Origin of the sequence: Winogradskyella litorisediminis (assembly GCF_042675765.1) — a bacterium.
Classification (GTDB): Bacteria; Bacteroidota; Bacteroidia; order Flavobacteriales; family Flavobacteriaceae; genus Winogradskyella; species Winogradskyella litorisediminis.
The window spans coordinates 118,249-175,801 of the sequence record NZ_JBHTJL010000003.1; the positions used below are offsets into that span (position 1 = coordinate 118,249).

Below are 57,553 nucleotides of genomic sequence, written 5' to 3' on the forward strand. Positions count from 1 at the left end.
ACAAAGGTTTGCTCGGCTTCTGAGAGTTTTGTAAAATGACCAATAGCATGGGATTTATTCCAAAGAACAGTACCGACCAATTCAATTTTATCGGTATCGCTTTCTTGAGAAAGTGCAAAATCAATTTCGGTCATTTTGAAAATCTTTTAAATAAAACTAATAAAAAAAGCACCAGTGTTGGTGCTTTTTCTATAGTTAAAACTTTAGTTTATTGCACAGAAATATTAAAAGTAGCTTGGATATCTGTTTCTCCTCCAGCATTTGTAATATCTCCATTGCTTACACCAGCAGCATCTTTAATAGGCTCATGTCTAAGTGTAACAGTTAGAGTTCCAGATGTAGCACTTAAAGTTTCTAAGCTAAAATTTAATCCAACAGGATTATTATTTGCGTCAAAATCTAAATAAGTAATTGTACCAATATTTCCCGTTGTTGCAAAAAAGAATTGGTGCTCATCATCTTCTTCTTCAACTTCTTCAGTAATGTTTTCTATATCATTTGGATTACTTTCGTCCAATAACGTAATATTTGCATTATAAGTTGTATTTGCAACTAAAATTCCGTCGGTAGCAACAGGCTGAATTGGACCATCTCCATCTGGGTCATTTACTTCGACAACAACTCTATTTCCTCCACCAACTGGCACAAATTCAACAACCATTTTTGTGATAACTTCTTCTTCGTTGACAATTACTGGGTTATCATCGTCAGAACATGATACTGTAAATAAAGCTGCTGCAAATAATAAAAATGCGATTTTTAAATTTTTCATAATTGATTTTTTAATAGGTTAATTGTAATTGTAATAGAACATTTCTTCCCAAATCATCGGCAAAATAGCGCAGACGATTTAAGTAGTTTCTATAATTTGTGTTTAATAAATTGTTAATGTTTAATCCTACATTTAAACTTGTTTTTTTAGATATAGGAAATGTAGCTTCAGTGTAAAAATGAAGCAAATGATACGCTGCTGGTGGCGTACTAATATCCACAAGTGTCGTTTCATTGGTTGAAGCGTTAAAAACTTCAAAATTAAAATCAGGAAATTCATTCTGTCTAAACATCCATTCAGATTTTAGGCTTGCCGAAAAATTATTCCATTCGGTTTTACTAAATGTAATTGCATTATTAGTAATAAACGGCGGAATATCAATGATTGGTCGGTTTTCATCCAAATCATTGGCCTTTATAAACGACGTGCTATTACTCAAACTAAAGTTTGAATTGATATCAAAATCCGCCGAAATATCAATACCAAAAAATTCAGCATTAGTTTTTGTAAAATTCCATACTGGAAACGCACCTCTAATCGTTTGCTCAACACCAAATGGTCTTATGTATATAAAATCATTGATTCTATTATAAAACACGTCAATATTAAGTCCAAAATTTGAGGTTTTTAAATTATAAGTTGCAGATACACGATTAGAAATTTCTTGGTCTAAACGTAAATCTCCTAGCTCAATACGCGCTGCGGAATGGTGTAAGCCATCACTAAACAATTCCGAAGGATTTGGTGGTCTACTTGCTAAACTATAGTTAGCCAATACGTAACTATTATTATTTAAATTAAACTTTGCACCAGCAGAAGCAGATATGTTGTGATAATCAAAAATAGGATTGGTTAAAATTTGCGTTCCTAAATCTTCAATCTCAAATTCTTGAAATTCTACATCATACCCACGTTCTTCCCAACGGCTTGTTCTATAAAACTTCTTAGCATCAATACGATTAAAATCATAGCGTAAACCAGCATCGATAGTAACATCATCATTTAATCGCCATTCGCTAGTGCCGTAAATTCCAAAATCATATTTATCATAATCTGGGATTAATCGTCTAACACCGGTATCTGGATTTGCAAAATTGTTTTGATATCTTCCCATTAGTCCAAAAGAAAGTTTTCGTTCTAAGTTAGAATCTAACACAACATCTGTAGAAACTGTGTGCGTTTGTAAATTAAGGTCTAATGCAGGTTTATTTCTGTCGTCGCCAACTCTGATGTCAAACTCAAAACGTTGATTATTCTGGTAATCATATTGAAGGCTTAGTTTTCCAAAATTTTGAAATCGTTTATAATACAATCCTTTAAACAAGTGATGAGTTATGTCTTGCTTTGGAGAATTGATATCATAACTAAAATCGTTTACCACAAAAGGTTCATCAGAATTAATAGCATTAACTAAATCATCGATGTTACCTATGTGTGACGAACGTAAAATTCCAATTTCATTATTCAGAAAACTATAGAATACCTCAAAGCCAGATTCAAAAGTTTTTTTACCACCATTAATGGTAAAGCCTTTAGATTTTGCTCCTGTATTGGTTAGTAAATAATCTGGCGATTCGTAATCTCCGTTTTGTTTCACTGTACCTTGAACGTTCGCAAACCAACCTGTTTCAAAAGTTTTATTTAATGATGTTGATGCACTAAACCCACGACCGTTTGTCTGTCCGCTTATTGTTGTACTTCCATAGAGTGTATCTTTTAAAATAACACGAGTAGGATTTATAACCACAACACCACCAACAGCATCGCCGCCGTAACGCAATGCACCAGACCCTTTTATAACTGAAATCTGGTTGGCAGAATTGATGTCAATGCTTGGCGCATGTTCAATTCCCCATTCTTGGTCTTGCAGTCGTACATTATTATTTACAATCAACAATCGGCTACTGTGCATACCGTTTACCATTGGTTTTACAATAGCATTACCAGTATTTATAGACGAAATACCAGGCACTTCCTTTAGCGCATCACCAAGACTTAAACTACTAAAACGCTTTAGCTGTTTAGAATCTAAAACAGTTTCTTGAGCTGTTTTTGTTTCATTTTTATTGGCAGTGGCGTTTACAGATACTTCGTTAAGCTCTTCAATATGATGTTCTAAGGAAATGGTTTTAAAGGTATCGCTTGTTATTTTAAATTTTTCAGTTTTATTCTCGCAAGCTATGTGTGTAATCACTAAAGTAATTTCTCCGGCACATAAATTTTCAATTTTAAACTTTCCATCAATATCAGATGCTGCATATTTATCTAATTCCTTGATATAAATAGTTGCACCAACAATTGGTGTTTTATCATGAAAGTCTACAACTTCACCTAAAAAGATAAAATTACAGTCTTGCGAAAAGCTAGTAAAACTTATAATAAGCGTAATGATTGCAATAAAATGCTTCATTAAATAATAATTAAATGGAATTGTAAAAACGCGCTAATTTTAAATGGTGTTTTTACAGAATAAATTTCGATACTTTTAATTTATATCGAAAAAGGTGGACCTCGTAAAGATGTTTGAAGTCTCTGATAATCGCTAATAAAAGCGTATTGCGATTTTATTTCTGAAGTTTTTACGTCGAATTCTAAAATATTGATTGGTTTTAAAATATGAACGTACTGTGTATTTAGTTTGAATTTATAAAACTCACAATCAATATCAATACTATGAAAGTGAGAGTCCGATTCTCCCAAACAAATTTCGTGCTCATGATTTTGAAACCCATGAGAAAATTTTACTATTGAAGGTGCCAAAACGGCTAATACCAATAGTAAAGCTGAAATTTTAATAATGATATGAAATTTGTTCACTTTCAATCTATAAAGCGTCCTAAACCAAATCTTCTGAGCATTTTCTTTTCAAAATTCCAAAAGAATTTGTGCTGACCAAATAGCCAACCAAATGTAACTAAAAGAATTTGGTAAAAAATTAGCCCAATAATAATGAATAAAACCCAATAGAGTATAGGATTTAAGTTTTCTTTAGTAATTCCAAGCCATTTAATGATTGGTCTACCGATAAACATCGACGAACTACCAGTTATTGCAAAAACGATGAAGACGCGAATCATTTCCCATTTAGCATCCAAAATCCATTTATTTTCTAATTTTTCAAATAGAAATAGAATGAATTTCAACAAAACAAAAAAGAAAACAGCCGATAGAAGTATTGCCACGACTAAACCAACATATTGTTCAAACAGAAATCCTAATTTATAGCTTGAATAGCTTAAACCAAAAACACCGAGAAATGGAAACAAGAGTTGCCAATTTTCGGTGATTTCCCAACGGTTTTTAAATTTTTCCATAGCGTTTTTTAGACGCTGCAAATTTACATTAAATTCTTGGAGTAAACGGTCCTAATTTTTGCTTGTATTTTAATTGGAAGTAGATGAAATAGTTATACAGTTTATAGTTGATTTCGTAGCCATAATCTTCGCGTGGATTATAGTCTATTTGTAGTTCGTATAAACTAGGGTCGTATTGATGTGGTTGGTTTACTCTTATATTCCAATTGTTCACGTAAATTTGGTTACGTGCCTCCATGTATTCTTGCGTGTAATAATTTCTAGGTCGTGCATTTGATATTAGCCACGCATTAAAACCTGGTTCTATGATAATGATTTCATATGTGTTTTCGTCACTATCAATAACAACAGTATCGTTGTCTACTAAACTTTCTTCGCGCTCGTCGCTAATAGGTTTTGCGCCATCAATAGATTTACAGCCCGAAGCTAGCATTAAAAGTAGTAGAAGTAGAATTGAATTTTTCATAAATTAAAGATATTAAATTTTGAAGTTAATAATTGTACGTTATCATTGTTTAACACTTCAAAATTGAAGAATATCTTTAGACTTTAAAACAATAAATGAGTGAAGCAGAATAATATTAAGGCGAAATCACCTTATCAATGAGGCATAAAAAAACTGCAAATTAAACTGATACATTTTGTACCTGTTTTAACTCGCAGTCATTATATAAAGGTTGGATTTTTCTATTTCCCAAACAAGCCTCCAAGTAATCCGCCAAGACCACCTTTTTTCTTTCCGCCACCTAGAACCATTCCAGCAACATCATCTACGATACTTCCGTCACCATCAGCATCCAATATTTTTTCTAGAAAACTTTGCTCGTTATCTGTGCTACTTCCACCAAGAAGTCCACCTAACATTCCTGTTAAATCATTACTTGAGCTTACGTTAGCTTCTTGTTTCTTCTTTCCTAACATTCCCATTAAAATAGGAGCTGCTACTTTAAGAATTTCACTTACAGAACTTGCGCTTACACCAGACTTCTGGCCAATAAAATTTTCGATACTATTTTGTTTTGGCCCTAAAACATGACCTAGAATTTTAGCGCCATCATTTTTAACGCTATCATCAACGCCACCGCCAAATAAGCCACCAAGATTGTCTAGAATACTACCGTCATGCTTACTGTTTAAAGCATTCATTAAACCCTCAGCGCCTTGAGGCGAAGCTGCATTACGTTGCATAGCTTTAAGTAAAACAGGCATTGCCATAGTTAAAACACTATTGGTTTTACTTTGATCTGTGTTTGTAGAGTTAGAAACACCACTGATAAGGTTTTTTCCTAAGTCACTATTGAGTAAATCTAAAATTCCTTCCATTTTGTCGTTATATTAGTTAGTAAAGTTTTAAATGTACGAAAAAAGTCTCAATAAAAATTGAGACTTTTCTTATCAAAATTTGTATTCGCTTTATTTCAAGATACTTATAATTTGCGATGCTAATTCTTCACCAATTCTATCCTGCGCTTCATTTGTCGCTGCACCAGTATGCGGTGTCAATGATAATGCAGGATTCATCAATAATCCCATTTCTGGTTGTGGTTCTTTTTCAAATACATCAAGCGCAGCTCTAGCTACTTTTCCGCTTTCAATAGCTTTAACTAACGCCAGCTCATTGACAACACCACCGCGAGCAGCATTTGCGATAATAACACCATCTTTCATTTGACTAAATTCTTTTTCATCAATCACGTAATCTTTCTGAGCAGGAACGTGAAGTGTTAAGAAATCGGCTTGTTTTAAAACAGATTCTTTAGATTCTGTTTTTATATTAAAGTTGACTTTCTGTCCATCAAAAAACTCTAGTTCTAAGTCTGCAGCTTCCATATATGGGTCATAAGCAACAACTTTCATTCCAGCACCAATAGCAACTTTTGCGGTTGCTTGCCCTATACGTCCAAAACCAAGAACGCCTAAAGTTTTACCTTTAAGTTCGGTACCTTTTGCATAAGATTTTTTCAATTTTTTGAAGTTGGTATCACCTTCAAGTGGCATATCTCTGTTAGAGTTGTGTAAAAAACGAGCTAAGCCATAAAAGTGACCAAACACGAGCTCCGCCACAGAATGTGAAGATGCTGCAGGCGTGTTAATCACGTGCAAGCCTTTTTCGCGAGCATAATCTACATCAATATTATCCATACCAACGCCACCACGACCAATAATTTTTAGGCTAGGGCAGTTGTCAATAATATTTTTACGCACTTGCGTGGCACTTCTAACTAATAAAACAGAAATGTTTTTATCGTTGATATAATTTTCTAATTGTTCTTGGGCAACGGTTGTGGTTAATACTTCAAAACCTGCGGCTTCAAGCGCATCAATTCCACTTTGTGATACACCGTCATTTGCTAATACTTTCATGGCCTTTCCCTAACCCTTTCCAAAGGAAAGGGAATTTGTTGGGTAACTTTTTTAAGATTAAACTTTTAATTTAAAGTGCATAACACTTTTTATAATTCTATAATTTTTGCTTCTATGAAAATGGAAGTCTATTTAAGTTCTAATTTTTATTCTGACTTGACTGAAAACTGTTTACTGCGACTGAATACTGAAACCTACGCTTTCGATTCTAGCTCACTCATTACTTCAACCAATGCTTTTACACTGTCTAATGATAAGGCATTGTACATAGATGCTCGGTAACCACCAACACTTCTATGTCCGTTTAATCCGTTAATGCCTGCTTCTTTCCACATAGCATCAAAAGTTTCTTTAAGATTTTCGTTTTCTAAAGTGAAAGTTGCATTCATATTAGAACGGTCTTCTTTTACAGAATAGCCTTTGAAAAGAGGATTCAAATCAATTTCAGAATAAATTAAACGTGCTTTTTTTTCATTTTCTTCCTCTATGGCTTTAATTCCGCCTAAATCCTTCAACCATTGCATCGTTAACATTGAAACATATACCGCAAAAACTGGAGGTGTATTAAACATGCTGCCTTTACTGATGTGCACTTTATAATCCATCATTGATGGAATTTTACGAGATACTTTTCCTAAAATATCTTCTTTTACAACCACTAGAGTTGTACCAGCTGGTCCCATATTTTTTTGTGCACCAGCATAGATTAAATCAAATTTTGAAAAATCTAATTGACGCGAAAAAATATCACTACTCATATCACAAACCATTGGTATTGGCGAATCTGGGAAGCTTTTCATCTGTGTACCAAAAATGGTGTTGTTAGATGTACAATGGAAATAATCGTAATCTTCAGGTATTTCGTAACCTTTTGGTATGTAATTGAATCCTGCGGATTTAGACGAACCTACTTCGTAAATATCATCGTAAATTTTGGCTTCCTTAATGGCCTTATCAGACCAAGTACCTGTGTTTAAATATCCAGCTCTTTTTTCTAATAAATTTAAAGCGACCATTAAAAATTGCGTGCTTGCACCACCTTGAAGAAATAAGGCTTTGTAACCTTTACCTTCTAGTCCTAGAAGCTCAAGAGCTAAAGCGCGCGCTTGCTCCATAACATCCACAAAAGGTTTGCTACGGTGCGAAATTTCTAATAACGATAAGCCATCGTCAAAATTTAAAACAGCTTCTGATGCTTTTTGCATTACAGATTTTGGAAGTATGCAAGGACCTGCACTAAAATTGTGGAGTTTCATTTATTCTTGGTTTGTTTGTCTGTCTGGTTGAGCGCAGTCGAAACCTATTTAAGGAAGTATTTCGATTTAATAGTTCTCGACTGCGCTCGAACCGACAGTAATTTTATTTTCATTTGCCACAAAGATGCCGAATATCTCAGTAAATACTATTAAGAATATGATAATTTTTAGGCTATATTTTCAACAAGAAATCAACAGTGTCCACATTATCTGCGTAATCCCATAATTGTGGTTCTTGGGTTTTACCAAAAGCAATTTCATTGTCTGAGTAACCATCAGCAACTATGCATTGAATATGTTCTTTTTGGGTTTCTAGATGTGTTCTTAATTTTTCAACATCTTTATACTTCTCATAAAACACAGTTGCAATTGGCGAACCAAAACTCGGGTCTTCTTTAATCATTAAGAAACCATTTTCTAGCATATCAAATTCGCTCATAATGTAAACCGCCTTGTTATAATCGTAATTATTGGCGTATTTACTTTCGTTAATAATGTCTTTCCACTTAAAAACAGCATTGAAAAATGCATCGAAATTATAATCTTCGGGAATGTAAATTTTTGAGACATTTCTGCAACCCAAACCGTAGTATCTAAAAATATCGTCGGATAAAGCAGAGAGTTGAGCATCAGTTTCTTCACCAGTTAAAATGGCGACTGAATTACGGTTTTTACGAATAATTGATGGTTTGTCTTTAAAATAGTATTCAAAATAACGTGCGGTGTTATTGCTTCCTGTGGCGATAACGGCATCAAAACCTTCAAGTTTTTCTTCGGTGAATTTTATTTTTCCTTTAAATTCGGGTTCAACATATTCGAGATATTTTGCCAAATAGGGCAAAAGGTGCTTATCGTTAGACGATTGTTTTACCAAAACATTATGTCCGCAAATCAGCACACTTAAAAAATCATGAAAGCCAACCATCGGAATATTTCCTGCCATAATTATGGCAATGGTCTTTGGTTCTTTTATATTGAAATCATAAGCATTTGTCCACGTTTCGAGATTGTCTTTTGACAAGGCATCCGTCCAAGATTGCAATGCAAAGTCCAGATTATTTTGTGAAAACCAACCGTTATGTTCTTTGGCTAATTTCAGTTGGTGGTTAAAACCATCGATTAAAGCGCTATCGATATCGCTCGACTTTGGAGACGCTGTAAACTGACTAAGAAATTCGCCTAATTTTACAAAAGCGTTAAGACTTTGTTGTAATTCCATATAAGTTTGGCAGTAAAAGGTTTTGGCTTTATTTTTGCAACTGCAAAATTACGGAATTTGAAGGTTAATTGATCACCGAAATTCTAATTTACTTATTCTGTCACATTGAGCGCAGTCGAAATGCAATTTAAAGACAGTTATAAAAGTTTCTCGACTGTCGCTCGAAATTACAGATTACAATTAATTTGATTTTACGTCAATTTGAAAAAGAAAAAACTATGGCAATTATAATAACAGACGAATGTATTAACTGTGGCGCATGCGAACCAGAATGCCCAAACACTGCAATTTATGAAGGCGCAGACGATTGGCGCTACAAAGACGGTACAAGTTTAGAAGGTAAAATAGTTTTACCAGACGGAAGAGAAGTAGATGCCGACGAAACGCAAGAGCCAATTAGTGACGAAATCTACTACATTGCACCAGATAAATGTACAGAATGTATGGGTTTCCATGAAGAACCACAATGTGCAGAAGTTTGCCCAGTAGATTGCTGTGTACCAGACGAAAATATTGTTGAAACTGAAGAACAATTATTGGCGAAGCAGAAATTTATGCATCCGAATGGCTAGGCGATAATCGCTATTTGGCAATAAAATATTTTAAAAACCCTGAGCTTTGGCTTGGGGTTTTTTGATTAATTTTAGCACATGGTTCAGAAACACTATTTTACAATTATTACGTTTTTAATTTTAGTTTTATCTTGTAACGAAACTCATCGCGAAAGTGACACCCTAAATATTCGCGTAGTGAAAAATGACAGTGTCGTTAAAAATGCTACGGTGAACAAGAGTGAAAAATATGCGATATTAGGGAAATACAAGCAAACGTCTAGAATTATAAATAGCCAAAACACTTTAGTTCAAGGAAAAGGAAAATTTGCGTTAGGTGTTTATGAAAAAAATGCTATTCTAAATAAAATGATAGTATTTAATAATCATGATACAAATGAGTTAAATAAATTTATTGGTTCAGATAAATATTCGCATGTATTTGTGGATGAATTCAAAAGCTCAATGAATTTAGATTACACACCTAAGTCAATTTTAATATCTGATTATATAAATGATGAATTTTCGGTAGAAAATAGGATATTAGAATTTGCTTTTGTTGGAAGAAATAACGACACTTTGGGTTTTTAAAATTCATATTTTCTTATGGGTAATGGGAAATTAGTGACAACTCATTATTTAAATCAATCAAAAAAGGATTTCATTGAATTAAAAGAATACGTTGATGATTTTGTGCTTAAGGTCGATAGTCAATAATTTCACTACAAATGAACTTCACCCTAAACCACATCGCCCTTTCCATAACAAATGTCAATAAAGCTATTGACTTTTACCAAGCTGTTTTCAATTTTAAGGAAATAGAGAATACAGCTTCAGGTTCTAAAACACGTTGGTTATTGATTAATGAGGGCAAACAGCTGCATTTAATTCCAAGACCAGATGCGGAAATTAAAATCAATAAAGCGGTTCATTTTGCGCTATCAACAGCAAACTTTGATGCGTTTGTAAATCATTTAAAAACCTTGTCAATTGCCTATTCTGATTGGAAAAATACCACAGACAAAAGTTATATACGTAAAGATGGGATTCGGCAAATTTACTTTCAGGATATAGATGGGTATTGGATTGAGATTAATGATGATGTATAAATATTAAAAAACCCCAAGCTTAATACTTAGGATTTTTTTTCTAACACATCATAAATCAATCTATTTATTCGCTTGCTTCTTCATCACCTTCAAAACCTCTTTACTAAATGAGCGTTTACTAGTGTCTTCAGCTAATTTCTCATCAATAAACTCACGTTTCTTTTTTAGTAAGTCTTTTAATTTTTGATTGTCTGCTTTTCGCTTTTTAGAAAGTTGCTCGATAATTTTCTTTTTCTCTTCGTTGGACTTTCCTTTTAAATTGGTTGGTAGTTTATCCTCTTCAATTTCTTCTAAATCTAATTTTCCGTTTTCATAATCATTAATAATTTCTTGACTTCCATAGGCTGTTTTTTGTCCAGCTTTGCTTTGTTTAAAGCCTGCTCTTGCACTATTTGCTGTAGACGAACCAGAATCGTATACTGCCATAGATTTGGCTTTCTTTTCATAATTAACCTCGCGCTCTTCCGCAGTTCCGTAATACATACGTGTGTTGTCTATATTACGAGAGAGTTGGTTTATTTCAAAATCATAAGGCGTTACAATAACAATATCTTGTGCGTTTTGGTCGAGCATTAAAAATTCACCATTAGTGCAAGACGCCATGGCTTTAAAATGAGGTATCGCTTGTTTGCATCCATTACCTAATTTAATAGTATTAATCGTAATACCTTTTTGCGCTGCTATTTTACAGCTTTCAGTATATTTTACATCTTGTTGGTAATCCATATGTGGCGGACAATCGCCAACCACAAAAATGGTGCGATACGTCTTTTTGTCTTTGCTCCAATCCATATCTGTAATAGCTTCTTGCAAACCTTGGTTGACACTTTCTGGCGTATCGCCACCGCCAGCGGCGTTGATTTTTAGTAGTTCTGTATATGCTTCGTCTAAATCTTTAGTCATTGCTATTTTTTTGGTTACAAATGCATCGCCGATATCACGGTAAAATACCATACCCATTTTTAACATGTCGATGTCGCCATCTTGTGCTAATTCGCTCACAATATCCCAGATTTTTTCTTTCGCAGTGCCAATCAATCCGCTCATGCTACCAGTTGCGTCAAGGCAAAATACAATTTCGGCATTTTTGGTTTTGTGAGGTATTATTTTTGGCGTTTCAATAAGTACAGCAACGTTTTTATTATCGTTAAGAGCTTGAATTTTGTTACTGTGTTTGCAGTTTAAAAGTATTAGAGCTAATACTAATAAAGAAATTTTGTTTTTCAGTTTCATAAGTATTTGATTTGATGAATATATAGCGAAACTAACGCGATACTTTTTATGCATCAACCAAGATTGAGTTAAGCACTTAAATTTTAAAGTGAAGTATCTGTTTGAATGAGTAAACGAATTAATTACATTTGCAATCGCAAAATTTACAATATATGAAAGCTGGCATCGTAGGATTACCAAACGTAGGAAAATCGACCTTATTTAATTGTTTATCTAACGCTAAAGCGCAAAGTGCAAACTTTCCGTTTTGTACAATTGAACCTAATATTGGTGTGGTAAATGTGCCAGACCCACGTTTGTCTAAATTAGAAGAATTGGTAAACCCCGAAAAAGTGGTTCCTGCAACGGTTGAAATCGTAGATATTGCTGGACTTGTAAAAGGTGCGAGTAAAGGTGAAGGTTTAGGAAATCAGTTTTTGGCTAACATTCGCGAAACTGACGCAATTCTTCATGTATTGCGTTGTTTTGACAATGACAATATTGTGCATGTTGATGGTTCTGTTGACCCAATCAGAGACAAAGAAACCATTGATATGGAGTTGCAGTTAAAAGATTTAGAAACTGCAGAAAAGAAATTAGACAAAGTAAAACGTGCTGCTAAAACAGGTAACAAAGAAGCGCAAGCTGAAGAAGCTGTTTTAAATAAAATTAAAACCAATCTCGAAGCAGGAATTTCGGTTCGTGCTATTGAATTCTCGGAAGATGATTATGCAGATTACGTAAAACCTTCTCAATTTATTACCGACAAGCCTGTAATGTACGTTTGCAACGTAGATGAAGATGCTGCTAACACAGGAAACGCATATGTTGATAAGGTTAGAGAAGCGGTAAAAGATGAAAATGCCGAAGTTTTGGTTTTAGCCGTAGGTACTGAAGCAGACATTAATGAACTTGACGATTACGAAGAGCGCCAAATGTTTTTAGCTGATATAGGTTTAGATGAGCCAGGTTCGGCAAAATTGATTCGTTCGGCTTATAAATTATTAAATCAGCAAACTTATTTTACAGCTGGCAAAAAAGAAGTTCGTGCTTGGACCGTTACTATTGGCTCAACTGCGCCTCAAGCTGCAGGTGTTATCCATACAGATTTCGAAAAAGGATTCATTCGTGCTGAAGTTATTGCATACGACGATTATGTAGCATACGGAAGCGAAGCCAAAGTTAAAGAAGCTGGTAAAATGCGTGTAGAAGGAAAGAATTACATTGTTAAAGATGGCGATGTGATGCATTTCTTGTTTAATGTATAGATACTAGTCACATTGTAAACTTTAAATAGGAATACAATGAAAAAATATTTTCTCTATTTTTTAGTTTTTCCAATTTTTAGTTTTTCTCAAATTAATGAGAGCGATACGCTGAAGCTAAAAGCCAGTTTATCTTTTACGGGCTTTTGGCAATCTGGAAATGTTGAAACCTTAATTCTAAGAGGACGTACGGATTTTAGTATTCGTCCATGGAAAAAATGGGTGTACAAATCTACTAATTCTTATGTGTATCAGGCTTTTGATAAAACCAAGGCAGATTCCGATTTTCTGAGTCTTAACTTTTTGTATTTTAATCCTGAAAAGCGATTTTATCCTAAAGCTTTAGGCTTTATAAGTACTAATTTTAGACGTGAAATTGCGAAACGTTATTTAGTCGGTGCTGGCGGAACTTATCAAATAATTCAAGGCGATAAAAATTGGCTTAAGGCTTCACTTACGTTGGAATATGAAGAAACGGACTTTAGAAGAGCCTTGTTTAACAAAACGGAGTTTAATGGCGATAAATCTATAAATACGCTTCGCGGTACAATTTGGGTTAGTGGCAAGTACGAGCTCTTTAAAAAGAAAGTAGTGTTGAAGCACGAAAGCTATTTTCAACCTTCATTAGAAAACGAAGACAATTACCGCTGGAGTGCAGACCTTTCGGCAGAATTTCCTATCTGGAAGTTTTTGAGTTTTAAAATCAATTATCTCAGAACTTTTGAAAGTATAGTAATTGAAAATCAGGAAGAAGAAGACCAGTTCTTAACCTTTGGCTTTACTTTAAAGAATTTTTAAAATAAGAAGCTTAACACAAGTTAACGCTTGTTAACTCAAATGAAAGATTTAGTGGTGTATATTTGAATATCATCAATCAATTAGTTGACCAATCTATAAAAGCCAATGTTCTCAACAACATTGGCTTTTTATTGTTAATTACTTTACACCATCCGTATTTCTTTTTTTGAGGTATAATATTATATTTAGCCTTTCATCAAAGTTTCCTCATTTCTATGTCCGAACAAACAAAATATACCGAAGACAATATTCGCTCGCTCGATTGGAAAGAACATATCCGAATGCGACCTGGTATGTATATTGGGAAATTAGGCGATGGTTCTTCGCCAGATGATGGTATTTATATTCTTCTTAAAGAGGTGCTCGATAACTCCATTGACGAGTTTGTCATGGGTGCTGGAAAAACCATTAAAATATCTATAATTGGAGACAAAGTAATTGTACGCGATTATGGTCGTGGTATACCGCTTGGTAAGGTTGTAGATGTAGTGTCTAAGATGAATACTGGTGGAAAGTACGATTCTAAAGCCTTTAAAAAGTCTGTCGGACTTAACGGTGTTGGTACTAAAGCCGTAAATGCATTATCTAATTATTTCAGAGTTGAATCTACGCGTGACGGAAAATCAGCTTCGGCAGAATTTGAGCAAGGTAACTTGACCAATCAAGAAATGCTTGATGATACATCTCGAAGAAAAGGAACAAAGGTGTCTTTTATTCCAGATGATACGATATTCAAAAAATACAAGTATCGTAGTGAATATGTGGTGAAGATGCTCAAAAATTACGTGTATCTCAATCCTGGCTTAACCATTATTTTTAATGGTGAAAAGTATTATTCTGAAAACGGTCTTAAGGATTTATTAGCCGAAAATATTAATGAATCCGATTTACTATATCCAATTATTCATCTTCGAGGAGATGATATAGAAGTAGCGATAACGCACAGTAAAACCCAATATAGCGAAGAATATCACAGTTTTGTCAACGGACAAAATACCACTCAAGGTGGAACACACTTAGCTGCTTTTAGGGAAGCTTTAGTCAAAACAGTTAGAGAGTTTTATGGAAAAAATTACGATGCTTCAGATATTAGAAAGTCTGTGGTTTCTGCAATAGCCATAAAAGTGATGGAACCCGTTTTTGAAAGTCAGACAAAAACCAAACTAGGTTCTACAGATATGGGTGGCGATTTGCCAACGGTAAGAACGTACATTAATGATTTTGTAAAAACTTACTTTGACAACTATTTGCATAAAAATCCAGATACTGCTGAAAAATTACAGCGTAAAATTATGCAAGCTGAGCGTGAGCGCAAGGAATTATCTGGAATAAGAAAATTAGCCAAAGACCGTGCTAAAAAAGCCAGTCTTCATAATAAAAAATTACGCGATTGTCGTGTGCATTTTGGGGACACCAAGCACGAACGCAATTTAGAGTCGACCTTATTTATTACTGAGGGAGATTCGGCTTCTGGTAGTATTACAAAATCGAGAGACGTTAATACACAAGCAGTTTTTAGTTTAAAAGGAAAACCTTTAAACTCATACGGATTAAGTAAAAAAATTGTGTATGAAAATGAGGAATTTAACTTGTTACAAGCGGCTCTAAACATAGAGGAATCCATGGAAGATTTGCGATACAACAATATTGTTATTGCCACAGATGCCGATGTAGATGGTATGCACATTAGATTGTTGTTAATTACATTTTTCCTCCAATTTTTCCCTGAAATTATTAAAGAAGGCCATTTGTATATTTTGCAAACACCTTTATTCCGTGTTAGAAATAAAAAAGAAACGATTTATTGCTATTCGGAAGAAGAGCGAATTAATGCAATAGAAAAATTAAAACCGAAACCTGAGATTACCCGATTTAAAGGTTTAGGTGAAATTTCACCAGATGAGTTTAAGCATTTTATAGGTGACGATATTCGGCTTGATCCAGTAATGCTTGATAAAGATATGTCTATTGAAGAACTACTGTCTTTTTACATGGGTAAAAACACGCCAACACGTCAGGAGTTTATTATTGATAATTTGAAGGTGGAATTAGATAGGGTTGAAGAAGTATCAAAAGTGCAAAAGCTGTTTTTAATATAATGACTATAATATTTTTGGCTTTATTAGTCTTTTGGTTTACTGAATTAGATTATGATAATTTAGGATTTGAAGAAAACAGAAATGTTTATTTAGGAATCTTTTCTGTGTGTCTAATGATTTATGCACTCCAAATGATTAAGAGGTCCATAGATAAGAAAAAATAAGAGGTACAAAAGTACATGAGCGAAGAAAATAACGAACAAGAACACGAAGAAAAGTCACTCTCTAACGAAAATATCGAGACGCAGGAAACGATAACCAAGGTTACAGGCATGTATAAAGATTGGTTTCTGGATTACGCATCATATGTAATTCTAGAACGTGCTGTACCTGCAATTGAAGATGGTTTTAAGCCAGTGCAACGTCGTATCATGCATTCTATGAAAGATTTAGATGATGGGCGTTATAATAAGGTGGCTAATATCGTTGGACATACCATGCAATACCATCCGCATGGAGATGCTAGTATCGCTGATGCCATGGTGCAAATTGGTCAGAAAGATTTACTCATCGATACCCAAGGAAACTGGGGAAATATTTTAACTGGCGATAGAGCAGCAGCATCACGTTACATCGAAGCTCGAATATCAAAATTTGGTTTGGATGTGGTTTTCAATCCAAAAATTACAGAATGGCAAGCTTCTTATGACGGCCGAAGAAAAGAACCAATCAATTTGCCAGTCATGTTTCCTTTGCTTTTAGCACAAGGTGGTGAAGGTATTGCTGTTGGATTATCTACTAAAATTCTTCCTCATAATTTTATTGAATTGATTGACGCTTCAGTAAAGCATTTAAAAGGCAAGCGTTTTACAATTTTACCTGATTTTCCAACTGCCGGAATCGCAGATTGCTCAGACTACAATGATGGTCTTCGTGGCGGTAAAGTGCGTGTTCGTGCTAGAATTTCGCATCACAGTAAAAACACTTTAGTTATTACCGAAATTCCATTCTCGACCACCACATCTTCGTTGATAGATTCTATCTTAAAAGCCAATGATAAGGGCAAAATAAAGATTAAAAAGATTGAAGATAATACTGCTGCAGAAGTTGAAATCTTGGTGCATTTACCTTCAGGAATTTCTCCAGACAAAACCATTGATGCGTTGTATGCATTTACAAATTGCGAAGTATCTATTTCGCCATTAGGTTGTGTTATTGAAAATAACAAACCATTGTTTGTTGGTGTAACCGAAATGCTTCGTCGTTCAACCGACAATACCGTTCAGCTTTTAAAGCAAGAACTAGAAATTAGACTTGGTGAATTTGAAGAGCAATGGCATTTTGCTTCCTTAGAAAGAATTTTCATTGAAAACCGAATTTATCGAGATATAGAAGAAGAAGAAACTTGGGAAGGTGTTATTAATGCTATCGACAAAGGACTTCAGCCGCATATAAAACATTTAAAAAGGGCTGTTACTATTGAAGATATTACGCGTTTAACCGAAATACGAATTAAACGTATTTCAAAATTTGATATCGATAAAGCACAACAAAAAATTGATGCCTTAGAAGAACAAATCGCTGAAGTAAAACACCATTTAGCAAATCTCATCGATTATGCTATTGCATATTTTGAACGTTTAAAAAGGGATTACGGCGAAGGCAAAGAGCGTAAAACTGAAATTCGCATTTTTGATGATGTCGATGCTACCAAGGTTGTCATTAGGAACACAAAACTTTACGTTAATCGTGAAGAAGGATTTATTGGCACATCGCTCCGAAAGGACGAATATGTTTGCGATTGTAGTGATATTGATGATATTATCGCCTTTACCAAAGACGGTAAAATGATGGTAACCAAAGTAGATTCTAAAACTTTTGTTGGTAAAAACATCATTCATGTTGCTGTTTTCAAAAAGAAAGACAAGCGCACCATTTATAATATGATTTACCGCGATGGTAAAAGCGGACCATCTTACGTAAAACGTTTTGCGGTGACATCTATGACGCGTGATCGCGAATACGATTTAACAAACGGCAACAAAGGTTCGCAGGTTTGGTATTTTTCTGCAAATCCTAATGGTGAAGCTGAGGTTGTATCAATTTCACTTCGTCAAGTTGGAAGCATAAAAAAGCTAAAATGGGATTTAGATTTTTCAGATATTCTTATAAAAGGAAGAACTTCAAAAGGTAATTTGGTGACCAAATACGCTATAAAACGCGTTGAATTAAAAGAAAAAGGAGTTTCAACTTTAAAACCTCGAAAAATTTGGTTTGATGATACAGTACAGCGACTAAATGTGGATGGTCGTGGCGAATTACTTGGCGAGTTTAGAGGAGAAGACCGATTGCTAATTATCAACCAAAAAGGTGTTGCAAAAACAATTATACCAGAGATTACCACTCACTTTGATGATGATATGATTGTCCTCGAAAAGTGGGTTCCTAAAAAACCGATTTCCGCAATTTATTACAACGGTGAAAAAGAATTATATTATGTAAAACGTTTTCTAATAGAACAAGAAGGCAAAGAAGAATCTTTTATTTCTGAACATCCAAATTCTCAATTAGAAGTGGTTTCGACCGATTGGCGACCAGTTGCTGAAGTAGAGTTTACGAAAGAACGTGGTAAAGACAGAAAAGATAATCTCGAAGTAAATTTTGAAGAATTTATCGATATAAAAGGTATTTCTGCGATGGGTAATCAACTCACAAAATACAAAGTAAATCAGATAGATTTGATTGATTCGCTACCTTATGACGCACCGGAACAAAAACCAGCGCAAGATGTCGAAGTTGTAGATGAAGAAGTCGTAAAAGTAAATCAAGATTCGGGCGATTCAGAAACTGAAGTAAAAGTAAATTTAGACCCTAAACCAAATTCAGAAAATACTTCAGATGATGACGATATTGATATAGATGAAACGGGTCAGGCGAGTTTATTCTAAAATATGGCAAATAATAAATTTTTAGTAAACGAGCGTCAAGCTGACTTAGAAAACTTATGGTTGGTAGGCTTTTGCTATTTCGCAAAAAGTGACAAGTTGGTCCGTTTACTTTTATTGACCCTATGGGACCAGCAACACTTGATAATGGAAAGTATGTTGATGTAGATCAACATCCTCAAATTGGTGGTACATAAACCTATTTATTTGAAGGCGAAATTGAACACAAAGATATGGGTGGCACTACCTAAAGACATTCCTATTCCAGAGCCAAAAAGTTTTAAATTATTTGTTACGTGCTAATTTTTGGTTTAAAAATTCTACAAATAACGAGAAGGCAATAGCAAAATAGAGATACCCTTTAGGTATAGCACCAACTGTTTTTCCGAAAAAAGTAGTGTTAGATAAATGTGCTGCTTCAGTAATAAGCATAAATCCTATTAAAATTAAAAAAGCCAAACCTAAAACTTGCATACTGGGATGTTTGTCAATAAACTTTCGAATACCATTGGCGAAACCTATCATTATTACAATTGATATAACTACAGCTATAATCATTAAGACCAAACTATAATTAGAATTTGGATGAAGATTATTTGTCATTCCGATGGCGGTTAAAATAGAATCTACCGAAAAGATAAAATCAATTATTAAAATTTGAACAATAGCTTGTTGTAAAGAATTAATTACACGTTTTTTAACGTTATTTTCGTCATGAGTTGGCGTTTCTACTTTTTCACGTATTTCAGACGTGCTTTTATAAATTAAAAATAATCCACCAGCAAAAAGAATTATGGCTTGCCAACTAAGATGGAGTTCTAACCACGAGTTTTCAAATTCGTAAAATGGTTCTTTTAAACCCACCAAAAAAGAAACGAAAAATAATAGAATTATACGTTGCACCATGGCAAGAACCAAACCTATATTTGTAGCTTTACCTCGCTGATTTTCTGGTAATTTATTGGCAGCTATGGAAATAAAAACAATATTATCTATACCCAGAATAATTTCAAGAAAAGTTAGTGTTACCAAAGCAATGATAGCGTCACCAGATAATAAAAATTCTATCATGATTAATTAATTTTGTAAGCAGTTCCTTTTTCGACTCTTAGTTTTTGACTAGGTTTTTTAATAGCTAACTTGTATTCAAACGTGTAAGACGAATCTGTAGTCGTCAATATTTTAAAATGAATTGCATCATCCTCAGATATGCTTTTAGGATTAAGTTTTTTAAGCACAAATTCGCAATCATTTATCCAGCGAACAGAAGAGGAATCTATTTTATTATCAAAATAATCTACACTAAAATCATCAGTTCTTATAAATGTTCCAGTTTTGTCTTCTCCATCTAATTTGTAATTAAATTCAAATTTACCGGTTTTAAAATCTGCACAATTGCGTTCTACATTGTAACAGCTTGTAAATAGGAGTAATAAGAAAAAAATAGTATAGTATTTCATTTTTTTGTGAAAGTTTCTGTAAAAGCTTTATTTGAAGCCGAATTCTTTATCAATATAAATACTTTACGTTTCGTTTTACAAAAATAAGAATTTAGGCCTTCTTAATTCTCGTAACTTCTAAAACTTCCATCTTTATAAAAAATTATAATTTTTTCAATTTCTGAAGATTTTGAGGTTGATATCGGAAATTCGGTTTTTGGTTCCGGATGAGATTCTGAAAATTTTGAAGTTTCAGTATGTACCACTTTTTTTGATTCAGTTGGAAAATGACCTTTCCCATTCATTAGCCAATATAAATCTACTTCAGGGTAGGCTTGTAGCACCTTCATTACAAAGTCTAAACTAGGTTTATTTCTGCCCGACAAAATGTGCGAAATACTTGAGCGCTGTACACCAATTTTTTCAGCAAAACCAGACGCAGTTTCGTCATAAAATTTAATGATTTTTTGTAAACGTTCTGTAAATTCCGACATGTTTATCATTGTAAACTTTAAATGTGATTTATATACGTTACAAATGTAACATTAGTTGTTTTACAATCCTAAATATTTATTTATTTAATATTTTTTAATTAGACTAAAGATTTAAATAATTGTATTTAAATAACTGAAATATAAATAAATAAATAAATATTAATTTTTCTATTGCATATTTTTCAGTATGTGGTGAAACTTGTAACGATTATAAAATCAAACTTGTTTACATAAATAACAAATCGTCATAATCAAACTGTTTACAAATGTAAATTTACAATTGTATACCTTTGTCATACAAAATTGAATTAATGAATTCTACTCACTTAAAAAGTCTATATAATTCTTATAAAGAAACATCACTTTTTGGGCGTTATATTTCGCCTAATCATGTGTCTCCGCTTATTGAAAAAATGAGCGCTTTTTTTGAAGTTTCGGTTATAGGATATTCAGTAAATAATTTGCCAATTCATTCTATAAAAGTTGGCCATGGAAAAACAAAAGTTTTGTTGTGGTCTCAAATGCACGGTAATGAATCGACAACGACAAAGGCACTATTTGATATGCTCAACATCTTTAAAAGCAATCAAAGTCCGTTTAATAGTATTTTAGATAGTTACACTTTGCTAATTATTCCTATGCTAAATCCTGATGGAGCTAAGGCTTACACGCGTTTAAATCCAAATAATATTGACTTAAATCGTGACGCACAAAACTTATCCCAGCCAGAAAGTAAGGTTTTGCGAAAATGTTTTGAAACGTTTGAACCTGATTTTTGCTTTAATCTCCACGGGCAACGCACTATTTTCGGTGCGGGAAATACTGGAAATGTCGCTACACTTTCGTTCTTATCGCCATCAGCAGATGCCGAACGTTCTATTACTACAGCCAGAATCGACGCCATGAAGGTTATCTCATATATAAACAAAAATATGCAGAGCGAATTGCCAGATGCAATTGGTCGGTATGATGATGGATTTAATATTAATTGTGTTGGTGATACGTTTCAAAATTTTGGTATACCAACGGTTTTGTATGAAGCTGGTCACTATGCCAACGATTACGATAGAGAAGCCGTGCGCTATTTCACGTTTTGTGCTTTGTATCATGGTTTAAATTCAATTTCAAAATTAGATGCAATTGTCTATGAAGATTATTTTTTGATTCCTGAAAATGAAAAGAATTTTTATGATGTTATAATCAGAAATGTAAAGTTGTCTGCTGATTCTGTAAAATCTGTGGATGTCGTAATTCAGTATAAAGAAACATTAGAAAATTCAGAAGTTAAATTCATTCCTATTGTAGAAAAAATAGAGAAGCTCGATGGTTATTTTGGTCATAAAATTATTGAGGGAAATCAGCAAGTTATTACAGATGAAGTTGGTCAGTCATTAGAGCTTGGTAACGAAATCGTTTTCGTAATGTTAAATTATCGTAAAATCTTGTTGAAATCTTAAAAAATTAGACAATTAGTTATTTTTTTTCAATAAAAATGTTTTAATTTTGCATATAATTCAATAAAAAACAAAAATGGCAAAGTTTAAATTAGACGAAATTGACCACCAAATTTTGGATATGCTTATCGATAATACGCGTATTCCATTTACAGATATTGCAAAAAAATTATTAATTTCTGCTGGTACAGTTCATGTTAGAGTGAAAAAAATGGAAGAAGCAGGAATCATTAAAGGTTCTTCCTTAACCTTAGATTATAAAAAATTAGGTTATTCGTTTATAGCTTATGTAGGTGTATTTCTTCAAAACACATCACAAACTAAATTTGTACTAGAACGTATTCAGCAAATACCTTACGTAACGGTTGCACACATAACTACGGGAAAATTTAATATTTTCTGTAAAATTAGAGCAAAAGACACGATGCACGCCAAGGATATTATCTTTATGTTAGACGATATTGATGGCGTTTATCGTACAGAAACTATGATTTCATTGGAGGAAAGTATCAACGATAAAAAACGTTTAATGCATACTATTTTTAATGAATTGTAAAAAATAATAATATTAATATCAAAGCCTTAGTAAACTACTAGGGCTTTTTTTATTTTATCATCTAAACCTTTTATAAATGAATTTATCATCAGAAGAATATAATCCATATTACAAGTTGTATATCGACGGTACAACTAAAGCCAATAGCATCGTAGAAAGTTTAACTACGAATCTTGAAAGTGTTGTAGATTTTTACAGAAATTTACCTAAAGATAAGTTAGAGTTTGCTTATGCAGATGGTAAATGGACACCAAAAGAGATTTTACTTCATATTATTGATACCGAACGTATTTTTGCATATCGCGCTATGCGTATTGCGAGACAAGACAGAACTGAATTGGCTGGTTTTGAGCAAGATGATTATGTTGCATCTTCAAAAGCTAACAACAGAAGCTTAGATACATTATTAAATGAATATGTTTCTGTAAGACATTCTTCAATTTCATTATTTAAATCGTTTAATGATTTAGAATTACAATCTATAGGAAAGGCGAGTGGTTCGGCAATTTCCGTTCGTGCTATTGGATATATTTTAACTGGTCATGAGAACCATCATAATCGAATTATTAAGGAGCGGTATTTATAATTTTTCTTCCAAATATTTGCCTGTAACAGATTTTTTGTCTTTAACAACATCCTCAGGTGTGCCTTGTGCGACTAATCGACCTCCGTTTTTTCCGCCTTCAGGTCCTAAATCTATAATGTAATCAGCGCATTTGATTAAATCGATGTTGTGCTCAATAACTATAATTGAATGTCCGATTTCAATCAACGCTTGAAAGGATTTTAGTAACTTCTTGATATCATGAAAATGAAGTCCAGTTGTAGGCTCATCAAAAATGAAAAGTGTAGTATCGCCACGAGACCCTTTACCTAAAAATGAAGCTAATTTAATGCGCTGTGCTTCACCACCAGAAAGTGTAGAAGAGGATTGACCTAGTGTTACGTAGCCCAAACCAACATCTTTTAAAGGTTGTAATTTTCGTTCAATTTTATCTTGTTTATGTGTGTTGAAAAATGCTACTGCATCATCGATGGTCATATTCAGAATATCGTCGATGGACTTGTCTTCAAACTTCACTTCAAGCACTTCTTTTTTAAAGCGTTTACCGTTACAAGTTTCGCACGTGAGATGAACATCTGCCATAAATTGCATTTCTATTGTCACTTCTCCTTCGCCTTTGCAAGTCTCACAACGTCCGCCATCTACATTAAAACTAAAATGTTTGGCTTGATAATTTCTGATTTTACTCAATTTTTGAGAAGCAAACAACGAGCGAATATCATCATAAGCTTTAATATAGGTAACAGGATTTGAACGCGATGAACGACCAATAGGGTTTTGGTCTACAAATTCTACACTCTCAATGTTTGAGAAATTACCTTTCAGTTCCGTATACTGTCCTGGTTTGTCACCAAAACCTGTTAATTTTTTTTGTACAGCAGGATAAAGTATTTTCTTTACTAACGTACTTTTTCCACTTCCTGAAACACCCGTAATCACGCTTAGCATATTCAAGGGAAAATTGACATTGATATTTTTTAGGTTATTCTCTCTAGCACCAATAATTTCAATATTGTATTTAGAAGTACGGCGTTTTTTAGGCAATTCAATTTCTAGTTTGCCATTAAGATAACCTGCTGTTAAAGTGTTGGCGGCTATAATATCATTAAAAGTTCCTGTAGCTACTACATTTCCGCCAAAAGTTCCAGCTTCTGGGCCAATATCAATAATTTCATCTGCAGCTTTCATTATGTCTTCATCATGTTCTACAACGATGACTGTGTTTCCTAAATCGCGCAAAGACTTTAGCACTTTTATGAGTCTTTCGGTATCTTTTGGATGCAAACCAATACTAGGTTCATCTAAAATATACGTAGAACCTACAAGGCTACTTCCAAGCGATGTCGCCAGGTTAATTCGCTGACTTTCTCCACCTGAAAGTGTGTTAGATTTTCGATTTAATGTGAGATAATTTAGACCTACATTTTCTAAGAATTCTAGCCTGGTGTTTATTTCTTTTAATAGACGCTTTGCAATTTTTGTATCGTGCTCGTTTAATTTTAAGTCTTTAAAAAAATTGGCCAATTCGTCCAATGGCAAATCCACTAAATCCATAATGGTTTTGTCTGCAATTTTTACATAACTCGCTTCTTCTCGAAGTCGTTTGCCTTTACAAACATTGCATTTTGTTTTTCCACGATAGCGTGAAAGCATTACACGATTCTGAATTTTATATGCTTTAGATTCTAATTCAGCAAAGAAACTATCTAAGCCTTCAAAATACTTATTGCCTTTCCAAACTAGAGCTTTTTGAGCATCTGTCAATTCAAAAAATGGTTTATGAATAGGAAAATTGAATTTATGCGAATTATTTACCAATTGGTCTCTGTACCAACTCATACTTTCGCCACGCCACGGAAAAACAGCGTTCTCGTAAATAGACAGTGCTGTATTGGGAATAACCAAATCTTCGTCAATACCAATGACATCGCCATAACCTTCGCATTTAGGGCAAGCTCCATAAGGATTATTAAAGCTAAATAGATGTGCATTTGGCTCTAAAAAAGTCATACCATCTAACTCAAACCTGTTATTAAATACTTTTTGTTTTTTATCGTCTAGCGACTCTATAATACATGTGCCAACACCTTCAAAAAATGCTGTTTCTACGGCATCAGCCAATCGGTTGAGAAAATCTTCTTCATTTTGAAATACAATTCGGTCAACGACTAAATAAACATCTTTAGCAGATTTAAGCTTTCTTTCTAATGCGTCATCAATTCTAACAACATCTTCTTTAATTTTTACTCGTGCATAACCTTGTTTTTGAAGCGTTTCTAGCTTGTTTTCAATACTTCGTCCTTCCTCAAGAATAATAGGTGAGAGTAATAATAATTTGGTGCGTTCTTCAAATGTTTTAATATATTCTATAACATCTGTAGTGCGGTGTTTCTTCACCAAATCTCCAGAAATAGGTGAGTAGGTCTTGCCAATTCTTGCAAATAGAAGCTTTAGATAATCATAAATTTCTGTTGTTGTACCTACGGTCGAGCGTGGATTTGTGGAATTTACTTTTTGCTCAATGGCTATTGCTGGTGCAATTCCTTTTATATAATCTACTTTTGGCTTATTAAGTCTGCCTAAAAACTGGCGTGCATAACTGCTTAGGCTTTCTACATAACGTCGTTGCCCTTCGGCGTATAAGGTGTCGAACGCTAAGCTCGATTTTCCTGAACCCGAAAGTCCTGTAATTACTACCAACTTATTTCGTGGTATGATCACGTCTATATTTTTCAGGTTGTGCAGTTTAGCACCTTTTATAATGATATTTGTTTTTGGATTGGCTTCTAAAACCTTAGTATGCATAGTGTTTTCTTGAATTGAGAAGTGCAAAGATACCATAAGTATTCCATTGCATAAAATGATGATATTGTATTCTAAATGTTAAATTTTAAAGAAATTGCATATTTTTTTTAAAACGCGTTTGTTTAATTGGAATGATTCTTGTTTATTTGATTTCATTAATATTTAAAAAAGACCGCTTATAACATAATATTACTTTAAGAAAAATTGCTTAAAACCCAGTCAAAGCATCTGCTTTGGACTTAAAGTATCTATTATGAAAGGAAAACTTATCGAAGACGCGGTTCTTGTAAAGAACTACATTAACGGAGACGAAAATGCGCTCTCTGTATTAATCACAAGACACAAGCAAAAAATTTACAGTTTCATCTATTCAAAAGTTTTTGATAGAGATATTACTGAAGATGTTTTTCAAGACACTTTTATTAAAGTTATTAAAAACCTTAAGAAAGGTAAATACAATGAAGAAGGTAAGTTTTTACCTTGGGTAATGCGTATTGCTCATAATTTGGTAATTGACCATTTTAGACGTAATAGCCGCATGCCAAAATTTGACAATTCTGGTGAATTTAGTATTTTTTCTGTGTTAAGTGATTCGGCATTAAATGCAGAAAAAACAATTATTAAAAATCAGGTAGAATCTGATGTTAGACGACTTATTGAAGAATTGCCAAATGACCAAAAACAAGTGTTAATGATGCGTATGTATCAAGATATGAGTTTTAAGGAAATCTCTGAACGTACTGGTGTTAGCATCAATACAGCGTTAGGAAGAATGCGTTATGCACTTATTAATTTAAGGAAGGTGATTGACCAACATAATATCGTTTTAACAAATTGATATAATAATGTAGATTTATTTGCGTTAATGTAGTTATAGGAACATAAAATTACGCAAATGGCAAAAATTTACTCTCAACAAAACCCTAAACAAATTCAACTTAACCCAAAAAATGAAACGGTAGATTTTCTACTGAACTATTCTAAGGCTTTACGTGTTAATTGTTATAAAAATATGAAGTTTGAAGCGCTTCTGAATTAGTTTATAAAACCCTAATTTTAAAAATTAGGGTTTTTTATTTTTTCATTTTGTAATAATCGTTTAACACCGATTTTCTGCCTATGGTTTTTGTGATTATGTCATTATCTAAATCCCAACCGCGCGCTGGCGAATATTCTCTTCCATACCAAATAATTTGAAGATGTAAATCGTTCCAAAGTTCTTTTGGGAATAAGCGTTTCGCATCTTTTTCTGTTTGAACCACATTTTTTCCATTAGTTAAATTCCAACGATACATTAGTCGATGAATATGTGTATCTACAGGAAATGCAGGAATACCAAAGGCCTGCGACAAAACTACAGCAGCTGTTTTATGACCAACAGCAGGCAATGCTTCTAATTCTTCATAAGTTTTTGGTACTTCGCCATTGTGCTTATCAATTAAAATATGAGATAATCCATGGATACCTTTACTCTTCATGGGTGATAATCCAACAGGTTTTATAATTTCTCTAATTTCTTCTACAGATAGTTTAATCATATCATAAGGATTATCTGCGCGCTGAAACAACAATGGTGTTATTTGATTAACACGTACATCAGTACTTTGTGCAGACATCAATACAGCAATTAACAACGTATATGGGTCTTTATGGTCTAAAGGTACCGGAATAGTAGGATAGAGCTCTTTTAACTTAGATATAACAAAATTGACCTTTTCTTGCTTTGTCATTAATTGTACTTTTGATTGAATTTCAAATTTACAACTATGAACACACTAAAGCAAGGCGATAAAGTGCCCGATTTTACAGTAAATAATCAAGATGGTAATCCGGTTTCATTAAGCGATTACAAAGGAAAAAAACTTATTGTTTTCTTTTACCCTAAAGCAAGTACTCCAGGTTGTACTGCCGAAGCCTGCAATTTAACCGATAATTATGCAGAGTTGCAGAAGCAAGGTTTCGAAATTTTGGGAGTTAGCGCTGATAGCGAAAAACGACAAACAAATTTTAAAAATAAATATAATTTTCCGTTTCCGTTATTAGCAGATGAAGACAAAGGAGTTATTAATGCTTTTGGTGTTTGGGGAAACAAGAAATTTATGGGAAAAGAATATGATGGTATTCACCGAAAAACGTTTTTAGTTAATGAAGACGGTGTTGTAGAACACGTTATTGATAAAGTAAAAACCAAAGACCACGCTGCTCAAATATTAGAGTTGGTTTAGCATTTTTAAATAAGAGAATAAAAAAACCTTGATTTTTAAAACAATCAAGGCTTTTTTAAGTTTATATTAGTTTAAGACTTATTTGTGCATTACTTCTTCAGTTTCGCAGCCAAATAAACTTTTTTCTTTAATTAGTTTTGCAACTCCTTCCGGAAGCATGTCTTCCCATCCCGTTTTTCCTTCAGCAATCATAGCTAAAACTTTTCTAGAGAATACTGAAAGTATTGTAGAATCGTAATCGTTGATGTCAACTACTTTGCCATTGTATTTAAAGAATTTGTATAACTCTTTCATACGTGGATGGACTTTAAGATTTTCGCTTGTTGTTAAACTACCATCTTCATTTTCCATTGGATATAGATAAACCCTCAAATCTTTGTAAAATAATTTACCGAATGCTTCAAGAATTCCTCCACTCAAATGGCGATAATATTTCTCATCAAAAATATCAACTAGATTGTTAACACCCATAGCTAATCCCATTCGGTTTTTACTGTATTGAGAAAAATATTCAACTAGTTTGTAATATTCTTTAAAGTTTGAAATTAAAACCGTCTGTCCGAGAGAACAGAGTAACCGAGCTCTATCCATGAAATCTTGCTCGTCAATTTCACCTTCAGCTCTTAGGTTAGATAATGTAATTTCGAAAATGACTTGAGTTTTTTCTTTCTCAACCTTATTTTCTTTTATGAACATTTCGTAAGATTTCTCAAACATGTCCATATTTACCTTTGTTACAGGTCTAAAACTTCCGCGTAAGGCTAAAATATTCTTTTTGTAAAGAACTCTTGCTGGTAAAACATTATTTCCGTCTGGCGCAAACATAACGGCATCAGTCATACCATTTTTCACTAGTTGAAGACTCATTAATCGATTGTCAATTTCTTCAAAAACAGGTCCAGAAAAGTTAATAGTATCTATTTCTAATTGGTCTTTATCTAGATGGTCGTACAAATAACGAAGTAATTTTTTAGGCTCATTGTATTTGTAAAATGCGCCGTAAATAAGATTTGTACCTAAAACACCAAGTGTTTCTTGTTGTAAACGCGCATCATTTTCTTTAAATCTTATATGAAGCACAATTTCATTGTAAGCGCCATCTGGCTCTACTTGATATTTAATACCAACCCAACCGTGTCCTTTGTATTTTTTTGCAAAATCAATGGTAGCAACAGTATTGGCATATGTAAAAAACATTTTGTCAGGATGCTTGTCTCTTGTAATACGCTCTTCCATAAGATTGGTCTCATGATTAAGCATTTTACGAAGACGCGCTTCGGTAACGTAACGTCTATCATTCTCGATACCATAAATGGCATCGCTAAAGTCTTTATCATAGGCAGACATTGTTTTGGCAATTGTGCCAGAAGCACCACCAGCTCTAAAAAACTGTCTTACTGTTTCTTGGCCTGCGCCAATTTCAGCAAATGTTCCATAGATATCTGCGTTAAGATTAATGCGAAGGCATTTATCTCTAAGTGAAGGAATGTTTTCAAATTCCTTGTCTGCTTTATACTTAATTTCCGTCATTATTGTTGAATTTTCAAGCATAACAAAGGTACGATTTAACTAAAGCAATCAAAAAATTTAGTCTTATTTTTGTCTTAAACTTTACAGATTTGAAAGTCACTTTTCTCGGCACTGGCACATCACAAGGTATTCCTGTAATAGGAAGCACACATCCTGTGTGTTTAAGTGAAAACCCAAAGGATAAACGACTTAGAGTTTCGGTGTTAATTCAATGGAACAATTATAATTTTGTGATTGATTGCGGACCAGATTTTAGGCAGCAAATGTTAAGGTCTAAGTGCACAAAATTAGATGGTATATTATTTACACACGAGCATGCAGACCATGTTATGGGTTTAGATGATATTCGTCCATTTTTCTTTCGTCAAGGCGATATTGATATCTATGCTCATAAAAGAGTTGTAAAAGCGTTAAAGCGCGTATTTGCTTATATTTTTGAAACAGAAAACAAATATCCTGGCGCTCCAAATGTTGAAGTTAATCAAGTTGATGGTAGAAATTTTAAGGTTGGAAATTTAGAGGTCATACCAATAGAAGGGTATCATAACCAACTTCAAGTCTACGGATATAGGTTTGATAAATTTGCATATTTAACCGATATGAAAACTGTTGCAGATTCTGAAATAGAAAAACTTCAAAATCTTGATGTTTTAGTGGTGAATGCTTTACGAGAAGAACCTCACGTATCTCATTTTAATCTCGAAGAAGCATTAAGCTTTATCTCTAAAGTAAAACCGAAACGCGCTTATTTAACACATATTAGTCATCATATGGGTTTTCATGACGAGGTGCAACAAAAATTACCAGATAACGTTTTTTTAGCGTACGATAATCTCCAAATTACTATATGATTTATGAAAAGCAGACTTTTTATGTACTTGTTCATTTTTGCTGTATTGGCAATTATTTTTCAGTATACAAATGACAAAAATATTTTAGACAAATACGAAAAAGACATCAAAACCTATAAAGCAAAAGTTGCTGAATTAGAAGATGAGCGCAATGCTTTAAATGATAAAATTTTTGATATGTCTCATTTCACTTTTGAAGGCAATCAGGAAGCTGTAGATTATTATGAAAATAAAGGTATCAATACCGAAAATTTAGTCGCTAGATTAAAAGATGGTCTTTTAGAAATGAATGTTTATGAAGGTATTGACCATCCGATTGTGCCTTTTGCCTCAATGACAGAATCTAAAATTATCATTGACCAAATACGCGTGTTGAATCATAAATGGATTTTAGCCAATTTTACAGATGGCCAGCATTGGGGCGAGCTGTTTATCAATTACGAAGTCACTGATAAAAACGAAATTATCTACAAATTGGACGATTACTTTTTATATCCTATTAACTAGATACGTTTTTCTAACCAAGTTTTAAATTCATAAAAATTTTGTGGTGCAACACCATGCCCGACTGGAAATTCGCTATACGTATTTTTAATTCCGAGCGCATCTAAAAATGGTTTCGATTTTCGAGCCCAATCTGCAGGAATTACTTGGTCAACGCTACCATGTGAGCAATAAAAGTCCAAATGACCGTATTTAGATTTTTCTAAATCTTTAGGTAGAATATCTTCATTGATATATCCGCTTAAAGCGATGATATTTTTAACTTTTTCAGGATAGGTTAGTGCTACAGAATAACTCAAAATTGTACCTTGGCTAAATCCAAGTAAGGTTACATTATTGTTATTTACACTGTAAGTTTTACACGCATAATCGATAAATTCTGAGATTTTATCTCTAGATAATTGTGCCTGTTCGTTATCGCTCCATTTGCCTTGCTCAGCATCAAAATTAATAGCATACCAAGCATTTCCGTATGGTTGTAATTGATACGGCGCGCGAACTGAAATTATAAAAAGCTCTTTTGATAACTCTTCTGCAAATGAAAACAAATCATTTTCATCACTGCCATAACCATGACACATGATTAATAATGGAGCGTTTTCTTTTAAAGTTGAAGGTCGTGTAATATAGTGTAAGTCTTGTGACATTGATTATTGAATAGATTTAAAAACATTCTGAAATACATTGCCGATTAAAGGCAACTTGTTCAATTTTCCAGTAGCAGCGCCAATAATGCCATAAGCAAAAAGAACTAAGAAAAAAATCCAAAACGAGTAGGTAATTATCCAACTATCAAAACCACCAACGATATAACCAAGAATAAAGTAAATAAGCCATAATCCTAAACTTTGACGAATATGAAAAGTCGTGAAGCTATTCTTATTATCTTGCGTCATAAAATAGGCGATAAGAACGCCAATAATAGTGATGTAAGCTACGATAGCGTAATTTTTCCCTTCTTGAGTAGTTTGATTATTCACTGATTTCAATTTTATTATTTGCTATAACACCGTAAACTTTTCCTTTTAATTCAGTTCCTAAAAATGCTGAATTTTTCGAAGTCGACTTAATGTGTTCTTTAGTAAAAGTAATTTTTCCTTCAGGATTAAAAAGTGAAATGTCCGCTCTTGCGCCAACAGAAATCGAAGATTCTTCAACACCAAATCTTGCTTTTCCTTTAGTTAATAAACCAATTGTTTTTTTAGTAGAAAACAACGTCTGCAAAGCGCCAAAAGCCGATTCTAAACCAATCGTCCCGTATTTGGCATGGTCAAATTCTACATTTTTATGTTCCACATCAATAGGATTGTGGTCTGTAGTTACCATATCTATAGTGCCATCTTTTAAACCTTCAATTATTGCATCAACATCATTTTGCGTCCGTAATGGTGGTAAGACTTTATAATTGGTATCAAAATCTAAAAGTTTATCATCTGTAAAGAGCAAGTTGTGTATGGCAACAGAGCATGTAACATCTAACTTTTTAGCTTTTGCGTTACTTATTAATTCAACAGACTTCGCTGTACTAATAGTTGGTATATGTAATTTTCCGCCTGTATATTCTAATAAAAATAAATCTCTTGCAATTTGCAATTCTTCGGCTAGTGCAGGATTACCTTTTAAGCCAAGCGTTGTGCTATTTACATTTTCATTCATCACACCTTTTCCAGAAATCTGTGATTCCTGAGGAAAAGAAAGCACCAAACCATCAAAATTACTCGCGTATTGCAAGGCTATTTTTAATAAATTAGGGTTTTTAATTGGTGTTTGGTAATCGTAAAAAGCAACCGCGCCAGCGTTTTTCATATCAAAAAGCTCAGCTAAGTCAACACTTTCAGAATTTTTAGTTAAAGCTCCAATAGGTTTTAATTGACAAGCAGAACCATTTGCTTTAGCTAAAGCAAAGGCAATATCTGCATTACTATCTAAAACAGGATTTGTATTCGCATTCATTGCAACAGCAGAAAAACCAGATTGTGCCGCAACTTTAAGTCCGTTGCTTATAGTTTCGCGCTCCTCAAAACCTGGTTCGCCCAAAGACACAGAACTATCAAACCAACCTCGTGAGACATGGAGATTTTCTAATTTAATTTCAGGATAGTTGTCAGGATTAGAAATACGTTTTGAAATCTTGGTAATTGTTCCGTTTTCGATTAAAATATCAACATTCTCATTGTGGAAATCACTTTTAGAATCAACGATGGTAGCAGATTTTAGGAGTGCATTCATTTAAGATATTTTAGTAACAATATTTCTATAAGTAAAAATACTAGCGCAAAAATAACAAACCATTTCCATAACGCGTTAATACTTGCGTTACTTTTTACGGTGTCGATAGCTGAAGCTAATGAGTTATCGATAGAGTAGTTGTTGTTGCCAGAAAGCTTGTAGTAAGTTAAATTACTTTCGTCTCTTTGTTGATTAAAGCTAAGCTTCTTTATAATTTTATTTTGTTGAGTAACGTTAAGTATACCCGATTTTGTTGGAAAATCGCTTGTCGTTATGCTTACTTTTTTACTAAATGTTTTTTGAAGCGGAATTACTTTTTCGTTTTCATTTTCAAAACTTAAAATTTCATCCTGAGATAACTGAATATCAATATCTATTTTGTTCTCTTCTCCGATTGTGTAGTATAGTTTTGGTATTTCAAGGCTTTTCTTTCCCATATTGTACAGTGCAGGAACAATTAATGGAGATTTTTTAAAATTGCTATTATTAGTATTTATAGCAGCCGTAAATAGGTAAACTTTATTCTTGCCAAGTAAAAACGTATCGCCGTTATCATATGTGTAAACTGCATTTGCATTTGAATTTAATCCGTAATGCGAATTCACTTTTGGATATTGAAAATTTGTCACACGATTATAAAACGCATTACTAATTAGTGGATGGTCGTAGTTGATAGTTGTAATTCGTTTTTCTGAATCGTTTACCGTATTTAATTGAGGTAAACCTAAATTGTTAAATAATTGATTGTAAGTATTTTGGTTTAATTCTTCTGAAGTAATAATACAAATGCTTCCGCCGTCCGATTGAAACGATTTTAATACTGTAATTAAGGCATTTGGTATGGATTTTAATTCGTTTAACACAATTAAATTTTGGTCTTCGAGCTTGCTGTAATCAAGAGATTTGAGGTTAAAAGCTGTGTATATAAACTCATCATCTGTGTATAATTTTTTTAGAAAATCATCATTAGCCTCATTAATGCTCAATATCTTTATTTTATCATTTTTATTAATGTTAAAATAAAATTTGTTATCATATTGAAGGCTTGCATCCTCTACTGAAAGTTCGCCATTAAATTCTGTATTATTCGGAATTGTAAATGATGTCGACGCTGTGTCGGTAATATCTATTGCTGTCTTTGCAACCAATTTGTCATTATTATTTAAGGCAACAGACACGTTGCTTGTTGCGTTACCAGAATTTGAAACATCAACACCAATCTCAATAGTATCTGTATTATTTTTTGAAATGTAAACACTATCAATACTCACATTATTTTTGTAAACGGCTTTTGGTTGCACGAGTTTAAGGTTGATTGTGCTATCATTCTCAAACTCTAAATTTGTTGATTTTTGCTGAAAGTCAGAAACTAAAATCAAATTTTTAACTGAAGATTTATCTCCAGAAAAGTATTGCTTTCCTTTTAAATAGGCCGAATTGTAAGATAATTGATTCGTAGAATGCTTCAGCTTTATTAAATCGTTAGTTATACTTTTTAATGTCGTATTTCGAAACGTTTTGTCATTGGTAAAAATCGTTAATTCTTCAGCATCAGAATAACTTTTCAGAATATCTTGAATAGCTTCATTTAACAAACTCCCATTGTTTCCTTTAGCTTCCATACTAAAAGAGTTGTCAAGGTAAATAACAGTTTCGTTTTTAGCATTGAATGTGTCCGAATTTGTAGTAAAAGGTTGTGCAAAAGCAATGACTAACATGGCGAGAAGTAACATTCGCATCAATAATGTTAGCCACTTTTTTATCTGTGAACTTTTACGTGTTTGAAGCTTTACTTTTTTAAGAAACTTAACATTAGTAAATCTTACTTTTTGAAATCGACGCAACTGAAATAAATGAATAAAAATAGGAATAAGCAGTAATAATAGTGCCCACAGAAGTTCTGGATGTTTAAACTGCATTCTTTTTTAGTGTCATTTTAATAGTTATTTCAAATATAGGAATTGATTATATAGTAGCACAGCCCGGTTTTGAGAAATTTAACAGAAAAAGAAATAGTCTTTCATAGAGTCCATTTTAAGGTTATTGAAATAATTGACAATATCTTTTTGAGCATCGATATTTGCCACCGTAACAATGGTTTGTGGTTGTCTAATTTTTTTTAAATCTTCAAAAGCCTGAAGTTTTACACCATAAATGGACTTTCCAATTTTCTTTTCATTATCACAAATCCAAAAAAACGGAATGCCTTTTTCAACCAGCGATTTTGCAATAGATTTACCTTTAAAACCTGCACCCCAAACAGTTAGAGGTCTTTTGCTATCATAATCTAGTTTTAAAAAGTAATGCAATTTTATATCCAAGAAATAATTTTGTGCGTAATGCTCATGTGTTCTTGAGGTTCTCGTGCTGTAATCGCGCCAAAAGTGTAAAAGATTATTATTCGGGATGCATTTATAACCATGCTCGTAAAAACGAAAGGTCAAATCATAATCCTCTGGATAACGGTTTGGATTAAAAGCATCGCAAGCTACTAAATCATCTCTCTGTAACATCCAACATGGCGAAGCGATGACGCATTCTTTATAAATTTCAGAATAATTACTTCCTTTTTTCGTCAATCTATTTAGCCAAGCTTCGTATTTAGCATAGCCATCACTAATACCAGTTTCACTAAAGTATTTCACCAAACCTAATGCCACGTGTTTTTTTCCGTAAGTTTTAAGCTGATTCACCATCACTTCAAGCTTATTTTCGGCCATAATATCATCGCTATCCATTCTGGTAATATATTCGCCTTTACTTTCACTAAATGCGAGTTGTAAAGCTGAAATTATTCCGTTTTTATTGTTTTTATATAGCTTGATTCGGCTGTCGTTCTTCGCATAGCTTTGCACTTTTTCATAGGAATCATCGGTAGAATTATCGTCGACAATAAGCAGCTCCCAATTTTGATATGTTTGATTTAAAATTGAAACCAGACATTCATCAATATAATTGGAGACGTTTTTAAAAGGTGTGAGAATACTTACCAATGGTGCTGACATATTGCGAATATAACAACTTCATTTTAACAAAACCTTTAGGAAAATAATTTATGAAGCGATTAGTTTTGTATTCAACTAAAATTTCAATAAACACAAATGAAAAATTATATTTCAATCTTTGCTATCGCAGCGCTTTTGGTGGGTTGTGGTTCAGCAAAAACCAACGTTGACGATTTAGCAACGAGTAATCCTATTGTAACTTCTTTAGATTTAACAAAGGTCGACAATGATCGTGTTCCTGTAACTATTAATCCTGGTCGTTTTACAACAGAGACTGTAACTTATAGATTACCAAAAGTTGTGCAAGGCACATATTCAATTGCGGATTACGGAAAATATGTCGATGACTTTAAGGCTTTAGATTACAATGGTAATGCATTAGCATTTACTAAAGTAGATGAGAATACTTGGACAATTACTGATGCATCAAAATTAGATAAAATCACGTATTTGGTAAACGACACCTTTGATATTGAAAAGCAAGGTGGTATTGGAGGCGAAGATATTTTTTCTCCAGCAGGAACAAATATTGAAGAGAATAACTATGTTTTAAATCTTCATGGATTTATTGGTTATTTTGATAGTTTAAAGAACAATCAATATACTTTAGATGTTACCGCACCAGCAGATTTTGAAAGAACTTCTGCATTGCAAGATACAGGCTCTGTAGCGTCAGAAGATGGTAGTGCTATTACCAGCAAATATTTTGCGCAGCGTTACTTTGATATTACAGACAATCCAATGATGTACGGAAAATTAGACGTTGAAAATTTTATGGTAGGCGATATAAAAATTGTGTTGTCAGTCTATTCTCCAAACAAAGTGCATACAGCAGAAAGCTTAAAGCAGACGGTTTTTGATATGATGAAAGCGCAAAAAGCCTATTTAGGCGACGAAAATAGTACGCCACGATACGATATTTATTTGTATCTGTCAGATGGTAAAGAAGATGCACCAAAAGGTTTTGGAGCTTTAGAGCATCACACGTCGACAGTCGTGGTATTACCAGAAGCGATGGATAAAGCAAGCTTAGAAAAATCTATGATTGATGTTGTAGCTCATGAATTTTTTCATATTGTAACGCCGTTGTCCGTACATTCTGAAGATGTACATTATTTTGATTATTATCAGCCAACATTTTCTAAGCATTTATGGATGTATGAAGGTGTAACGGAATATTTTGCTCAGCATTTTCAGGTTTACGAAGGTCTAATTGAACCAGCTGAATTTTATAATGTTTTACAGTCTAAAATTGCGATTTCAAAAAATTATGATGACGCAATGAGCTTTACAATAATGAGCGAAAACATTCTAAAAGAACCTTATAAAGATAACTATGTAAACGTTTATCAGAAAGGCGCATTAATTGGAATGTGTATTGACATCTTAATGCGAAAAGAAAGTAATGGAACGAGAAGTATGCTGTCTTTAATGAAAGAATTATCTGCAAAATACGGACAAGATAAACCATTTGAAGATGACAAAATAATTGCTGAAATCTCTGCGATGACGTATCCAAGTGTAGCCGAATTCTTGAACACACACGTTGTTGGAGATGTTCCAATTGATTATAACGATTATTTTAAAATGGTTGGTTTGGTTGAAGGTGAAACCGAAGTTGAAACGAATTACATCTTTGCCGGCGGACAAAATATAATTTTTAGTGGTGCGCCAGATAAAGGCATCTTTTTCACTGATATGGCATTAAAAAATTCATTTTGGAAAGCACAAGGCATTCAAGCAAATGACATTATTAAGTCTGTGGATGGAAAAGAATTAACATTACAAAATGCACAAGAAGTTATTACAGGAATGTTTTCATGGGCTGAAGGAAGAGATATTGTTATGGTATTAGACCGTAATGGAGAAACTATCACCATTAAAACAAAACTAACAAAAGCCACGGCTATTTCAACCAGTTTAATGGAAGACCCAAACGCAACAGCTGAGCAAATTGCAACTCGTAACGCTTGGCTAAAAGGATAAAAAACAATTATTAATATTTAAAAAGGTTTCCAATTTGGAAGCCTTTTTTCTTTATATAAACAAATAAATTATAAATAGTATTATTCCAAAGCCTATTAAAGTATTAAGGCATCCATTAGTGTTGTCTGACTCGTCGGTACTTGCCAAATAAGCTGAATATTTTTGTTTTGGAGTATTAAATATAAGCTTACCAATGCTTGCTATAAAATATCTAGTGGTGCCTCCGATAAAATTAAGCAGTATATAAAAAATACCTTCTCCAATTATTTCGCCAATCAAGCTATCTTAATTTTCAATTTTAAAATCTACAATTCTGGCAACTAAGCTGCAGTTTTCTATCTTCATAGTAACCTCGCGCTCTTTATAAGTGTTTTTAAGCTTATAAATTTTACAAGGTTTTGCCTTTGTGTCACTTTCTGAAAAAATAACATTTCCAAAACTCACTAATTGCCTTACACTAGCTGTATCAATAGCGTTGGAAGCTAAAATCGACGTCGCGTTATTGGAATATTCAAAAGATTTCAAAGCAATGTTTTTTCGAGTTCTAGCATTTGGTCCATAATCGCAAGAAGCATCTTTCCCGTTTAAAAAAAACATTAAGATGATGATGCCAATAGCAAAGCCGCCGAGGTAATATCCAAGTCTGTGTATAAATTTCATTCTTATTGAATAAGTTATTTAGGATGCAAATTTACTCAAACAAAGTCCTTATGCAAGTTCGAGCGGAAGTCGAGAACGATTTATGTGTCTACCTATAATCACTTCTCGACTGTCGCTCGAAGTTGAAATATGATAACAAAAAATAATTTAAAATATCAACAAATTAGCATCGCTGTGGTCTAGACCAAACCAATCGCCAACAGATTTACTTGTTAAAATTCCGTGGTAAAAATACAATCCATTTCGTAAACCTTTGTCAAATCGAAGGGTATTTTCAATACCACCATTTTCACCAATTTCTAATAAATAAGGCGTAAAAATATTGCTTATTGATACAGATGCCGTACGAGAGTAGCGTGCAGGAATATTGGGTACACAGTAATGAATAATACCATTATAATCAAACGTCGGATGGTCGTGTGAGGTAATTTCGCTTGTTTCAAAACATCCACCCATATCAATACTTACATCAATAACTACTGCACCTGATTTCATATGTTCCACCATTGTTTTAGTCACAATAATTGGTGAGCGGTTATTTCCTCTAACCGCACCAATTGCTACATCGCAACGTTTTAGGGCTTTTAAAATGTTTTTTGGTTGCATGGTTGACGTGTAAATAGTCTGATTTAGACTCGATTGAATACAACGTAATTTAGTGATGGAGTTATCAAAAACCTTAACGTTTGCACCTAAACCAATGGCAGAACGCGCGGCAAATTCGCCAACAGTTCCTGCGCCAAGAATAACGATTTCCGTTGGTGGAACACCAGAAATATTCCCGAACATTAAACCGTTTCCGCCGTTAACATTCGATAATAATTCTGAAGCAATAAGAACAGAAGCAGTTCCTGCAATTTCACTTAAAGAACGTACTGCCGGATATGCGCCGTCTTCGTCTTTAATAAACTCGAATGCAAAAGCGGTAATTCTTTTTTCGGCTAAAGATTTAAAATAATCTTTCGATTGTGTTTTTAATTGTAATGCCGAAATTAAAATGGTTTGTGGATTGATGAGTTTAATCTCGTCAATAGAAGGTGGTTCTACCTTAAGTAAAATAGGGCAGGAGAATACTTTTGCAGTATCTTTAGTGACTTCTGCACCAGCTTCACTGTAATCTTTATCTTTGAACTTTGCACCTTTACCAGCGCCAGATTCAATCATTACGCGATGACCATTGGCTGTTAATGCAGAAACAGCGTCTGGTGTTAAACACACTCGTTTTTCTTGAAAGGATGTTTCTTTGGGAATACCTATAAAAAGGTCGCCTTTTTTCTTATAAATCTCTAGAGTTTCCTCTTGTGGTAATAATTGTGCTTTGGTAAATGGTGAAAGCGATTTGCTCATTGAGTTGATTAGTTAAATGATAACTCAATTTACTAATAAAAATGAAAATGACCTCAAAAGCTACTAAAAATACTGCTTAATCTTGCCCCAAAGTGTTTTTGGCTTAATCATAAATTCCGCTTCGAGCTCTTCCATGGTTTTATCTGCGTAATTTATTTTGTTAAAAATTTTCGCTCTAATGAGATAAATTGAAGGAACTATTACTACTAATATTGGTAAAAGATGTAATAACTGATTTTCATCAATATATAATACATCTCCTCGGTATGTGTTAACAATTTGAAATACATACATTGTTATTGGGACTAAAAGTACATGGTACCACCAATGTCTATTTGTAAAAAACCAAATAAATAAAAGTATAAGTGGAAGAACTTTTCCCGTAAAAACCCACATTGCATATTGTGAATCTTGCCAAAATCCACTACGATAAGTAAATAAAAAAGTGTCCCAAACTTCTGTTTTAGGGACACTTTCGTGTAAAGAATAAAGTAACGGAGAAGATGCTATTATGGTGGCTAAAACGCTACCAATAATTGCACTTCGAGATAATCTCTGCTTATCCGTTTTTAATGAGTTTTCTTGGTTTTTTCTCAATTTCTGATGTGGCTTGTCCATCTAAATCAATAATGTTAGTTGCTTCAGCTGTGAATAACATACCACCGAAAATAGCGATAGCTAAAATTAGTTTTTTACTTTTCATAATTCAAGGGATTTAATTAATTAATTATTACAAACATAAAGGAGACTTTTGTTAAAGCCATTATGTGTCTGTGTTAAAATCCGTTGAATTTTTCGTTTTCAATTACGGAAAAACCGTAATTGTACAACTAATTTGATGATTATGTGTGATTTATTCTAGCTTATAGCATGTGTGTTTTCGGTTAAATTATGTGTGTTTATAGTAAGTTTGAGGGTTCTTTCTTTAGGTGAATTAATAGAAATGTCTACGATGCAAACATCTTTAGGTAAAAGTGATGCCACACGTTCTGACCATTCGATAAATAACAAATTGTTAGATTCAAAATAATCTTCTACACCAAAATTATGGGCTTCTTCTTCATCTTCAATTCTATAAAAATCAAAATGATACACAATACCTTTATATGTTGAGTATTCATTTACAATAGAAAATGTCGGACTTGTTACCGCATCATCACTTCCCATTACTTTTAAAAGCGATTTTATAAGTGTTGTTTTACCTGCACCCATTTCGCCATTAAAAAGTATGACTTTAGAATTAAAGGATTGCAATAATCTTTTTGCAACAGTTTCAATGGTATCTAAACGGTATGTGTATTCTTTTGTTATCACTTTTCTTATAAAAAATATTAACAATATTACGTATAAATTAGATAAAAACCTAGAAAAAAGTGTATTTCGTCGGATTTTTGTGCTTTACACGGATTTATTTTGGATCTAAAACTACAAACGGAATAATCATTTCTTCTAACGAAACACCGCCATGTTGATAGGTATTTCTGTAGTAACTCACATAATGATTAAAGTTATTAGGATAAGCTAAAAACAAGTCATTTTTTGCAAAAATGAATGAGCTACTCATATTTATAGAAGGTAAATGAATAGACTTTGGGTCTTTGATAGCTAAAACATCCTTATCATTATAAGTTAAACTTCGACCTGTTTTGTATCTTAGATTTAGACTTGTGTCTCTATCTCCAATTACTTTTGTTGGAGTAGAAACATTAATGGTTCCGTGGTCTGTGGTTAATATAAGTTTAAATCCTAATTGTTGTGCTAGCTGAATCATCTCTAGCAACGGTGAATTTTTAAACCAACTTTGTGTTAATGACCGATATGCTTTATTATTTGAGGCTAATTCTTTAACCACTTCCATTTCAGTTTTTGAGTGTGAGAGCATATCTACAAAATTGTAAACTACAACATTAAGGTCATTATCTTTTAAGCTTTTAAAATTATCTACTAATTTTTTACCACCTTTTAAACTGGTAATTTTATTGTAAGAATAACTAATATGTGTTAGGCCAAGACGTTTTAATTGTTCTCGTAGAAAATCTTCTTCATGGAGGTTTTTTCCGCCTTCATCCGTATCGTTTTTCCAATATTGCGGATATAGGCTTTCCATATCGCTTGGCATTAAACCAGAGAATATAGCATTACGAGCGTATTGAGTTGCTGTTGGTAGAATACTATAAAAAGAGGTTTCAGCAGTTTTTTTATAATAATTATTCACGATAGGCTCAAAGGAACGCCATTGGTCGTAACGCAAATTATCGATTACAATTAATAGTGTTGGTTGTTTGTCGCTCAACTCTGGCACCACTTTTTCTTTAAATAAATTATGAGACATTAATGGTGCATCAGCATTTGGTTGAAACCAGTTGGTGTAATTTTTTTCTATAAACTTACCAAACTGCGAATTGGCTTCTGTTTTTTGAGATTCTAAAATATCAGTCATGCCAACGTCTTCAATGTTTTCGAGTTGCATTTCCCAATAAATTAGTTTTTGGTATAAATCAGCCCATTCTTCGTAAGTATTTACCATAGATAAATCCATGGCTATTTTTCTAAATTCTTGCTGATAATTTGAAGTTGTTTTTTCTGAAACCAAACGCGAATGGTCTAAATTTTTCTTTAAGCTCAATAGAATTTGATTAGGATTCACTGGCTTTATCAAGTAATCAGCAATTTTATTACCGATGGCTTCTTCCATAATATATTCTTCTTCACTTTTGGTAATCATAACCACAGGAAGATTTGGTCGACGCTCTTTGAGCTCGTTTAGTGTTTCTAATCCTGTTAAACCTGGCATATTTTCATCAAGAAACACAATATCAAAGTTGGTGTCGTTTACAACGTCTAATGCTTCAGTGCCACTTTGGCAAGTTGATACGTTGTAATTTTTCTTTTCTAAAAACATGATGTGTGGCTTAAGAAGGTCAATTTCGTCGTCTACCCAAAGAATATTTATAGTGTTCATGTATATTTGTTTTTTGATTAATTGTAGTTATGCGCTCATCCAATAACAAGCTCAAGATATTTAACGACCCAATTTACGGATTTATTACAATCCCAAATTCGCTGATTTTTGATTTAATTGAGCATAAATATTTTCAAAGACTTCGACGTATTACACAAATGGGCATGTCTTATTTGGTTTATCCAGGAGCACACCACACCCGTTTTCACCATGCATTAGGCAGTATGTCGTTAATGGCAAAAGCGGTGAATGTACTTCGTTTTAAAGGTATTAGCATTTCTGAAGAAGAAGAAACGGCTCTTTATATAGCCATACTTTTGCACGATATTGGTCATGGTCCTTTTTCTCACGCTATGGAACATAGTATCGTCAATGGCATTTCTCATGAGGAAATTTCTCTTCGATTTATGGAAAATTTAAATTCAGAATTTAACGGAAGTTTAACCTTAGCTATAAAAATGTTCAAAGGCGAGTATGAGCGAAAATTTATGTGCCAACTCATATCAAGCCAATTAGATATGGATAGGGCAGACTATTTAAAACGTGATAGTTTTTACACAGGTGTTGCAGAAGGAAATATCAATAGCGAACGTTTAATAACAATGCTTAATGTGGTTGATGATGAAATTGTTATCGAAGAAAAAGGCATTTATAGTGTCGAAAAATTTCTTATATCTCGCCGCTTTATGTATTGGCAAGTGTATTTGCACAAAACAAGCTTATCTGCAGAGCAGATTTTAATTAGAGTTTTAAAGCGTGCCAAAGAATTAGTTAGTAAAGGCGAAAATCTCACTGCTAGCCAACCTTTGATGCATTTTCTAAAAACAGATACAGATTTGTCTAATTTTAATAATGAAAGTTTAGATATTTTCTCGCAATTAGATGATTACGATATTATTATGGCAATGAAGTCTTGGCAGCATCACAATGATTTTGTCTTAAGTAATTTGTGCGACATCATTATAAACAGAGACTTATTAAAAGTGAAGTTAAAAAGCAATCCTATTAAATCTTCCGCTTTAAATAAACACAAAAGTGCTTTAATGAAAAAGTATGCTATATCTGAATATGAAGCAAATTACTTTGTGTTTAGTGGAGAAGTCTCTAACCAAGCGTATAATCCTTCCAAAGAACAAATAAAAATATTGCTAAAGACAGGAAAGGTAAAAGATATCACTAAAGCCTCAGACCAATTAAACTTAAATGCGTTGAGTAAACCTATGACTAAATATTATATATGTTATCCTAAAAACAAATTGTAATACATTTTTTCTATTTTTGCGAGACCAACCAAATAAAGCGAAACAAAACTTTTGAAATTTACAGCAGAACAGATTGCAGGCATACTAGAAGGAACAGTTGTGGGTGACGCAAATGCCGAAGTCTCTCAATTGGCAAAAATTGAAGAAGGCACTGCCGGAACGCTCACATTTTTAGCAAATCCGAAATACAAATCATACATATATACAACAAAAGCTACAATCACAATTGTTAATAATGATTTTGAAGCTGAAGAAGAATTATCAACGACTTTAATAAAAGTTGAAGATGCTTACAAAGCTTTTACGAAGTTGCTAGAGTATTACAATCAGATTAAATTAAATAAATCTGGGGTTGAAAGTCCTTCACATGTTTCTGTTACGGCGAATATAGGGACCAATCATTATATTGGGGCGTTTTCATATATTGGCGACAATGTAACTATTGGTGATAATGTGAAGATTTTTCCAAACTCATACATTGGTGATAATGTAAAAATTGGTGATAATAGCATTGTGTTTTCTGGTGGAAAAATATATTCAGATTGTGTGGTTGGAAATAACTGCGTCATTAACTCTGGAGCAATAATTGGAGCAGATGGTTTTGGTTTTACGCCAGATGAAAATGGCGAATATTCAAAAGTACCCCAAATAGGAAATGTAATTATTGAAGACAACGTTGATATTGGAGCCGCAACAACCATAGATAGAGCAACACTAGGTTCTACTGTGATTAGAAAAGGCGTAAAGCTAGACAATCAAATACAGATTGCACATAATGTTGAGATTGGAAAAAACACAGTAATTGCTGCACAGACAGGTATTGCTGGTTCTACAAAAATCGGTGAAAACTGCCAAATTGGTGGACAAGTTGGTATTGTAGGTCACATTACAATAGGTAATAATGTAAAAATACAAGCACAATCAGGTATTGGAAGAAACATAAAGGATAATGAAGTACTTCAAGGTTCGCCAGCATTGGCTTATGGAGATTACAACAAATCATATGTGTACTTTAAAAATTTACCAAAGATTGTAAAAACAATAAATACTATAGAAAAAAAATTAGATGGCAATAGTTAAAACAGACATCAAACAGAAAACTATAGAAAATGAAGTTAGCCTCGAAGGTGTTGGACTTCATACAGGTGCTAACGTAAAATTAGTCTTTAAATCTGGAGCCCCAAACACAGGATTTGTGTTTGAGCGCGTAGATTTAGAAGGTCGTCCAAAAATGGATGCCGATGCCAATTTTGTAACAAATACTCAGCGTGGCACGTGTTTAGAAAAAAATGGTGTCACTATTCAAACTTGCGAGCATGTTTTAGCAGCACTTGTTGGTTTAGATATAGATAATGCTGTAATAGAACTTAATGCATCTGAGCCACCAATTATGGACGGTTCGTCCAAATTTTTTATCGAGGCACTTGAAAAAGCTGGTATCGTAGAGCAAGATGCTTATCGTGAAGAATATGTTGTTAAAGACGTGGTTTCTTATACAGATGAAGAATCTGGTAGCGAAATCATTGTAATGCCAAGCGATAGTTATCAAATTACGACAATGGTAGATTTTGGCACCAAAGTTTTGGGTACTCAAAATGCCACTTTAAATAAAATGTCCGATTTTAAAACTGAAATTTCAGACTCTAGAACTTTCAGTTTTTTGCATGAGTTAGAAATGCTTTTAGAACACGGACTTATAAAAGGAGGTGATTTAAATAACGCTATTGTTTATGTAGATAAAGAACTATCTCCAGAAACAATGGAGAAATTGCGTGTAGCATTTAACAAGGACGAAATTGCTGTAAAACCAAACGGAATTTTAGACAATTTAACTTTACATCATCCAAATGAAGCTGCAAGGCACAAACTTTTAGATGTCATAGGTGATTTGGCATTAATTGGCACCCGTATTCGTGGGAAAGTTATAGCAAATAAACCAGGACATTTTGTAAATACGCAGTTTGCAAAAAAAATGTCTAAGATTATTAAAAATGAAAGACGTAATTATGTCCCTCAAATAGATTTGAATGCCGCTCCATTAATGGACGTTAATCAAATTATGGATATGTTACCACACAGACAACCATTCTTATTAATAGATAAGATTTTTGAACTGTCTGAGAGTAGCGTTATTGGAATGAAAAACGTGACCATGAATGAAGAATTCTTTAAAGGTCATTTTCCTGGTGCACCTGTGATGCCAGGCGTTTTAATAGTTGAGGCTATGGCGCAAACAGGCGGAATATTAGTATTAAGCACGGTACCAGACCCAGAGAATTACCTTACTTTTTTTATGAAAATTGATAAGGTGAAATTTAAACAAAAAGTAGTTCCTGGCGATACTCTAATATTTAAATGTGATCTTATAACCCCAATTAGGCGTGGTATTTGTCATATGCAAGGTTACGCGTATGCCAACGGGAAATTATGTGCAGAAGCCGAATTAATGGCGCAAATTTCAAAAGTTAAGTAATTTAAAAGTAAGATGAATCAACCTTTAGCATACGTACATCCAGGTGCAAAAATTGCAAAAAATGTAGTTATAGAGCCTTTTTCAACAATACATAATAATGTTGTCATTGGTGAAGGGACTTGGATAGGCAGCAACGTTACCATTATGGAAGGCGCACGAATAGGTAAAAACTGTAATATTTTTCCTGGAGCTGTAATTTCCGCTGTACCACAAGATTTAAAATACAATGACGAAGATACAACAGTAGAAATTGGAGACAACGTTACAATAAGAGAATGCGTTACCATAAATAGAGGTACAGCTGATAGAATGAAAACGGTTATTGGTAACAATTGTCTTATAATGGCGTACTGCCACGTTGCTCATGATTGTATCGTTGGCAACAATTGTATTTTTTCTAATAACAGTACTCTTGCAGGACATATAACAATTGGAGACTATGTAATTCTTGCAGGTATGACGGCTGTTCATCAATTTGTTTCTGTTGGTAATCATGCGTTTGTAACCGGTGGTTCTTTAGTTAGAAAAGATGTTCCGCCTTACGTTAAAGCTGCACGTGAACCATTATCTTATGTTGGTATCAATTCGGTTGGATTAAGACGAAGAGGTTTTACGACCGAAAAAATTAGAGAGATTCAGGATATTTATAGAATACTTTATCAAAAAAATTATAATAATTCACAAGCTTCAGATTTAATTGAAGCCGAAATGCAAGCCACACCTGAGCGCGATGAGATTCTTCAGTTTATAAAGAATTCTCATAGAGGTATCATGAAAGGTTATTTCAAATCAAATTAATAAAATTAAACCCATAATATGGCAAGTACATCAGATATAAGAAACGGATTATGCATTAAGTATAATAACGATATTTATAAAATCATAGAATTTCTTCACGTTAAACCGGGAAAAGGCCCTGCTTTTGTGAGAACAAAACTAAAGAGCGTAACCACAGGTAAAGTGCTAGATAATACATTTTCAGCAGGTCATAAAATTGATGATGTTAGAGTAGAAACTCACAAATTTCAATATTTATACAATGATGGTGAATTTTATCATTTTATGAATGAAGCAGACTATACACAGATTCGATTACTAGAATCTGCTTTAGATAGACCAGATTTACTAAAAGAAGGTGAAGTGGTAACCATTCAAATAAATACAGAAGACAATATGCCACTTTCTGTAGATTTACCTGCGACTGTGATTCTCGAAGTTACAGCAACAGAACCTGGTGTTAAAGGAAATACAGCAACAAATGCAACTAAACCAGCAACCGTAGAAACTGGAGCAGAAGTTAATGTGCCTTTGTTTATCAACGAAGGTGATAAAATCAAAGTGGAAACGGATAAGGGAACTTATAAAGAACGTGTTAAAGAATAATGAAATTTCCACATCCTTATAAATTAAAAGAAATTTCAGAAATCATTGGTTCCACCTACGTTGGAGCAGATGATTTTTCTGTTTTAGGCATGAATGAAATTCATGTTGTTGAGCCAGGAGATATTGTATTTGTTGACCACCCAAAATATTATGACAAAGCATTAAATTCTAATGCAACTGTTATTTTAATAAATAAAAAAGTTGACTGTCCAGAAGGTAAAGCATTGCTTATTTCAGACGACCCTTTTCGAGATTTTAATACACTGACAGATAAATTTAGACCTTTTGTTTCTTCTTCAGCATTAGTTGCTGATTCAGCCAAGATAGGAGAAGGTTCTATAATTCAGCCAAATACATTCATTGGCCATAATGTTGTTATAGGAAAAAATTGCCTTATTCACTCTAACGTAAGTATTTATGACGATACAGTAATAGAAGATAATGTTACAATACATGCAAATACAGTTTTAGGTGCTAATGCTTTTTACTACAAAAAAAGACCAGAAGGCTACGACCGTTTAAAATCGAGTGGAAGAGTAGTTATTAAAAGTAATGTGGATATTGGTGCATCTTGTACTATAGACCGCGGCGTCACTGCAGATACAACTATTGGAGAAGGTTCTAAATTAGATAATCAAATTCAAGTAGGACATGATACAATTATTGGTAAAAATTGTTTAATTGCGTCACAAACAGGTATTGCGGGTTGTGTTGTAGTTGAGGATGATGTAACACTCTGGGGTCAAGTCGGCGTTAAAAGTGGTATTACAATTTCAAAAGGAACCGTAATTTATGCACAATCTGGTTTAGGTCATACAACTAATGAAAACGACGTTTTATTTGGTTCGCCAGCGGGCGAAGCACATCAAAAATTTAAAGAATTGGCTTCCATTCGTTTTATACCAGAATTATTACGAAAAACTAAACACTTAAAATAATGTCGGCATTAAAACTATTACAAGATTTTTACAATTCGGATGTAGCAAATAACGCAACTTTAGTCTCAGACTTTTTTCATAAAGATTGTGAACTACATTGGAACAGTAGTAATGGCTTTTCATTATTAAAATACAACGATGTTGTTGCTTTTTTTGAAGGAATAAGAACTTCTTACGATTCACTTCGTTTTGTGCACACCCATTTATTTGAAAGCGGAAACCAAGTCACTAGCCGCCATCATGTTTATGCACAAACTATAGAAGACACAGATAACGAAAGTCTTTTAGCTCATTTTATTGCCATTTGGGAAGTTAAAGATAATAAGCTTTACCGATGCTATGAGCTCAGTCAACTAGCTGATGAAAAAACATTAGAAGCTTAACAAAATATTACTATAAAATACTTCGGTAATACGTGTTAAAAAACTTATTTTTGCAACGTTTTTAACCGAATTAAAATTCAAAATATACATGAGCGTTTTAGTCAATAAAGATTCAAAAATAATTGTTCAAGGATTTACAGGAAGTGAAGGTACATTTCATGCTAGTCAAATGATAGAATACGGAACCAACGTTGTTGGTGGTGTTACTCCAGGAAAAGGAGGGCAAACGCATTTAGACAGACCTGTTTTTAATACAGTTTCTGAAGCTGTAGAAAAGGTAGGAGCAGACACAACTATCATTTTTGTACCGCCAGCATTTGCTGCAGATGCCATTATGGAAGCTGCCGATGCAGGCATAAAAGTTATCATAACAATTACTGAAGGTATTCCTGTGGCAGACATGATTAAGGCAGCCGATTACATTAAAGATAGAAACTGCCGTTTGGTTGGTCCTAACTGTCCAGGTGTTATTACGCCAGGTGAAGCTAAAGTTGGTATCATGCCAGGTTTTGTTTTCAAATCAGGTAAAGTTGGTATAGTTTCAAAATCAGGTACTTTAACTTATGAAGCTGCTGACCAAGTGGTAAAACAAGGATTAGGTATTACAACAGCTATCGGAATTGGTGGTGACCCTATTATTGGCACAACAACAAAAGAAGCGGTTGAATTATTAATTAATGACCCAGAAACAGAAGCTGTTGTGATGATTGGTGAAATTGGTGGTCAACTAGAAGCAGATGCTGCACAATGGTATAAAGCCTCAGGAAGTAAAAAACCTGTTGTTGGTTTTATAGCTGGTGAAACTGCTCCAGCTGGACGTACAATGGGTCACGCCGGTGCAATTGTAGGCGGAAGCGATGACACAGCACAAGCCAAAAAGAAAATCATGAGAGAATGTGGCATTCACGTTGTAGATTCTCCAGCAGAAATAGGAAAGAAAGTTGCTGAAGTAATTGGCTAATTCTAAAATTATAAAACATTGTAATGATGGCTTCATTATAACATATCAGCGATACTAAAAATATTACTACTCATCGTATTAAAATAAGTTTATTAAATTTATTTTAATAGTGTTAAAAACCTTACAAAATCTTGTAAGGTTTTTTTCTTTGATGCAATTTGTAATTTATATATTTGAAAGTAACTAACAATCACATTTAATATGAAATTATTAGAAGGTAAAACCGCAATTATAACAGGAGCTTCAAGAGGTATCGGAAAAGGTATTGCTGAAGTTTTTGCAGACCATGGCGCAAACGTGGCATTCACATATAGTTCTTCGGTAGATGCAGCAAATGCATTAGAGGCAGATTTAAAATCAAAAGGTGTTAACGCCAAAGGCTATCAAAGTAATGCTGCTAGTTTCGATGAAGCTCAACAATTAGCTGAAGATGTCTTAACCGATTTCGGCGGAATTGATATTTTAATCAACAACGCAGGTATTACAAAAGACAACTTGTTAATGCGTATGGGCGAAGAAGATTTCGACAAAGTAATCGAAGTGAACTTAAAGTCTGTTTTTAACATGACAAAAGCAGTACAACGCACTATGCTAAAACAACGAAAAGGCTCAATAATTAATATGAGTTCTGTTGTTGGTGTTAAAGGAAATGCAGGGCAAACGAATTATGCTGCTTCAAAAGCCGGAATTATTGGCTTTTCTAAATCTGTAGCTTTAGAATTGGGCTCAAGAAATATTAGAAGCAACGTTATTGCTCCAGGTTTTATAGAAACTGAAATGACGGCAAAATTAGATGAAGATACCGTAAAAGGATGGCGAGCGGCAATTCCATTAAAGCGCGGAGGAACACCAGAAGATATTGCTAATGCGTGTGTGTTTTTGGCAAGTGATTTAAGTGCTTATGTTACAGGGCAAACATTAAATGTTGATGGCGGAATGCTGACCTGATAAATACGCAATTTAGCGTATCTTAAAAGTGATAAAGCAATACTATCTTTTAATTTTTAATTTAATTACAACATCATGAAAAAATTAGCACTTACAATTTTTATTTGTTTTATCGCTTTTGCAACATCAATAGCTCAGAATTGGGAAAAGTACAAGTCTGAAGATTTGGCCTTTATCGCTATGTATCCAAATACGCCAGAACGTACAGTACAAAAGGTACCGACAGCTGTTGGCGAGTTAGATATGCATATGATTATGTATTCTCCAGAATCTGGAGATGATAATGCAGTTTACAGTACAATTCGTTCTGACTATCCTAAAGAACAATTTAAAGACAAAGATGAAGAATATACAACGTCTGTTTTAGATGGTGCAGTCGGTGGCGCTGTAAAAAATGTAAATGGTAAGTTGCTTTACGACAATAAAATTAAATTAAACGGTTTTCCAGGACGAAGTATAAAAATTGAAATTAATGGCGGCTTCATTTATATGAATGCATACTTGGTAGAAAATGTAATGTACATAAGCCAAGTTATTTGTTTAACAAACAATGATAAAAACCCAAGTATCAAACGCTTTTTAGATAGCTTTGATATTTTAAAAGTTAAATAAGATTGAATAATAGTACAATATTATTAATCATACTATCATTTGTAATAGCGCTTTTATTAGCGCTATTTCAGTATGTGTATAAAGCAAAAAAAGTTGCATCTCGAAACGCACTAATAGCATTACGGTTTGTTTCTGTTTTTTGTGCATTGTTACTTTTAATAAATCCTAAATTTGAATCCGTCACCTATTTTGAGGAAAAGCCAAATTTGGTCATCGCGATAGATAATTCTGAATCTGTAGCATATCTAAACCAAAATGAAAAGGCTAAAACATTGTTTCAGAATTTAGTTGAAAACAAAGACCTTCAAAATAAATTTAATATTGAAACTTTTAAATTTGGAGATGATGTCTCTACATCTGATTCTTTAAATTTTGATGACAACACTTCAAATATTTCAAAATTTTTTAAAAATTATAATGAATTATATTCCAAAAGCATAGCACCAATTATATTAATTTCAGACGGAAACCAGACTATTGGTAACGACTATCAATACATCGCTTCTAAAAGTAAACAACCTATTTTCCCTATTATTTTAGGCGATACAACAACATTTTCCGACTTGAGGATTAGTCAAGTAAATGCAAACCGATATGCTTATTTAAAGAATAAATTTCCTGTAGAAATAATAGCTAATTATTCAGGAAACCAAAGTGTCAGTTCAAATTTAACCATACGCTCAGGGAATGTTGTATTGTTTTCGAAACGATTAGAGTTCGGTCCAAACAAAACCTCTTTTATTATTAATACCAACCTGAATGCAAGTAGTGTCGGAGTTAAAACCTATCGTGTAGAAATTTCGCCTTTAGATAATGAGAAAAATAAAGTCAATAATTATAAGAATTTTGCAATTGAAGTCATTGACCAAAAAACAAATATTGCGTTAATAGCAGAAACGATTCATCCAGATTTAGGTGCATTTAAAAAAGCTATTGAGAGCAATGAACAAAGAAGTGTAGAAATCTTAAAACCTAAAGAATTTATAGCTTCTTCTAAAGATTTTCAATTAGTAATGCTTTATCAACCAAATACAGCATTTAAAGCAGTTTATGATAAAATCATCAGCCAAAAATTAAACACATTTACGATTGCAGGAAGCACAACCGATTTTAATTTTTTAAATACTAACCAAAATAATTTTACGCAAGATATTACCAACCAAACTGAAAATTATCAACCTATTCTAAATGTAAATTATGGTACATTTATCGTTGATAATATTACTTTCGAAAACTATCCGCCTTTAAAATCAGACTTTGGTGCAGTATCGTTTAAGATTCCAGAAGAAACTTTATTGTATAAAGCTGTAAATGGATTTAATACCGAGGAATCTCTATTAAGCACTTTAGAGGCTGAAGAAAGAAAACATGCGTTGCTTAATGGCGAAGGAATTTGGCGTTGGAGAGCACAAACTTATTTAGATACAGATAGTTTTGAAACCTTTGATAATTTTATCGGAAAATTAATACAGTACTTAAGCTCAAATAAAAAGCGAAGACGTCTTAATCTTGATTATAAGTCTTTTTACAACCAAACCGAAAATATCATAGTAAATGCTCAATTTTTTAATAAAAATTATGAGTTTGATGCTAATGCTAATCTTCAAATTACCTTTAGAAATAAAGATACAGATGTTTCTAAAACATTACCACTTTTATTAAAAAATGCCTCTTATAGTATTGATTTGAGTAGTATTGCTCCAGGTGATTATGTTTTTACTGTAAAGAGTAATGACGAGCCAGTTTCAGCTTCAGGAACATTTAAAGTTTTAGAATATAATGTAGAGCAGCAATTTTTAAATGCAGATGTCTCAAAATTGCAAAGTATAGCTAATAGTAGTGGTGGAAAATCTTATTTTATTGAAAAATCTTCATCTTTAATAGATGATTTGCTTAATGATAAACGTTTTGCAACCATTCAAAAAAGTAAACGCAATACAATACCGTTAATAGATTACAAATACTTGCTCGGATTAATAGCTTTAGCCTTATCTTTGGAATGGTTTATAAGAAAATATAAAGGTTTAATCTAAAAAAATTAAAAATGGATAAATTACCAAAAGTTGGCTTGCCAATATTAATAGGTGTTGTAATACTAATCATCATCGTTGCAAAATCTGCAGTAACAATAGATTCTGGTCACGCAGGTGTCTTGTACGAAACATTAGGAGACGGTGTAGATCCAGAAAAACCGGCATTAGGACCAGGTTTTCACATTGTAGCTCCTTGGAATCGTGTCATAGATTACGAAACGCGACAGCAAGAAATTCCTGAAAAAATGTCTGTTTTATCTTCTAACGGTTTGGATATAAAACTAGATGCATCAGTATTATACGAACCAGATTATAAAAATCTTGGTCGTTTGCACAATCAAAAAGGGAAAGATTATCTTAATAGAGTATTACAGCCGGCAATACGTTCTGCTGCAAGAAGTGTTGTTGGACGTTACACACCTGAACAACTATACTCAAGTAAAAGAGATGCAATTCAAGAAGAAATTTTTGAAGAAACTAAAAAAATTGTAGAACCACAATTCATCAAATTAAATGATGTTTTAATTAGAGATGTAACTTTACCGCCAACTATTAAAGAAGCGATTGAGCGTAAATTAAAGCAAGAACAAGAGTCTTTAGAGTACGAATTTAGGCTAGTTACAGCTGAAAAAGAAGCTCAAAAAGTAAGAATTGAAGCGCAAGGTAAAGCAGATGCTAACCGAATTTTAAGTGCTTCTTTAACAGATAAAATATTACAAGACAAAGGTATTGAAGCTACTATAAAATTATCTGAATCTAATAACAGTAAAGTTATTGTTATTGGTTCTGGTGATAGTGGAATGCCTATAATTTTAGGCAACCAATAAAAATTTGTTAAAGGCTTGGAATTGTAATTATTTTTTCTGAAACTTTGCTTTGTAAAAATAAAACATGAGAACTATTAAATTACATCATCATTTTCATATAATCGCTCAAGCGAGGTGAAGATGTATTGAATTAATTTAAATATATATTAAAACCCGTTTGAGAACATCAAATGGGTTTTTTTATTTAAAAATCCTATTGTTCTTAGACTTAAATTAAAGAATTCCGCTTTCTCGGAACATATTATGAATAAATTAAAAATTGCAGTACAAAAATCAGGCCGTCTCAATGAAGACTCAATGAACATCCTAAAAGCCATTGGCATTTCAATAGATAATGGTAAAGACCAATTAAAAGCTTCAGCACGTAATTTTCCTCTTGAAGTTTTTTATCTCAGAAACGGTGACATCCCTCAGTATTTAAGAGATGGTGTAGTGGATTGTGCTATTATTGGTGAAAATGTTTTAATAGAAAAAGGAAATGATTTACCAATAGTAGAGCGCTTAGGTTTTTCAAAATGTCGCGTATCTATTGCAGTTCCAAAATCTTCTACTGCTAAGTCATTAAAAGATTTAGAAGGGAAACGTATCGCAACATCTTATCCAAATACTGTAAATCAGTTTTTAGACAAAGCAGGAATAAAAGCCAACTTGCATATAATTAATGGTTCGGTTGAAATTGCACCAAACATTGGTTTAGCAGATGCAGTTTGTGATATCGTATCTAGCGGAAGTACTTTATTTAAAAACGGATTAAAAGAGATTGAAAAGCTATTAACTTCTGAAGCTGTTTTGGCAACATCCCCAAAAATTTCTACAGAAAATCAGGCTATTATCGATAAGATTCAATTTCGATTACAATCCGTTTTAAAAGGGAGACAAAACAAATATGTCTTACTAAATGCACCAAATGATAAATTAGATAAGATTGTAAATATACTTCCAGGTATGAATTCTCCAACCATTCTGCCATTAGCAAAAGACGGCTGGAGTTCACTACACTCAGTAATCAATAAAAATGATTTCTGGGATGTCATCGATGAATTAAAAGCCAATGGCGCTGAAGGCATTCTAGTTTGTCCAATCGAAAACATGGTTTTGTAATGAAAATATACTCCAATCCAAATAAATCCGACTGGAAAACCATTTTAAAACGTCCAACAAAATCAGTTGATGATATTGAGGCTACAGTTTTAGAGGTTTTTAAAGATGTAGAAACTTATGGAGATAAAGCCATAAGTAGATATACTAAACGATTTGACAAAGTAGATTTAGATACTTTTATAGTCAGCCAAGATGAGATTAACAAGGCTGTAAATCTAGTTTCTGAAGAATTAAAAAAAGCTATACAATTAGCAAAATCAAATATTGAAACATTTCACAAGGCTCAAATAACAAAAAAAGTCTTTGTAGAAACTATTAGTGGTGTTGAATGTTGGCAAGAAAAACGACCGATTAAAAAAGTAGGTTTATACATTCCTGGCGGAACAGCACCTTTGTTTTCAACAGTTTTAATGTTGGCAATTCCTGCATCTATTGCAGGTTGTAATGAGATTGTTCTTTGTTCACCTCCTAATAAAGAAGGTAAAATAGCCAATGAAATTTTATATGCTGCACAACTTTGTGGTGTTACTAAAATTATTAAAGTTGGTGGCATACAAGCTGTAGCGGGTTTAACTTTTGGCACGGAATCCATTCCACAAGTCTATAAAATTTTCGGTCCAGGAAATCAGTACGTTACTGTAGCGAAACAATTAGCGACAAAATTTGGAGTAGCTATCGATATGCCAGCAGGACCAAGCGAGTTGCTTGTCATGGCAGACGAAACTGCAAATGCTGCTTATGTAGCTTCAGATTTATTAAGTCAAGCAGAGCATGGAGCTGATAGCCAAGTAATATTGGTGACCACTTCACAGCAATTAGCAAACGACGTAAATATTGAAGTTAGAAAGCAATTAGAGGTTCTGCCACGAAAAGAAATGGCTTCACAAGCTAAGGAAAATTCTAAAACTATTATTGTTGAGAATTTTAAAACAGCTTTAGAATTAATTGACGAATACGGTCCAGAGCACTTTATCGTCGCTACCAAAGACGATGATTATTTCGTTGAAAATATAGGTAATGCAGGTTCGGTTTTTATTGGTAATTACACACCAGAAAGCGCTGGTGATTATGCCTCTGGAACCAACCATACTTTACCAACAAATGGATTCGCAAAAGCATATTCAGGAGTAAATTTAGACAGCTTTCAAAAGAGTATGACTTTTCAAAGAATATCAA

The 57,553-nt window shown here is 33.3% G+C and carries 58 protein-coding genes (2 of these 58 running past the window's edge); 30 read left to right on the forward strand and 28 right to left on the reverse strand.

The window, feature by feature from the left end:
* From ACFQ1Q_RS00615 to ACFQ1Q_RS00660, 10 genes are all read right to left on the reverse strand, one after another.
* A protein-coding gene (locus ACFQ1Q_RS00615; protein ID WP_386126904.1) for a DMP19 family protein crosses the window boundary here: on the reverse strand, positions 1 to 134 show its start. It extends 334 nt beyond the left edge of the window; only the first 134 of its 468 coding nucleotides appear in the window; the start codon lies at positions 132 to 134; the stop codon falls past the left edge of the window.
* A 74-nt stretch (positions 135 to 208) separates the two neighbouring features.
* Entirely contained in the window at positions 209 to 772 is a 564-nt protein-coding gene (locus ACFQ1Q_RS00620) for a type 1 periplasmic binding fold superfamily protein (RefSeq protein ID WP_386126906.1), read from the reverse strand.
* 10 nt (positions 773 to 782) lie between these two features.
* Positions 783 to 3,182: a TonB-dependent receptor gene (locus tag ACFQ1Q_RS00625; protein ID WP_386126908.1), complete on the reverse strand. Its 2,400-nt coding sequence runs from the start codon at positions 3,180 to 3,182 to the stop codon at positions 783 to 785.
* A gap of 80 nt (positions 3,183 to 3,262) precedes the next feature.
* On the reverse strand, positions 3,263 to 3,589 hold the full coding sequence (locus tag ACFQ1Q_RS00630) for a hypothetical protein (protein WP_386126910.1): 327 nt from the start codon (positions 3,587 to 3,589) through the stop codon (positions 3,263 to 3,265).
* Positions 3,590 to 3,591: 2 nt separating this feature from the next.
* Positions 3,592 to 4,086 (reverse strand): DUF6787 family protein, encoded by a 495-nt coding sequence (locus tag ACFQ1Q_RS00635; protein ID WP_386126912.1) that lies wholly within the window; start codon positions 4,084 to 4,086, stop codon positions 3,592 to 3,594.
* A gap of 28 nt (positions 4,087 to 4,114) precedes the next feature.
* Positions 4,115 to 4,552: a DUF6146 family protein gene (locus ACFQ1Q_RS00640; protein WP_386126914.1), complete on the reverse strand. Its 438-nt coding sequence runs from the start codon at positions 4,550 to 4,552 to the stop codon at positions 4,115 to 4,117.
* Between the two features lie 221 nt (positions 4,553 to 4,773).
* Entirely contained in the window at positions 4,774 to 5,409 is a 636-nt protein-coding gene (locus ACFQ1Q_RS00645) for a DUF937 domain-containing protein (RefSeq protein ID WP_386126916.1), read from the reverse strand.
* Positions 5,410 to 5,499: 90 nt separating this feature from the next.
* Entirely contained in the window at positions 5,500 to 6,450 is a 951-nt protein-coding gene (locus tag ACFQ1Q_RS00650; RefSeq protein WP_386126918.1) for a D-2-hydroxyacid dehydrogenase, read from the reverse strand.
* Between the two features lie 194 nt (positions 6,451 to 6,644).
* Complete coding sequence (gene serC / locus ACFQ1Q_RS00655; protein WP_386126920.1) at positions 6,645 to 7,706, reverse strand: 3-phosphoserine/phosphohydroxythreonine transaminase; 1,062 nt, start codon at positions 7,704 to 7,706, stop codon at positions 6,645 to 6,647.
* Positions 7,707 to 7,878: 172 nt separating this feature from the next.
* Positions 7,879 to 8,925: an acyl-CoA reductase gene (locus ACFQ1Q_RS00660; RefSeq protein WP_386126922.1), complete on the reverse strand. Its 1,047-nt coding sequence runs from the start codon at positions 8,923 to 8,925 to the stop codon at positions 7,879 to 7,881.
* 218 nt (positions 8,926 to 9,143) lie between these two features.
* On the opposite strand from ACFQ1Q_RS00660, the gene ACFQ1Q_RS00665 reads away from it, so the two are divergent.
* The 3 genes from ACFQ1Q_RS00665 to ACFQ1Q_RS00675 all read left to right on the forward strand — a co-directional run bounded on the left by ACFQ1Q_RS00665 (position 9,144) and on the right by ACFQ1Q_RS00675 (position 10,585).
* Positions 9,144 to 9,497: a 4Fe-4S dicluster domain-containing protein gene (locus ACFQ1Q_RS00665; RefSeq protein WP_386126924.1), complete on the forward strand. Its 354-nt coding sequence runs from the start codon at positions 9,144 to 9,146 to the stop codon at positions 9,495 to 9,497.
* 78 nt (positions 9,498 to 9,575) lie between these two features.
* Complete coding sequence (locus ACFQ1Q_RS00670) at positions 9,576 to 10,067, forward strand: hypothetical protein (RefSeq protein ID WP_386126926.1); 492 nt, start codon at positions 9,576 to 9,578, stop codon at positions 10,065 to 10,067.
* A gap of 137 nt (positions 10,068 to 10,204) precedes the next feature.
* Positions 10,205 to 10,585, forward strand: a complete 381-nt coding sequence (locus tag ACFQ1Q_RS00675) for a VOC family protein (protein WP_386126928.1) — start codon at positions 10,205 to 10,207, stop codon at positions 10,583 to 10,585.
* A 60-nt stretch (positions 10,586 to 10,645) separates the two neighbouring features.
* Here the strand turns inward: ACFQ1Q_RS00675 and ACFQ1Q_RS00680 are convergent, their stop codons facing one another.
* On the reverse strand, positions 10,646 to 11,818 hold the full coding sequence (locus ACFQ1Q_RS00680) for a vWA domain-containing protein (RefSeq protein ID WP_386126930.1): 1,173 nt from the start codon (positions 11,816 to 11,818) through the stop codon (positions 10,646 to 10,648).
* 152 nt (positions 11,819 to 11,970) lie between these two features.
* Between ACFQ1Q_RS00680 and ychF the strand changes: the two genes are divergently transcribed.
* The 4 genes from ychF (at position 11,971) to ACFQ1Q_RS00700 (ending at position 18,847) form a co-directional block, all read left to right on the forward strand.
* Positions 11,971 to 13,065, forward strand: coding sequence for a redox-regulated ATPase YchF (gene ychF / locus ACFQ1Q_RS00685; RefSeq protein WP_386126932.1), 1,095 nt, complete (start codon positions 11,971 to 11,973; stop codon positions 13,063 to 13,065).
* Between the two features lie 36 nt (positions 13,066 to 13,101).
* The gene (locus ACFQ1Q_RS00690) at positions 13,102 to 13,860 is read left to right on the forward strand and encodes a DUF481 domain-containing protein (protein ID WP_386126934.1); all 759 of its coding nucleotides are present in this window, start codon (positions 13,102 to 13,104) and stop codon (positions 13,858 to 13,860) included.
* Positions 13,861 to 14,075: 215 nt separating this feature from the next.
* The gene (locus tag ACFQ1Q_RS00695; protein WP_386126936.1) at positions 14,076 to 15,959 is read left to right on the forward strand and encodes a DNA topoisomerase IV subunit B; all 1,884 of its coding nucleotides are present in this window, start codon (positions 14,076 to 14,078) and stop codon (positions 15,957 to 15,959) included.
* 179 nt (positions 15,960 to 16,138) lie between these two features.
* Complete coding sequence (locus ACFQ1Q_RS00700) at positions 16,139 to 18,847, forward strand: DNA gyrase/topoisomerase IV subunit A (RefSeq protein WP_386126938.1); 2,709 nt, start codon at positions 16,139 to 16,141, stop codon at positions 18,845 to 18,847.
* Positions 18,848 to 19,129: 282 nt separating this feature from the next.
* Here the strand turns inward: ACFQ1Q_RS00700 and ACFQ1Q_RS00705 are convergent, their stop codons facing one another.
* The 3 genes from ACFQ1Q_RS00705 to ACFQ1Q_RS00715 form a co-directional block, all read right to left on the reverse strand.
* Complete coding sequence (locus ACFQ1Q_RS00705) at positions 19,130 to 19,915, reverse strand: TerC family protein (protein WP_386126940.1); 786 nt, start codon at positions 19,913 to 19,915, stop codon at positions 19,130 to 19,132.
* 2 nt (positions 19,916 to 19,917) lie between these two features.
* Positions 19,918 to 20,304 (reverse strand): hypothetical protein, encoded by a 387-nt coding sequence (locus ACFQ1Q_RS00710; protein WP_386126942.1) that lies wholly within the window; start codon positions 20,302 to 20,304, stop codon positions 19,918 to 19,920.
* 101 nt (positions 20,305 to 20,405) lie between these two features.
* Positions 20,406 to 20,786, reverse strand: a complete 381-nt coding sequence (locus ACFQ1Q_RS00715; RefSeq protein WP_386126944.1) for a helix-turn-helix domain-containing protein — start codon at positions 20,784 to 20,786, stop codon at positions 20,406 to 20,408.
* A gap of 302 nt (positions 20,787 to 21,088) precedes the next feature.
* Between ACFQ1Q_RS00715 and ACFQ1Q_RS00720 the strand changes: the two genes are divergently transcribed.
* From ACFQ1Q_RS00720 to ACFQ1Q_RS00730, 3 genes are all read left to right on the forward strand, one after another.
* A complete protein-coding gene (locus tag ACFQ1Q_RS00720) occupies positions 21,089 to 22,234 on the forward strand; it encodes a M14 family metallopeptidase (protein ID WP_386126946.1) in 1,146 nt (381 codons plus the stop codon).
* Between the two features lie 73 nt (positions 22,235 to 22,307).
* The gene (locus ACFQ1Q_RS00725) at positions 22,308 to 22,787 is read left to right on the forward strand and encodes an Lrp/AsnC family transcriptional regulator (protein WP_386126948.1); all 480 of its coding nucleotides are present in this window, start codon (positions 22,308 to 22,310) and stop codon (positions 22,785 to 22,787) included.
* Positions 22,788 to 22,863: 76 nt separating this feature from the next.
* On the forward strand, positions 22,864 to 23,373 hold the full coding sequence (locus ACFQ1Q_RS00730; protein ID WP_386126950.1) for a DinB family protein: 510 nt from the start codon (positions 22,864 to 22,866) through the stop codon (positions 23,371 to 23,373).
* On the opposite strand, the gene uvrA is transcribed toward ACFQ1Q_RS00730, so the two are convergent.
* Complete coding sequence (gene uvrA, locus ACFQ1Q_RS00735; RefSeq protein ID WP_386126952.1) at positions 23,368 to 26,157, reverse strand: excinuclease ABC subunit UvrA; 2,790 nt, start codon at positions 26,155 to 26,157, stop codon at positions 23,368 to 23,370. The two genes, ACFQ1Q_RS00730 and uvrA, sit on opposite strands and share 6 nt — an antisense overlap.
* A 253-nt stretch (positions 26,158 to 26,410) precedes the next feature.
* On the opposite strand from uvrA, the gene ACFQ1Q_RS00740 reads away from it, so the two are divergent.
* On the forward strand, positions 26,411 to 26,995 hold the full coding sequence (locus ACFQ1Q_RS00740; RefSeq protein WP_386126954.1) for an RNA polymerase sigma factor: 585 nt from the start codon (positions 26,411 to 26,413) through the stop codon (positions 26,993 to 26,995).
* A 57-nt stretch (positions 26,996 to 27,052) separates the two neighbouring features.
* A complete protein-coding gene (locus ACFQ1Q_RS00745; protein WP_386126956.1) occupies positions 27,053 to 27,196 on the forward strand; it encodes a hypothetical protein in 144 nt (47 codons plus the stop codon).
* A 34-nt stretch (positions 27,197 to 27,230) separates the two neighbouring features.
* Here the strand turns inward: ACFQ1Q_RS00745 and ACFQ1Q_RS00750 are convergent, their stop codons facing one another.
* On the reverse strand, positions 27,231 to 27,887 hold the full coding sequence (locus ACFQ1Q_RS00750) for an endonuclease III domain-containing protein (protein ID WP_386126958.1): 657 nt from the start codon (positions 27,885 to 27,887) through the stop codon (positions 27,231 to 27,233).
* A 36-nt stretch (positions 27,888 to 27,923) separates the two neighbouring features.
* Between ACFQ1Q_RS00750 and bcp the strand changes: the two genes are divergently transcribed.
* Complete coding sequence (gene bcp, locus ACFQ1Q_RS00755; protein ID WP_386126960.1) at positions 27,924 to 28,382, forward strand: thioredoxin-dependent thiol peroxidase; 459 nt, start codon at positions 27,924 to 27,926, stop codon at positions 28,380 to 28,382.
* A 78-nt stretch (positions 28,383 to 28,460) separates the two neighbouring features.
* Here the strand turns inward: bcp and ACFQ1Q_RS00760 are convergent, their stop codons facing one another.
* Positions 28,461 to 29,912 carry a TonB-dependent receptor gene (locus ACFQ1Q_RS00760; protein WP_386126962.1) on the reverse strand — a complete coding sequence of 484 codons (1,452 nt, stop codon included), beginning with the start codon at positions 29,910 to 29,912 and terminating at the stop codon, positions 28,461 to 28,463.
* Positions 29,913 to 30,001: 89 nt separating this feature from the next.
* On the opposite strand from ACFQ1Q_RS00760, the gene ACFQ1Q_RS00765 reads away from it, so the two are divergent.
* Positions 30,002 to 30,763, forward strand: a complete 762-nt coding sequence (locus ACFQ1Q_RS00765; protein ID WP_386126964.1) for an MBL fold metallo-hydrolase — start codon at positions 30,002 to 30,004, stop codon at positions 30,761 to 30,763.
* A gap of 3 nt (positions 30,764 to 30,766) precedes the next feature.
* A complete protein-coding gene (locus tag ACFQ1Q_RS00770) occupies positions 30,767 to 31,270 on the forward strand; it encodes a hydrolase (protein ID WP_386126966.1) in 504 nt (167 codons plus the stop codon).
* On the opposite strand, the gene ACFQ1Q_RS00775 is transcribed toward ACFQ1Q_RS00770, so the two are convergent.
* The 5 genes from ACFQ1Q_RS00775 to ACFQ1Q_RS00795 all read right to left on the reverse strand — a co-directional run bounded on the left by ACFQ1Q_RS00775 (position 31,267) and on the right by ACFQ1Q_RS00795 (position 36,501).
* Entirely contained in the window at positions 31,267 to 31,914 is a 648-nt protein-coding gene (locus tag ACFQ1Q_RS00775; protein WP_386126968.1) for an alpha/beta hydrolase, read from the reverse strand. The genes ACFQ1Q_RS00770 and ACFQ1Q_RS00775 overlap by 4 nt on opposite strands.
* Positions 31,915 to 31,917: 3 nt before the next feature.
* On the reverse strand, positions 31,918 to 32,247 hold the full coding sequence (locus ACFQ1Q_RS00780; RefSeq protein ID WP_386126970.1) for a hypothetical protein: 330 nt from the start codon (positions 32,245 to 32,247) through the stop codon (positions 31,918 to 31,920).
* A complete protein-coding gene (locus tag ACFQ1Q_RS00785; protein ID WP_386126972.1) occupies positions 32,240 to 33,496 on the reverse strand; it encodes a dihydroorotase in 1,257 nt (418 codons plus the stop codon). Before ACFQ1Q_RS00785 ends, ACFQ1Q_RS00780 begins: the two co-directional genes overlap by 8 nt.
* Complete coding sequence (locus ACFQ1Q_RS00790; RefSeq protein ID WP_386126974.1) at positions 33,493 to 35,415, reverse strand: BatA domain-containing protein; 1,923 nt, start codon at positions 35,413 to 35,415, stop codon at positions 33,493 to 33,495. Before ACFQ1Q_RS00790 ends, ACFQ1Q_RS00785 begins: the two co-directional genes overlap by 4 nt.
* Positions 35,416 to 35,493: 78 nt before the next feature.
* Positions 35,494 to 36,501 carry a glycosyltransferase family 2 protein gene (locus ACFQ1Q_RS00795; protein WP_386126976.1) on the reverse strand — a complete coding sequence of 336 codons (1,008 nt, stop codon included), beginning with the start codon at positions 36,499 to 36,501 and terminating at the stop codon, positions 35,494 to 35,496.
* A 96-nt stretch (positions 36,502 to 36,597) separates the two neighbouring features.
* Between ACFQ1Q_RS00795 and ACFQ1Q_RS00800 the strand changes: the two genes are divergently transcribed.
* A complete protein-coding gene (locus tag ACFQ1Q_RS00800; protein ID WP_386126978.1) occupies positions 36,598 to 38,487 on the forward strand; it encodes a M61 family metallopeptidase in 1,890 nt (629 codons plus the stop codon).
* Positions 38,488 to 38,772: 285 nt separating this feature from the next.
* On the opposite strand, the gene ACFQ1Q_RS00805 is transcribed toward ACFQ1Q_RS00800, so the two are convergent.
* From ACFQ1Q_RS00805 to porX, 6 genes are all read right to left on the reverse strand, one after another.
* Entirely contained in the window at positions 38,773 to 39,147 is a 375-nt protein-coding gene (locus ACFQ1Q_RS00805) for a hypothetical protein (protein ID WP_386126980.1), read from the reverse strand.
* 147 nt (positions 39,148 to 39,294) lie between these two features.
* The gene (locus ACFQ1Q_RS00810) at positions 39,295 to 40,494 is read right to left on the reverse strand and encodes an alanine dehydrogenase (RefSeq protein WP_386126982.1); all 1,200 of its coding nucleotides are present in this window, start codon (positions 40,492 to 40,494) and stop codon (positions 39,295 to 39,297) included.
* A 63-nt stretch (positions 40,495 to 40,557) separates the two neighbouring features.
* Positions 40,558 to 41,091, reverse strand: a complete 534-nt coding sequence (locus tag ACFQ1Q_RS00815) for a hypothetical protein (RefSeq protein ID WP_386126984.1) — start codon at positions 41,089 to 41,091, stop codon at positions 40,558 to 40,560.
* Positions 41,054 to 41,197 carry a hypothetical protein gene (locus ACFQ1Q_RS00820; protein ID WP_386126986.1) on the reverse strand — a complete coding sequence of 48 codons (144 nt, stop codon included), beginning with the start codon at positions 41,195 to 41,197 and terminating at the stop codon, positions 41,054 to 41,056. Before ACFQ1Q_RS00820 ends, ACFQ1Q_RS00815 begins: the two co-directional genes overlap by 38 nt.
* A gap of 155 nt (positions 41,198 to 41,352) precedes the next feature.
* The gene (gene tsaE / locus ACFQ1Q_RS00825) at positions 41,353 to 41,808 is read right to left on the reverse strand and encodes a tRNA (adenosine(37)-N6)-threonylcarbamoyltransferase complex ATPase subunit type 1 TsaE (protein WP_386126988.1); all 456 of its coding nucleotides are present in this window, start codon (positions 41,806 to 41,808) and stop codon (positions 41,353 to 41,355) included.
* 94 nt (positions 41,809 to 41,902) lie between these two features.
* Complete coding sequence (gene porX, locus ACFQ1Q_RS00830; RefSeq protein ID WP_386126990.1) at positions 41,903 to 43,456, reverse strand: T9SS response regulator signal transducer PorX; 1,554 nt, start codon at positions 43,454 to 43,456, stop codon at positions 41,903 to 41,905.
* A gap of 29 nt (positions 43,457 to 43,485) precedes the next feature.
* Between porX and ACFQ1Q_RS00835 the strand changes: the two genes are divergently transcribed.
* From ACFQ1Q_RS00835 to hisD, 14 genes are all read left to right on the forward strand, one after another.
* Positions 43,486 to 44,718 carry an HD domain-containing protein gene (locus ACFQ1Q_RS00835; RefSeq protein ID WP_386126991.1) on the forward strand — a complete coding sequence of 411 codons (1,233 nt, stop codon included), beginning with the start codon at positions 43,486 to 43,488 and terminating at the stop codon, positions 44,716 to 44,718.
* A 51-nt stretch (positions 44,719 to 44,769) separates the two neighbouring features.
* Complete coding sequence (gene lpxD / locus ACFQ1Q_RS00840; RefSeq protein WP_386126992.1) at positions 44,770 to 45,798, forward strand: UDP-3-O-(3-hydroxymyristoyl)glucosamine N-acyltransferase; 1,029 nt, start codon at positions 44,770 to 44,772, stop codon at positions 45,796 to 45,798.
* Positions 45,785 to 47,191, forward strand: coding sequence for a bifunctional UDP-3-O-[3-hydroxymyristoyl] N-acetylglucosamine deacetylase/3-hydroxyacyl-ACP dehydratase (locus ACFQ1Q_RS00845; protein ID WP_386126994.1), 1,407 nt, complete (start codon positions 45,785 to 45,787; stop codon positions 47,189 to 47,191). The genes lpxD and ACFQ1Q_RS00845 overlap by 14 nt, the downstream gene beginning before the upstream one ends.
* 12 nt (positions 47,192 to 47,203) lie before the next feature.
* A complete protein-coding gene (lpxA, locus tag ACFQ1Q_RS00850; RefSeq protein ID WP_386126996.1) occupies positions 47,204 to 47,989 on the forward strand; it encodes an acyl-ACP--UDP-N-acetylglucosamine O-acyltransferase in 786 nt (261 codons plus the stop codon).
* A gap of 18 nt (positions 47,990 to 48,007) precedes the next feature.
* Positions 48,008 to 48,574, forward strand: coding sequence for an elongation factor P (gene efp / locus ACFQ1Q_RS00855; protein WP_386126998.1), 567 nt, complete (start codon positions 48,008 to 48,010; stop codon positions 48,572 to 48,574).
* Complete coding sequence (locus ACFQ1Q_RS00860; protein WP_386127000.1) at positions 48,574 to 49,512, forward strand: UDP-3-O-(3-hydroxymyristoyl)glucosamine N-acyltransferase; 939 nt, start codon at positions 48,574 to 48,576, stop codon at positions 49,510 to 49,512. Before efp ends, ACFQ1Q_RS00860 begins: the two co-directional genes overlap by 1 nt.
* Positions 49,512 to 49,895, forward strand: coding sequence for a nuclear transport factor 2 family protein (locus ACFQ1Q_RS00865; RefSeq protein ID WP_386127002.1), 384 nt, complete (start codon positions 49,512 to 49,514; stop codon positions 49,893 to 49,895). The genes ACFQ1Q_RS00860 and ACFQ1Q_RS00865 overlap by 1 nt, the downstream gene beginning before the upstream one ends.
* 88 nt (positions 49,896 to 49,983) lie before the next feature.
* Positions 49,984 to 50,856, forward strand: a complete 873-nt coding sequence (sucD, locus tag ACFQ1Q_RS00870; protein WP_386127004.1) for a succinate--CoA ligase subunit alpha — start codon at positions 49,984 to 49,986, stop codon at positions 50,854 to 50,856.
* Positions 50,857 to 51,057: 201 nt separating this feature from the next.
* A complete protein-coding gene (fabG, locus tag ACFQ1Q_RS00875; RefSeq protein WP_386127006.1) occupies positions 51,058 to 51,804 on the forward strand; it encodes a 3-oxoacyl-[acyl-carrier-protein] reductase in 747 nt (248 codons plus the stop codon).
* A 75-nt stretch (positions 51,805 to 51,879) separates the two neighbouring features.
* On the forward strand, positions 51,880 to 52,416 hold the full coding sequence (locus ACFQ1Q_RS00880; RefSeq protein ID WP_386127008.1) for a hypothetical protein: 537 nt from the start codon (positions 51,880 to 51,882) through the stop codon (positions 52,414 to 52,416).
* A gap of 2 nt (positions 52,417 to 52,418) precedes the next feature.
* Entirely contained in the window at positions 52,419 to 54,449 is a 2,031-nt protein-coding gene (locus tag ACFQ1Q_RS00885; protein ID WP_386127010.1) for a VWA domain-containing protein, read from the forward strand.
* Between the two features lie 11 nt (positions 54,450 to 54,460).
* Positions 54,461 to 55,276 carry a prohibitin family protein gene (locus ACFQ1Q_RS00890; RefSeq protein ID WP_386127012.1) on the forward strand — a complete coding sequence of 272 codons (816 nt, stop codon included), beginning with the start codon at positions 54,461 to 54,463 and terminating at the stop codon, positions 55,274 to 55,276.
* 243 nt (positions 55,277 to 55,519) lie between these two features.
* On the forward strand, positions 55,520 to 56,377 hold the full coding sequence (hisG, locus tag ACFQ1Q_RS00895) for an ATP phosphoribosyltransferase (protein WP_386127014.1): 858 nt from the start codon (positions 55,520 to 55,522) through the stop codon (positions 56,375 to 56,377).
* A protein-coding gene (gene hisD, locus ACFQ1Q_RS00900; protein ID WP_386127016.1) for a histidinol dehydrogenase crosses the window boundary here: on the forward strand, positions 56,377 to 57,553 show its 5' portion. The gene runs 110 nt beyond the window's last position; only the first 1,177 of its 1,287 coding nucleotides appear in the window; the start codon lies at positions 56,377 to 56,379; its stop codon lies beyond the right edge, outside the window. Before hisG ends, hisD begins: the two co-directional genes overlap by 1 nt.

What these genes read in the sequence shown, in the direction of transcription:
- ACFQ1Q_RS00730 (WP_386126950.1), top strand. Translation starts at nt 22,864, where the DNA reads ATGAATTTATCATCAGAAGAATATAATCCATATTACAAGTTGTATATC.
- ACFQ1Q_RS00745 (WP_386126956.1), top strand. Translation starts at nt 27,053, where the DNA reads ATGGCAAAAATTTACTCTCAACAAAACCCTAAACAAATTCAACTTAAC.
- hisG (WP_386127014.1), top strand. Translation starts at nt 55,520, where the DNA reads ATGAATAAATTAAAAATTGCAGTACAAAAATCAGGCCGTCTCAATGAA.
- ACFQ1Q_RS00880 (WP_386127008.1), top strand. Translation starts at nt 51,880, where the DNA reads ATGAAAAAATTAGCACTTACAATTTTTATTTGTTTTATCGCTTTTGCA.
- ACFQ1Q_RS00845 (WP_386126994.1), top strand. Translation starts at nt 45,785, where the DNA reads ATGGCAATAGTTAAAACAGACATCAAACAGAAAACTATAGAAAATGAA.
- ACFQ1Q_RS00820 (WP_386126986.1), bottom strand. Translation starts at nt 41,197, where the DNA reads ATGAAAAGTAAAAAACTAATTTTAGCTATCGCTATTTTCGGTGGTATG.
- ACFQ1Q_RS00890 (WP_386127012.1), top strand. Translation starts at nt 54,461, where the DNA reads ATGGATAAATTACCAAAAGTTGGCTTGCCAATATTAATAGGTGTTGTA.
- ACFQ1Q_RS00645 (WP_386126916.1), bottom strand. Translation starts at nt 5,409, where the DNA reads ATGGAAGGAATTTTAGATTTACTCAATAGTGACTTAGGAAAAAACCTT.
- sucD (WP_386127004.1), top strand. Translation starts at nt 49,984, where the DNA reads ATGAGCGTTTTAGTCAATAAAGATTCAAAAATAATTGTTCAAGGATTT.
- ACFQ1Q_RS00790 (WP_386126974.1), bottom strand. Translation starts at nt 35,415, where the DNA reads ATGCAGTTTAAACATCCAGAACTTCTGTGGGCACTATTATTACTGCTT.
- efp (WP_386126998.1), top strand. Translation starts at nt 48,008, where the DNA reads ATGGCAAGTACATCAGATATAAGAAACGGATTATGCATTAAGTATAAT.
- ACFQ1Q_RS00700 (WP_386126938.1), top strand. Translation starts at nt 16,139, where the DNA reads ATGAGCGAAGAAAATAACGAACAAGAACACGAAGAAAAGTCACTCTCT.
- ACFQ1Q_RS00675 (WP_386126928.1), top strand. Translation starts at nt 10,205, where the DNA reads ATGAACTTCACCCTAAACCACATCGCCCTTTCCATAACAAATGTCAAT.
- ACFQ1Q_RS00710 (WP_386126942.1), bottom strand. Translation starts at nt 20,304, where the DNA reads ATGAAATACTATACTATTTTTTTCTTATTACTCCTATTTACAAGCTGT.
- ACFQ1Q_RS00665 (WP_386126924.1), top strand. Translation starts at nt 9,144, where the DNA reads ATGGCAATTATAATAACAGACGAATGTATTAACTGTGGCGCATGCGAA.
- ACFQ1Q_RS00800 (WP_386126978.1), top strand. Translation starts at nt 36,598, where the DNA reads ATGAAAAATTATATTTCAATCTTTGCTATCGCAGCGCTTTTGGTGGGT.
- lpxA (WP_386126996.1), top strand. Translation starts at nt 47,204, where the DNA reads ATGAATCAACCTTTAGCATACGTACATCCAGGTGCAAAAATTGCAAAA.
- ACFQ1Q_RS00690 (WP_386126934.1), top strand. Translation starts at nt 13,102, where the DNA reads ATGAAAAAATATTTTCTCTATTTTTTAGTTTTTCCAATTTTTAGTTTT.
- ACFQ1Q_RS00725 (WP_386126948.1), top strand. Translation starts at nt 22,308, where the DNA reads ATGGCAAAGTTTAAATTAGACGAAATTGACCACCAAATTTTGGATATG.
- ACFQ1Q_RS00750 (WP_386126958.1), bottom strand. Translation starts at nt 27,887, where the DNA reads ATGACAAAGCAAGAAAAGGTCAATTTTGTTATATCTAAGTTAAAAGAG.
- porX (WP_386126990.1), bottom strand. Translation starts at nt 43,456, where the DNA reads ATGAACACTATAAATATTCTTTGGGTAGACGACGAAATTGACCTTCTT.
- ACFQ1Q_RS00680 (WP_386126930.1), bottom strand. Translation starts at nt 11,818, where the DNA reads ATGAAACTGAAAAACAAAATTTCTTTATTAGTATTAGCTCTAATACTT.
- serC (WP_386126920.1), bottom strand. Translation starts at nt 7,706, where the DNA reads ATGAAACTCCACAATTTTAGTGCAGGTCCTTGCATACTTCCAAAATCT.
- ACFQ1Q_RS00715 (WP_386126944.1), bottom strand. Translation starts at nt 20,786, where the DNA reads ATGATAAACATGTCGGAATTTACAGAACGTTTACAAAAAATCATTAAA.
- ACFQ1Q_RS00865 (WP_386127002.1), top strand. Translation starts at nt 49,512, where the DNA reads ATGTCGGCATTAAAACTATTACAAGATTTTTACAATTCGGATGTAGCA.
- ACFQ1Q_RS00640 (WP_386126914.1), bottom strand. Translation starts at nt 4,552, where the DNA reads ATGAAAAATTCAATTCTACTTCTACTACTTTTAATGCTAGCTTCGGGC.
- ACFQ1Q_RS00650 (WP_386126918.1), bottom strand. Translation starts at nt 6,450, where the DNA reads ATGAAAGTATTAGCAAATGACGGTGTATCACAAAGTGGAATTGATGCG.
- uvrA (WP_386126952.1), bottom strand. Translation starts at nt 26,157, where the DNA reads ATGCATACTAAGGTTTTAGAAGCCAATCCAAAAACAAATATCATTATA.
- ACFQ1Q_RS00620 (WP_386126906.1), bottom strand. Translation starts at nt 772, where the DNA reads ATGAAAAATTTAAAAATCGCATTTTTATTATTTGCAGCAGCTTTATTT.
- ACFQ1Q_RS00785 (WP_386126972.1), bottom strand. Translation starts at nt 33,496, where the DNA reads ATGAATGCACTCCTAAAATCTGCTACCATCGTTGATTCTAAAAGTGAT.
- ACFQ1Q_RS00695 (WP_386126936.1), top strand. Translation starts at nt 14,076, where the DNA reads ATGTCCGAACAAACAAAATATACCGAAGACAATATTCGCTCGCTCGAT.
- ACFQ1Q_RS00775 (WP_386126968.1), bottom strand. Translation starts at nt 31,914, where the DNA reads ATGTCACAAGACTTACACTATATTACACGACCTTCAACTTTAAAAGAA.
- ACFQ1Q_RS00810 (WP_386126982.1), bottom strand. Translation starts at nt 40,494, where the DNA reads ATGAGCAAATCGCTTTCACCATTTACCAAAGCACAATTATTACCACAA.
- ACFQ1Q_RS00635 (WP_386126912.1), bottom strand. Translation starts at nt 4,086, where the DNA reads ATGGAAAAATTTAAAAACCGTTGGGAAATCACCGAAAATTGGCAACTC.
- ACFQ1Q_RS00660 (WP_386126922.1), bottom strand. Translation starts at nt 8,925, where the DNA reads ATGGAATTACAACAAAGTCTTAACGCTTTTGTAAAATTAGGCGAATTT.
- bcp (WP_386126960.1), top strand. Translation starts at nt 27,924, where the DNA reads ATGAACACACTAAAGCAAGGCGATAAAGTGCCCGATTTTACAGTAAAT.
- ACFQ1Q_RS00770 (WP_386126966.1), top strand. Translation starts at nt 30,767, where the DNA reads ATGAAAAGCAGACTTTTTATGTACTTGTTCATTTTTGCTGTATTGGCA.
- ACFQ1Q_RS00805 (WP_386126980.1), bottom strand. Translation starts at nt 39,147, where the DNA reads ATGAAATTTATACACAGACTTGGATATTACCTCGGCGGCTTTGCTATT.
- ACFQ1Q_RS00760 (WP_386126962.1), bottom strand. Translation starts at nt 29,912, where the DNA reads ATGACGGAAATTAAGTATAAAGCAGACAAGGAATTTGAAAACATTCCT.
- ychF (WP_386126932.1), top strand. Translation starts at nt 11,971, where the DNA reads ATGAAAGCTGGCATCGTAGGATTACCAAACGTAGGAAAATCGACCTTA.
- ACFQ1Q_RS00670 (WP_386126926.1), top strand. Translation starts at nt 9,576, where the DNA reads ATGGTTCAGAAACACTATTTTACAATTATTACGTTTTTAATTTTAGTT.
- ACFQ1Q_RS00625 (WP_386126908.1), bottom strand. Translation starts at nt 3,182, where the DNA reads ATGAAGCATTTTATTGCAATCATTACGCTTATTATAAGTTTTACTAGC.
- ACFQ1Q_RS00860 (WP_386127000.1), top strand. Translation starts at nt 48,574, where the DNA reads ATGAAATTTCCACATCCTTATAAATTAAAAGAAATTTCAGAAATCATT.
- ACFQ1Q_RS00705 (WP_386126940.1), bottom strand. Translation starts at nt 19,915, where the DNA reads ATGATAGAATTTTTATTATCTGGTGACGCTATCATTGCTTTGGTAACA.
- ACFQ1Q_RS00835 (WP_386126991.1), top strand. Translation starts at nt 43,486, where the DNA reads ATGCGCTCATCCAATAACAAGCTCAAGATATTTAACGACCCAATTTAC.
- ACFQ1Q_RS00795 (WP_386126976.1), bottom strand. Translation starts at nt 36,501, where the DNA reads ATGTCAGCACCATTGGTAAGTATTCTCACACCTTTTAAAAACGTCTCC.
- fabG (WP_386127006.1), top strand. Translation starts at nt 51,058, where the DNA reads ATGAAATTATTAGAAGGTAAAACCGCAATTATAACAGGAGCTTCAAGA.
- ACFQ1Q_RS00720 (WP_386126946.1), top strand. Translation starts at nt 21,089, where the DNA reads ATGAATTCTACTCACTTAAAAAGTCTATATAATTCTTATAAAGAAACA.
- ACFQ1Q_RS00740 (WP_386126954.1), top strand. Translation starts at nt 26,411, where the DNA reads ATGAAAGGAAAACTTATCGAAGACGCGGTTCTTGTAAAGAACTACATT.